Source organism: Micromonospora matsumotoense (assembly GCF_900091525.1).
Lineage (GTDB): Bacteria > Actinomycetota > Actinomycetes > Mycobacteriales > Micromonosporaceae > Micromonospora > Micromonospora matsumotoensis.
In genome coordinates this window covers 114,245-170,507 of sequence record NZ_FMCU01000016.1, presented here as the reverse complement: position 1 = coordinate 170,507, position 56,263 = coordinate 114,245, and the positions used below count along the sequence as shown (strand labels likewise).

The 56,263-nt window shown below is 73.6% G+C and carries 49 protein-coding genes (1 of these 49 only partly in view); 13 read left to right on the top strand and 36 right to left on the bottom strand.

All coding sequences use genetic code 11. The annotated features are described in order from the left end of the window. Window positions 1-475 (bottom strand): hypothetical protein (locus tag GA0070216_RS25810; RefSeq protein ID WP_091251340.1); only part of this gene is annotated, 475 nt, incomplete at its 3' end. Between the two features lie 559 nt (window positions 476-1,034). Beyond that, window positions 1,035-1,346, bottom strand: coding sequence for a MazG-like family protein (locus GA0070216_RS25805; RefSeq protein ID WP_091251338.1), 312 nt, complete (start codon window positions 1,344-1,346; stop codon window positions 1,035-1,037). 383 nt (window positions 1,347-1,729) lie between these two features. Here GA0070216_RS25805 and GA0070216_RS36680 point away from each other — a divergent pair, with 383 nt between their 5' ends. Beyond that, on the top strand, window positions 1,730-2,005 hold the full coding sequence (locus GA0070216_RS36680) for a hypothetical protein (RefSeq protein WP_245722728.1): 276 nt from the start codon (window positions 1,730-1,732) through the stop codon (window positions 2,003-2,005). Here the strand turns inward: GA0070216_RS36680 and GA0070216_RS25795 are convergent. The 4 genes from GA0070216_RS25795 to GA0070216_RS25780 form a co-directional block, all read right to left on the bottom strand. After that, window positions 1,956-2,588 (bottom strand): hypothetical protein, encoded by a 633-nt coding sequence (locus tag GA0070216_RS25795; protein WP_091251337.1) that lies wholly within the window; start codon window positions 2,586-2,588, stop codon window positions 1,956-1,958. The genes GA0070216_RS36680 and GA0070216_RS25795 overlap by 50 nt on opposite strands. Window positions 2,589-2,600: 12 nt before the next feature. Beyond that, window positions 2,601-4,307, bottom strand: coding sequence for a DUF4012 domain-containing protein (locus tag GA0070216_RS25790; RefSeq protein WP_245722727.1), 1,707 nt, complete (start codon window positions 4,305-4,307; stop codon window positions 2,601-2,603). Between the two features lie 195 nt (window positions 4,308-4,502). Further along, a complete protein-coding gene (locus GA0070216_RS25785; RefSeq protein ID WP_091251333.1) occupies window positions 4,503-5,714 on the bottom strand; it encodes a glycosyltransferase family 4 protein in 1,212 nt (403 codons plus the stop codon). A gap of 223 nt (window positions 5,715-5,937) precedes the next feature. Then, entirely contained in the window at window positions 5,938-7,395 is a 1,458-nt protein-coding gene (locus GA0070216_RS25780; RefSeq protein WP_091251331.1) for a tyrosine-protein kinase domain-containing protein, read from the bottom strand. Window positions 7,396-7,583: 188 nt separating this feature from the next. On the opposite strand from GA0070216_RS25780, the gene GA0070216_RS25775 reads away from it, so the two are divergent. Continuing rightward, a complete protein-coding gene (locus GA0070216_RS25775; RefSeq protein WP_091251328.1) occupies window positions 7,584-9,461 on the top strand; it encodes a nucleoside-diphosphate sugar epimerase/dehydratase in 1,878 nt (625 codons plus the stop codon). Between the two features lie 78 nt (window positions 9,462-9,539). Here GA0070216_RS25775 and GA0070216_RS25770 read toward each other — a convergent pair whose 3' ends face one another. From GA0070216_RS25770 to GA0070216_RS25725, 10 genes are all read right to left on the bottom strand, one after another. Further along, on the bottom strand, window positions 9,540-9,743 hold the full coding sequence (locus GA0070216_RS25770) for a hypothetical protein (protein ID WP_091251325.1): 204 nt from the start codon (window positions 9,741-9,743) through the stop codon (window positions 9,540-9,542). Beyond that, window positions 9,740-10,174: a hypothetical protein gene (locus GA0070216_RS35770; RefSeq protein WP_245722726.1), complete on the bottom strand. Its 435-nt coding sequence runs from the start codon at window positions 10,172-10,174 to the stop codon at window positions 9,740-9,742. The genes GA0070216_RS25770 and GA0070216_RS35770 overlap by 4 nt, the downstream gene beginning before the upstream one ends. Then, complete coding sequence (locus GA0070216_RS25760) at window positions 10,171-10,554, bottom strand: DUF1622 domain-containing protein (RefSeq protein WP_091251404.1); 384 nt, start codon at window positions 10,552-10,554, stop codon at window positions 10,171-10,173. Before GA0070216_RS25760 ends, GA0070216_RS35770 begins: the two co-directional genes overlap by 4 nt. 72 nt (window positions 10,555-10,626) lie before the next feature. After that, on the bottom strand, window positions 10,627-11,214 hold the full coding sequence (locus tag GA0070216_RS25755) for a TMEM165/GDT1 family protein (RefSeq protein ID WP_091251323.1): 588 nt from the start codon (window positions 11,212-11,214) through the stop codon (window positions 10,627-10,629). Between the two features lie 286 nt (window positions 11,215-11,500). Next, window positions 11,501-12,472 carry an L-histidine N(alpha)-methyltransferase gene (gene egtD / locus GA0070216_RS25750; RefSeq protein WP_091251320.1) on the bottom strand — a complete coding sequence of 324 codons (972 nt, stop codon included), beginning with the start codon at window positions 12,470-12,472 and terminating at the stop codon, window positions 11,501-11,503. A 42-nt stretch (window positions 12,473-12,514) separates the two neighbouring features. Next, complete coding sequence (egtC, locus tag GA0070216_RS25745) at window positions 12,515-13,255, bottom strand: ergothioneine biosynthesis protein EgtC (protein ID WP_091251317.1); 741 nt, start codon at window positions 13,253-13,255, stop codon at window positions 12,515-12,517. Between the two features lie 16 nt (window positions 13,256-13,271). Next, window positions 13,272-14,609 (bottom strand): ergothioneine biosynthesis protein EgtB, encoded by a 1,338-nt coding sequence (gene egtB / locus GA0070216_RS25740; protein ID WP_091251314.1) that lies wholly within the window; start codon window positions 14,607-14,609, stop codon window positions 13,272-13,274. Continuing rightward, a complete protein-coding gene (gene egtA / locus GA0070216_RS25735) occupies window positions 14,606-15,841 on the bottom strand; it encodes an ergothioneine biosynthesis glutamate--cysteine ligase EgtA (RefSeq protein WP_091251312.1) in 1,236 nt (411 codons plus the stop codon). Before egtA ends, egtB begins: the two co-directional genes overlap by 4 nt. A gap of 146 nt (window positions 15,842-15,987) precedes the next feature. Then, on the bottom strand, window positions 15,988-16,728 hold the full coding sequence (locus GA0070216_RS25730) for a hypothetical protein (RefSeq protein WP_176739130.1): 741 nt from the start codon (window positions 16,726-16,728) through the stop codon (window positions 15,988-15,990). A gap of 16 nt (window positions 16,729-16,744) precedes the next feature. Continuing rightward, a complete protein-coding gene (locus GA0070216_RS25725) occupies window positions 16,745-17,368 on the bottom strand; it encodes an RNA polymerase sigma factor (RefSeq protein ID WP_091251310.1) in 624 nt (207 codons plus the stop codon). A 553-nt stretch (window positions 17,369-17,921) separates the two neighbouring features. Between GA0070216_RS25725 and GA0070216_RS25720 the strand changes: the two genes are divergently transcribed. Together GA0070216_RS25720 and GA0070216_RS25715 are read left to right on the top strand one after the other, a co-directional pair. Next, window positions 17,922-19,343 (top strand): serine/threonine-protein kinase, encoded by a 1,422-nt coding sequence (locus tag GA0070216_RS25720; RefSeq protein ID WP_091251307.1) that lies wholly within the window; start codon window positions 17,922-17,924, stop codon window positions 19,341-19,343. Window positions 19,344-19,459: 116 nt separating this feature from the next. Then, entirely contained in the window at window positions 19,460-20,722 is a 1,263-nt protein-coding gene (locus tag GA0070216_RS25715) for a nucleotide sugar dehydrogenase (RefSeq protein WP_091251305.1), read from the top strand. Between the two features lie 140 nt (window positions 20,723-20,862). On the opposite strand, the gene GA0070216_RS25710 is transcribed toward GA0070216_RS25715, so the two are convergent. The 4 genes from GA0070216_RS25710 to GA0070216_RS25695 all read right to left on the bottom strand — a co-directional run bounded on the left by GA0070216_RS25710 (window position 20,863) and on the right by GA0070216_RS25695 (window position 26,403). Beyond that, on the bottom strand, window positions 20,863-23,346 hold the full coding sequence (locus GA0070216_RS25710) for an ABC transporter permease (protein ID WP_091251402.1): 2,484 nt from the start codon (window positions 23,344-23,346) through the stop codon (window positions 20,863-20,865). Window positions 23,347-23,769: 423 nt separating this feature from the next. Then, on the bottom strand, window positions 23,770-24,435 hold the full coding sequence (locus GA0070216_RS25705) for a response regulator (protein ID WP_091251302.1): 666 nt from the start codon (window positions 24,433-24,435) through the stop codon (window positions 23,770-23,772). After that, on the bottom strand, window positions 24,432-25,664 hold the full coding sequence (locus tag GA0070216_RS25700) for a sensor histidine kinase (RefSeq protein ID WP_091251300.1): 1,233 nt from the start codon (window positions 25,662-25,664) through the stop codon (window positions 24,432-24,434). Before GA0070216_RS25700 ends, GA0070216_RS25705 begins: the two co-directional genes overlap by 4 nt. Before the next feature lie 58 nt (window positions 25,665-25,722). Next, window positions 25,723-26,403, bottom strand: coding sequence for a DUF305 domain-containing protein (locus GA0070216_RS25695; protein WP_091251297.1), 681 nt, complete (start codon window positions 26,401-26,403; stop codon window positions 25,723-25,725). Between the two features lie 139 nt (window positions 26,404-26,542). On the opposite strand from GA0070216_RS25695, the gene GA0070216_RS25690 reads away from it, so the two are divergent. After that, the gene (locus GA0070216_RS25690; RefSeq protein ID WP_091251294.1) at window positions 26,543-27,997 is read left to right on the top strand and encodes an LVIVD repeat-containing protein; all 1,455 of its coding nucleotides are present in this window, start codon (window positions 26,543-26,545) and stop codon (window positions 27,995-27,997) included. A 78-nt stretch (window positions 27,998-28,075) separates the two neighbouring features. Here the strand turns inward: GA0070216_RS25690 and GA0070216_RS25685 are convergent, their stop codons facing one another. Further along, window positions 28,076-29,092, bottom strand: coding sequence for a linear amide C-N hydrolase (locus GA0070216_RS25685; RefSeq protein ID WP_245722724.1), 1,017 nt, complete (start codon window positions 29,090-29,092; stop codon window positions 28,076-28,078). Between the two features lie 267 nt (window positions 29,093-29,359). On the opposite strand from GA0070216_RS25685, the gene GA0070216_RS25680 reads away from it, so the two are divergent. After that, window positions 29,360-30,586: an SLC13 family permease gene (locus GA0070216_RS25680; protein ID WP_245722723.1), complete on the top strand. Its 1,227-nt coding sequence runs from the start codon at window positions 29,360-29,362 to the stop codon at window positions 30,584-30,586. A gap of 53 nt (window positions 30,587-30,639) precedes the next feature. Here GA0070216_RS25680 and GA0070216_RS25675 read toward each other — a convergent pair whose 3' ends face one another. The 3 genes from GA0070216_RS25675 to GA0070216_RS25660 form a co-directional block, all read right to left on the bottom strand. Further along, window positions 30,640-31,596 carry a hypothetical protein gene (locus tag GA0070216_RS25675; RefSeq protein ID WP_091251289.1) on the bottom strand — a complete coding sequence of 319 codons (957 nt, stop codon included), beginning with the start codon at window positions 31,594-31,596 and terminating at the stop codon, window positions 30,640-30,642. A gap of 508 nt (window positions 31,597-32,104) precedes the next feature. Next, on the bottom strand, window positions 32,105-34,345 hold the full coding sequence (locus tag GA0070216_RS25665) for a glycoside hydrolase family 9 protein (protein ID WP_091251284.1): 2,241 nt from the start codon (window positions 34,343-34,345) through the stop codon (window positions 32,105-32,107). Between the two features lie 114 nt (window positions 34,346-34,459). Next, window positions 34,460-34,987 (bottom strand): 2'-5' RNA ligase family protein, encoded by a 528-nt coding sequence (locus GA0070216_RS25660; RefSeq protein ID WP_091251282.1) that lies wholly within the window; start codon window positions 34,985-34,987, stop codon window positions 34,460-34,462. A gap of 262 nt (window positions 34,988-35,249) precedes the next feature. Between GA0070216_RS25660 and GA0070216_RS25655 the strand changes: the two genes are divergently transcribed. Further along, window positions 35,250-36,971: a DEAD/DEAH box helicase gene (locus tag GA0070216_RS25655; RefSeq protein ID WP_091251279.1), complete on the top strand. Its 1,722-nt coding sequence runs from the start codon at window positions 35,250-35,252 to the stop codon at window positions 36,969-36,971. Window positions 36,972-37,028: 57 nt separating this feature from the next. Here the strand turns inward: GA0070216_RS25655 and GA0070216_RS25650 are convergent, their stop codons facing one another. Both GA0070216_RS25650 and lon read right to left on the bottom strand, forming a co-directional pair. Beyond that, window positions 37,029-37,400 (bottom strand): DoxX family protein, encoded by a 372-nt coding sequence (locus GA0070216_RS25650; protein ID WP_091251277.1) that lies wholly within the window; start codon window positions 37,398-37,400, stop codon window positions 37,029-37,031. Between the two features lie 182 nt (window positions 37,401-37,582). Next, on the bottom strand, window positions 37,583-39,919 hold the full coding sequence (lon, locus tag GA0070216_RS25645; protein WP_091251275.1) for an endopeptidase La: 2,337 nt from the start codon (window positions 39,917-39,919) through the stop codon (window positions 37,583-37,585). 244 nt (window positions 39,920-40,163) lie between these two features. Here lon and GA0070216_RS25640 point away from each other — a divergent pair, with 244 nt between their 5' ends. Further along, window positions 40,164-40,511: a histone-like nucleoid-structuring protein Lsr2 gene (locus GA0070216_RS25640; protein ID WP_091251399.1), complete on the top strand. Its 348-nt coding sequence runs from the start codon at window positions 40,164-40,166 to the stop codon at window positions 40,509-40,511. A 312-nt stretch (window positions 40,512-40,823) separates the two neighbouring features. On the opposite strand, the gene GA0070216_RS25635 is transcribed toward GA0070216_RS25640, so the two are convergent. Together GA0070216_RS25635 and GA0070216_RS25630 are read right to left on the bottom strand one after the other, a co-directional pair. Continuing rightward, window positions 40,824-42,116 (bottom strand): hypothetical protein, encoded by a 1,293-nt coding sequence (locus GA0070216_RS25635; protein WP_176739129.1) that lies wholly within the window; start codon window positions 42,114-42,116, stop codon window positions 40,824-40,826. A 303-nt stretch (window positions 42,117-42,419) separates the two neighbouring features. Next, a complete protein-coding gene (locus GA0070216_RS25630) occupies window positions 42,420-43,295 on the bottom strand; it encodes a hypothetical protein (protein ID WP_091251273.1) in 876 nt (291 codons plus the stop codon). Window positions 43,296-43,431: 136 nt separating this feature from the next. Between GA0070216_RS25630 and GA0070216_RS25625 the strand changes: the two genes are divergently transcribed. Then, on the top strand, window positions 43,432-44,535 hold the full coding sequence (locus GA0070216_RS25625) for a DICT sensory domain-containing protein (RefSeq protein ID WP_245722722.1): 1,104 nt from the start codon (window positions 43,432-43,434) through the stop codon (window positions 44,533-44,535). A gap of 17 nt (window positions 44,536-44,552) precedes the next feature. Continuing rightward, window positions 44,553-45,269, top strand: a complete 717-nt coding sequence (locus GA0070216_RS25620; protein ID WP_091251271.1) for a helical backbone metal receptor — start codon at window positions 44,553-44,555, stop codon at window positions 45,267-45,269. A gap of 151 nt (window positions 45,270-45,420) precedes the next feature. Here the strand turns inward: GA0070216_RS25620 and GA0070216_RS25615 are convergent, their stop codons facing one another. Next, complete coding sequence (locus GA0070216_RS25615; RefSeq protein ID WP_091251269.1) at window positions 45,421-46,119, bottom strand: CBS domain-containing protein; 699 nt, start codon at window positions 46,117-46,119, stop codon at window positions 45,421-45,423. A gap of 222 nt (window positions 46,120-46,341) precedes the next feature. Here GA0070216_RS25615 and GA0070216_RS25610 point away from each other — a divergent pair, with 222 nt between their 5' ends. Both GA0070216_RS25610 and GA0070216_RS25605 read left to right on the top strand, forming a co-directional pair. Beyond that, window positions 46,342-46,908 carry a DoxX family membrane protein gene (locus tag GA0070216_RS25610; protein ID WP_176739128.1) on the top strand — a complete coding sequence of 189 codons (567 nt, stop codon included), beginning with the start codon at window positions 46,342-46,344 and terminating at the stop codon, window positions 46,906-46,908. Window positions 46,909-47,078: 170 nt separating this feature from the next. Continuing rightward, the gene (locus GA0070216_RS25605; RefSeq protein ID WP_091251265.1) at window positions 47,079-47,462 is read left to right on the top strand and encodes an FKBP-type peptidyl-prolyl cis-trans isomerase; all 384 of its coding nucleotides are present in this window, start codon (window positions 47,079-47,081) and stop codon (window positions 47,460-47,462) included. A 118-nt stretch (window positions 47,463-47,580) separates the two neighbouring features. On the opposite strand, the gene GA0070216_RS25600 is transcribed toward GA0070216_RS25605, so the two are convergent. From GA0070216_RS25600 to pdhA, 6 genes are all read right to left on the bottom strand, one after another. Further along, window positions 47,581-47,949 carry an STAS domain-containing protein gene (locus tag GA0070216_RS25600; RefSeq protein WP_091251263.1) on the bottom strand — a complete coding sequence of 123 codons (369 nt, stop codon included), beginning with the start codon at window positions 47,947-47,949 and terminating at the stop codon, window positions 47,581-47,583. Window positions 47,950-48,130: 181 nt separating this feature from the next. Then, window positions 48,131-49,399 (bottom strand): L,D-transpeptidase, encoded by a 1,269-nt coding sequence (locus GA0070216_RS25595; RefSeq protein ID WP_091251261.1) that lies wholly within the window; start codon window positions 49,397-49,399, stop codon window positions 48,131-48,133. 177 nt (window positions 49,400-49,576) lie between these two features. Next, a complete protein-coding gene (locus tag GA0070216_RS25590) occupies window positions 49,577-51,256 on the bottom strand; it encodes a right-handed parallel beta-helix repeat-containing protein (RefSeq protein ID WP_091251259.1) in 1,680 nt (559 codons plus the stop codon). Window positions 51,257-51,438: 182 nt separating this feature from the next. Beyond that, window positions 51,439-52,965 carry a dihydrolipoamide acetyltransferase family protein gene (locus GA0070216_RS25585; protein WP_091251257.1) on the bottom strand — a complete coding sequence of 509 codons (1,527 nt, stop codon included), beginning with the start codon at window positions 52,963-52,965 and terminating at the stop codon, window positions 51,439-51,441. Continuing rightward, a complete protein-coding gene (locus GA0070216_RS25580; protein ID WP_091251255.1) occupies window positions 52,962-53,978 on the bottom strand; it encodes an alpha-ketoacid dehydrogenase subunit beta in 1,017 nt (338 codons plus the stop codon). Before GA0070216_RS25580 ends, GA0070216_RS25585 begins: the two co-directional genes overlap by 4 nt. Continuing rightward, complete coding sequence (pdhA, locus tag GA0070216_RS25575; protein WP_176739133.1) at window positions 53,978-55,177, bottom strand: pyruvate dehydrogenase (acetyl-transferring) E1 component subunit alpha; 1,200 nt, start codon at window positions 55,175-55,177, stop codon at window positions 53,978-53,980. Before pdhA ends, GA0070216_RS25580 begins: the two co-directional genes overlap by 1 nt. Window positions 55,178-55,249: 72 nt before the next feature. Between pdhA and GA0070216_RS25570 the strand changes: the two genes are divergently transcribed. Then, a complete protein-coding gene (locus GA0070216_RS25570; protein WP_091251251.1) occupies window positions 55,250-55,756 on the top strand; it encodes an Lrp/AsnC family transcriptional regulator in 507 nt (168 codons plus the stop codon). Window positions 55,757-55,893: 137 nt separating this feature from the next. On the opposite strand, the gene GA0070216_RS25565 is transcribed toward GA0070216_RS25570, so the two are convergent. Continuing rightward, window positions 55,894-56,263, bottom strand: partial view of a DNA polymerase domain-containing protein gene (locus GA0070216_RS25565; RefSeq protein WP_091251392.1) — the end only. 602 nt of this gene lie beyond the right edge of the window; the window shows 370 of its 972 coding nt (coding positions 603-972); its start codon lies beyond the right edge, outside the window; the stop codon is at window positions 55,894-55,896.

The window sequence follows — 56,263 nt, the reverse complement described above, 5'->3', positions numbered from 1 at the left end:
AGCCGTCGACCTGCTTGAGGCCCTTGAGGAACGCCATCGTGGCGTACTCGGGGTCGGTGATCTGCTCCACGGTGCCCCAACCGGACGACGGGCGCTGCTGGAACAGGCCCTGCGAGTCGTGGTCGTTACGGTCACCCAGGTGACCGAGGTTCTCCAGCTTCGACTCCTGCAACGCGGTGGCGATGGAGACCACGGCGGCCCGCTCGTCCAGGCCCGACTTCTTGGTCGCGACGATGATCGCCTTGACGTTGCCGGTCTGCTCGTCGTTCAGGTCGATGCGGGACTGGTCGCCCTGCACGCCGTGCGGGATCAGCTTGCCCTTGTCCACCGCCGGCTTGTCGGCCTGGACGGTCACGGCGACCGGGCGGGTGTCGGTGGTGGCGTGGGCGTGGGTGGCGGGGCCGGCGAGGATGCCGCCGGTGAAGGCGAGGCCGGCGATGCCGAGAGCGGTCTTACGCAGGATGGTGGTGTTCATGGGGGTGGCTCCTTCGGGGGGTTGACGCCCTTGTCCCGACCGGGGGGTCGGGGTGCCTGTCGGGGGGACAGGCTCGGAGGGCGTGGGCACCACGTCGGGGCGCTCAATACGGGGAAAGAGATCGGGTGTTCTCCGGCGATGTTGGCCGGTCCTGCCACTGTCGCGGGGCCGCGTTGGGCGAGGTTGCCGCAGGCCGGGGGGCCGCTCGGGCCGGGGTCAGGTGTAACGACCGGCGTCCCGGGGCCATTCCACGGAGGTGCGGACCGTATCCCGGGGCGCGGCCGGAGGGCTCGCGGCACCGGACCAGGTGTAACGACCTTCGGCCCACCATCATTCCGCCGGTGGCGAAGACACAATGCCGGGGGCGGAGGCGAGCGCGGCGGACCGGGTGGCCGGTCGGTACGCTGCTGCGGTCGTACGCAGGGTGTAACGCCTCCGGGCCGGCCCGGATTCCGGCCCGGGGGTGCCGCCGGTCACGGCGACCGGGGGCGGACCGGACGACGCCGGACAATCGACGCGCACCCCACGACACCGAACCGCCCATCGGGTGCCGAAGGCGTCACTGGGCGATCCGGGACTCGACCTTCGCCGCGCACGCGGTCACCACCGAGCGGGCGTCCAGACCCAGACTCTCGATGGCGACCAGCGCGGTGAACACCACGTCGGCCAGCTCGGCGGCCACCTCTTCGTGACTGTGCGTCACGCCCTTGCGGGGGTTCTGGCCGAGCACACCGATCCACGCCCCGGCCGCCTCGCCGGCCTCCTCGGTGAGTTTGAGGATTCGGCAGGTCAGCTCGGTCTGGTCGGTGCCGTTGGCGGCGTCCAGCCAGGCGCGGGCGGACCGGGCGGCGTTCCAGATCAACTCGTCCACCCCTCCAGTGAACCGGACGGGGGTGACGATCCGTATCCGGGGGCGGTCGGTGGCGCACACCGACGACGGTGTGGCGACGAGGCCGCACCGGGACCGGAAGGCACGTGACCGCCCATGGCGGAGGCCGTCGAGTCGGTGTTCACCCGACCGACGTCCCGGCCGGGACGTCGGCGTCGGCGGCCGGGAGATCGGCTACCTGTTCGGCCAGTACAAACGAATCACCAACCGGTACGAGTCGGGCGTGCTGACCGGCAAGGGCCTGTCGTACCGGGAGGTGCCCTGCGACCTGGCCCTGCCGTGCGCGACGCAGAACGAGATCGGCGGCGTGGAGGCCGCGGCGCCGGGTCGCCGGCGGCGGTGTCGCGGTGGTCGAGGGGGCGAACATGCCGACCACCCCGGAGGCGGTACACGTCCTCGGCCGGGCCGGGCCGGGCCGGGCCGGGGTGGGGTGGGGTGGGGTGGGGTGGGGTGGGGTGAAGTTCGCGCCGGGCAAGGCGGCCGATGCCGGCGGGATGGCGGTGAGCGCGTTGGACCGCAACGCGCACCGACGGCAGGTGCCCGCCGGACCGATGGTCCGACGGGCACCTGTGCGTACCGGTGTGATCCGGGTCAGCGGGTCATGCCGAACCGCTGGCGACGACGCCAGCCGAAGGCGGTGAGCATCAGCACCACACCGACGCCGACCAGCACGCCGCCAACCTTCAGCGGCGTGCCCAGGTTGTCACCGGTCACCGGCAGGTGCGGCTTCCTCTTCGGCAGCACGGTGATCGTCGTGCTGGCCGTACGGCCCGAGGTGCGCCCGGTCGCGGTGAAGGTGATCCGCCCGATGTCGCTCGGCCGGTAGCTCACGGTGAAGTTACCGTTCGCGTCGGTCTGCGCCGTGAAGTGCCGCGGCGCGGGCTGCGGCTGCGAATAGTCGACCTTCACCATGGCGACGGTGGTGCCGTCGCTGCGCCGGGCCGGCGCCTGCCCCGGAACGGCCGCGGCGAGGGGCGCCACGGTGACGTCGATGTCGACGATCTCGTTCGGTCCGAAGCCGGTGCCGGTGAGGACCACCGTCTCGCCGATGGTGATCGTCGTCGGGTTGGCCGTCAGCGACGGCGTGGCGGGCGGATAGTCCGGTGGCGGCTGCGGGGTGCTGGTGGTGGCGGGTGGCTGCGGCTGAGCAGCCCCCGCGGCGGTCGGCACGGCCACGATGGCCAGACCGACCGTCAGCGCCATGAGAATGCGGGATAGCCGCATGATGGTCTCCTCCTACTGTTTGCAGCTAGGTGCGGGAACTACTTGGGTGGTCCATGGGGTGGCGGTCGGTGTGTGCCAGATTTCGGGGATGCCGGTGGTGTTCCTGCCGGTCAGCAGGTCCACGTCGAGGGTTCGGGTGGCCCCCGGGGCGACGTCGACGGTGGCGATGACGACCTGCCGACGACGCTCGATCCCGCTGCCCAGCGGGGTCGGTTTGCCGTCCAGACGGGCGCCGAGCACCGTCCCGCCGGCCGGGCTGTAGATGGAGATCAGGGTCCGGGCGGTGTACGGGTCGCCGGCCTTGCCGAGGCCGAGCACCGACTTGGTGAGACCCGAGTCGGGGGCCGAGGAGTGCAGGGTGAACCGCAGCCGGAGCTGCCGCCGCCCCTCGTCGGCGCAGTCGCCGACGGTGAGGGTCGCCGCCGGCCGCAGGTAGTAGCCGAGCTTGGCGCCGCTGCCGTCGTTGAGGAAGACCCCGACGGTCGGTGCGGACTCCTGTTCAGGGAGCGCACCGGCGAGCCGGGTGTCGGCGAACGTCCGCTGTTCCGTGGATCGGGCACTCCAGAACAGTATCCGCCTTTCCGTGATGGAGCGGTCTAAAGCCGACAAAAGCACTCTTGGGTTGACCTTCTTCGTGAGGAAGGCGTCGAAGACGGCGGACGCGGACGCGGCGAAGAAGGCGTCCTGCCCGTTGTCGTCCCGCCCCTGGTAGGCGTCGCTGAGCAGGGTGCGCACCACCTGGCTGCTGACCAGGGTGGCGTCGCCCGGCACCGACACCGGCCCGGTGGCCTGGAGCAGGTAGGACAGCATCACCGGGTCGACCGTCAGGACCCCGTCGACGGTCACGCCGCTGTGCCGTCGGTACATCTCCCGGTAGAGCTTCGCCGCGGTCGGGAAGTGCGGCGTGAGGTTGACGTCGGCCGGATAGATGCCCGGCAGGTCGGTGTAGATCCGGCGTACCTCGTCGTCGACCCGCAGCGCCGGGGTGAAGCGACCGAGCTGGGCGCTGGTCCCCTGCTCGCGCATCCGGATCCGCCCGTCGTCGGCGTGGATCACCGCGTACGCGCCGAACATGCCACCGGTGGCGCGCAGTTCGGCGAGGTTCTGCGACAGCAGCAGGTAACTGCGCGGCCCGTCCGCCCCGAGCAGGGCGGGCAGCACCCGGGCGCCCCGGTCGGCCGCCCCGGTCAGCCCGGCCAGTCGGTCGATCTCCGTACGCAACTGCGCCAACGCCGTGCCGAGCTGGCTGACCAGGTCCTCGGCGGGCACCGCATCGAGACCGGCCCGGGACCTGCGGACGGCGGCGTCCGCCGCGGTCAGGTCCGCCGAGGCGGCCCGCAGCCGGGCCAGGTCCAGCCGCCCCTCGGTCGGCACCAGCGTGGTCAGGTCGGTGCGCAGCAACGCCGGGAACGCCTGCCGGGCCAGGTCGTCGATGGCCACCGCGATGGTGCGGACGGCCGCCACGTCGTCGCCGGCGTACGGGACGTGCCGGGCGAGCCCCCAGCCGGGATCGCCGGTGGCGGTCCTGGCCGCGCCGGCCTGCTCCTGCAACGCCGCCAGCGTGCGCTGGGCACGGTCGAGGTCACCGCCCAGCACCTGGGTGCTCAGCTCCCGGGCGAGCCCGGCCGCGTTGACCAGGTGGGCACGCGCCTGCCAGCCGCGGAACCCCACCCAGCCGGCCGCGCCGAACAGCACCGACCCGACGACCAACCCGATCAACAGGGCCCGCCGGATTCGCCGCCGGGTCCGCCTCCGCAGTCTTCGTCGGCCGCTGCGCGACCCGCCGCTCTCCCCCACGCCGTACTCCGCTCTCGCCTCGGGCGATATGACCATTAGTGAGTTTTCTAGCATGATTGACAGCACTCTGAGGTCATTACGGGCCTTTAAGGGGTCAACGCCCGGGGCATCCGCTCGTCAGTGGCCGGCCGCGATCTCCCCCAGCAGCGCCTCGATCCGGTCCACCCCGGCCCGCAACGACATCTCCCGCAGGTACGTCTCCCGCCCCCGCCGACCCATCTCGACCCGTGCCGGCGGCGGGATCGTGGTGGCCAGCCAGAACCGGTCGGCCAGCGCGGCCCAGTCCTCGGGCGGGCAGGACAGCCCGGCCCGGGCCCGCTCCACCAGGGCCGCGGTGTCACCACCGGCGGAGGCCACCATCGGGGCGGCGCAGGCCAGCGCGGACTGCACCTTGCTCGGCACCGTCCCGTGCAGCTCGGGAAGGTCGCGCAGGGTCACCAGCTGGTAGTCGGCGGCGGCGTACAGCTCGGGCATGTCCAGCGGGGACCGCCGCGCGAGGAAGCGGACGTTGTCGGCACCCAACTCGGTGGCGAGCCCCCGGACCCGCCGTTCCTGCGCCCCGGAGCCGACCAGCACCAGATCCATCCGGTCGTCGAGCGCCGCCGCCGCCCGTACCGCGGTCTCCAGGCCCTGGCGTACGCCGATCGTGCCGGCGTGCATCACCACGCAGCGGGCGTCCCGGCGCACCAGCGCCCAGGCGTCCCGCCCGGGGCGCACCGGTTGGAAGATCCGCTCGTCGGTCCAGTTGAGCACCGTGCGCACCCGCGCCTCGGCCACCCCCTCGGCGACCACCAGGTCCCGCATGGACGGGGCGGTCACCGCCACCGCGTCGGCCTCGCGCAGCACCCGTCGCATGGTGCTGGCGATCCGGCCGGGCCGGTCCTGCGCGGCCTCCCCCGGGGCGACCTCCCCGGTCCAGAGATCCTGCACGTGCAGGACGGTGGGCACCCGGCCGAGCAGCCGCAGCAACCCGGCGGCGGCGAAGGTGGTCGCGGGGAACTGGAAGACGTACAGCACGTCGACGTCGGCCAGGTAGCGCCGGCCCGCCAGCGCGGCACTGCCGGCGAAGGAGAGATAGCCGGCCATCCGGGCGGCGGGCGAGGCGTCCCCGCCGGCATAGCGGGGCACCCGGCGCACCGTCAACCGCTCGCTGTGGGTCAGGTGCCGCCAACGCTGCCGCCAACCCGGATAGACCTGGCCACCGGGATAGTCCGGAAAGCCGGTCAGCACCCGCACCTCGTGTCCGCGCCGGGCCAACTCCTCGGCGAGGCTGCCGGGGATGAACGCCGGTTCCGGCGGGAAGTGGTACGACAGGATCCCGACCTTCATCGCCGCGCTCCCCCGCCCGAGGTCGTCCCCACCCGTGCCGGGCGGTGACCGCGGCGCATCCTGCGCGTACCGCCGATGCCGGGTCGTCCGCCGGCCGGCCGGCGCACGCGCTCGTCGGCCCGCGCCGGGGGGCGGCGGCGAACCGCCGCCCCCGACGCGGAGGATCCGCGTGCTGCCGTCGCCGGCCCGCCCGAGGGCGGCACGGCCGGACCCGGAGCTGCGCTCATCGCGGCAGCCGGGTGAGTTCCTGCGTCCGGTCGCCGACGGGGGGCAGTCCCTGGTCGCCGCGCTGGGCGGCGGTGGCACGGTCGGCCGGGACCGACGGCCCCGCAGTGGTGGCGATCCGGTACGCCTCGTACTGGTAGGCGTCCGCGCGGGCCACCTTGGCCATGTTGAGCACGCAACCGAGCAGCCGCACCGACACGGAGTGCAGCGAGCGGGCCGCCGCGGCGGCCTGGGCGCGTGAGGTGCGCCCCTGCTGGGTGACCAGCAACGCGCCGTCGGCCTGCACGGCGACCACCACGCCGTCGGTGACGGCCAGCAGTGGCGCGGTGTCGATCACCACGATGTCGGCGGACTCGCGGAGGGAGAGCAGCAGGTCCGCCATCGCCTTCGAACCCAGCAGTTCGCTGGGATTCGGCGGGGTCGACCCGCTGGGCAGCACCAGCAGCGACTTGTCGCCCCAGCGCTGCACCACGTCGCCGACCTGGACGTCGCCGACGAGCACGTCGGTCAGGCCCACGCCGCCGTCGACCCCGAGGTAGTCGGCGACCTTGGGGCGACGTAGGTCGGCGTCGACCAGCAACACCCGCCAACCCGCCTCGGCCAGCGCGATCGCCAGGTTGCAGGACAGGGTCGTCTTCCCCTCCCCCTGCAACGCACTGGTCACCGCGATCACCCGGGCGGGCTCGTGCACGTCCACGAAACGCAGGTTGGTCCGCAACTTCCGGACCGCCTCCGCGCGGGCCGAGGTCGCCGCCTCCCCCACGATCAACGGCGCCGCCTTGGCACCCGGATCGAAGGGGATGTCGCCGAGCAGCGGGCTACCGGTGGCCCGTTGCAGGCCGGCGGCGTCGCGCAGCCGCACGTCGACCATGCCGCGCAGCACGGCGAGCGCCACGCCGAGCAGAAGTCCGACCAGGACCCCGAGGGCGAGGTTGCGATTGGGCTGCGGGGAGACCGGGCTGGAGCTGACCCGGGGGCCACCGACCACCTCGATCCGGGTGGGCCCGGCCTTGCCGTCCGAGGTGGTCTCGATCTTCTTGACCAGCTCGACGAACTTCGCCGACAGGGCCTCGGTGACCTTCATGGCCCGGGCCTGGTCGGTGTCGGTGACGGTGGCGCGGAGCAGCACGGTGCCCGGTTCGGTCGAGGTGGCGACCTGCCGCTGGACGTCGTCGGCGGTCAGGCCGAGGGAGGTCTCCGCGACCATGGCCTGCGCCAGACGGTCACTGCGTAGCAGGTCGGCGTAGGACTTCACGCGCTGCTGGAGGAAGAGTTCGCCCTGGTAGGCGTTGCTGACGCCCTGGTTGGGGGCGGTGACGAAGAAGGTCACCGAGGCCACGTAGCGGGGTGCCGTACGGACCGTGACCAACGCCGCCGAGCCGACCGTGAGCATCAGCGTGACCAGGACGATCCACCAGTGTCGGCGGACCAGGCGCAGGCAGGTGCGGACGTCCATCACACCCTCCGTTCCGGCGGAACGACCAGCTGGTGAAAAAGCACGAAGTCTCCCTAGGTTCCTATAAGCGCATGAGAGTGTCTAAACCCATCAAGTAGCCCGTTAGGCAGTAAAAACAACGTATACGATGCAAACCTCTCCGCAGTGCCGAATCCTCGCAATAACGAAACAAAACGCAGAGGACGCCAATGAGCCACGTAGACCCCCTGCCCGACGACGACCCCCTCCAGCGGCGCGATTGGGTCACCCGACGCGCGAAGGCCCTGTCCTTGCTAACGCTCGACACCGCTTCCTGGTGCGCGGGCTTCCTGATCGCCTCCTGGGCCCGCTACGAGTTCGGCATCACGCCCCGGCAGTGCGGGCTCGCCCTCGGGGCCGCCGGCGTGTGCGCGGTCATCCACGCGGCGTTCGAACAGGTACGGTTCACCGCCCGTGGCCGGCATCCGGTCGGCAGCGTCGGCGAGGCCCGCGACCTGGGTGGGACGGTGGTGCTGGCCGCCGCCGTGGCGCTGGCCGCGCTGCTACCGATGACCGAACGACCGATCCCGGCCAGCGTGCCGGTCCTCGGTGCCGCCGTCGCGCTGCTGCTGATGGGGGCCGGCCGGGTCACCTACCGGTGGCGACGCGACCGGGACGCCCGACCGGCCCGCTCGGCCGACCGGACCCTCATCTACGGGGTCGACGCGGCCAGCGAACGCCTGGCCCGGGTGCTGCTCGGCGACCCGACCAGCGGATACCTGCCGGTGGGGCTGCTCGACGACGACCCCGACAAACAGGGGCTACGGGTGGCCGGGCTCCGCGTACTCGGCGGCCGGAAACAGTTGGTCCAGGCGGTCCGGGACACCCGGGCCGGCACGGTGATCTTCTCGATCAACGGCTCGGACGCGGCGTTGATGCGCGACGTCCGCAGTCGCACCCTGCAGGCCGGTGCCGCGTTCAAGGTCCTCCCGCCCGTACGGGAACTGCTGGACCGCCCGGTCACCGCCGATGCCGTACGCGACCTGCAACTCACCGACCTGCTCGGCCGGGCCCAACGGGTGGCCGAACTGACCGTGGAGCGCAACGGGCTGGCCGGACGCCGGGTCCTGGTCACCGGGGCCGGTGGCTCGATCGGCTCGGAGCTGTGCCGGCAGATCGCCCGCTGTGATCCCGGTGAGCTGATGATGCTGGACCGGGACGAGTCCGCGTTGCACGCACTGCAGATGTCCCTGCACGGCCGGGCGCTGCTGGACGGGCCGGAGCTGATCCTCGCCGACATCCGCGACGGTGCCGGCATCGCCCGGGTGATCGCCGACCGGCGGCCCGACATCGTCTTCCACGCCGCCGCCCTCAAGCACCTCACGCTGCTGCAACGGCATCCGGGCGAGGCGGTCAAGACCAACATCCAGGGCACCCTGAACGTGCTGGAGGCGTGCCGCGACGTCGCCGAGTTCGTGAACATCTCCACCGACAAGGCGGCCAACCCGGTCAGCGTGCTCGGCTACTCCAAGCGGATCACCGAGCGGCTGATGGCGCACTACGCCGACCGGTACGGCGCGGCGTTCCTCAGCGTCCGCTTCGGTAACGTGCTCAGCAGCCGCGGTTCGGTGCTCACCGCCTTCCAGGCCCAGGTCCGGGCCGGACTCCCGATCACCGTGACCCACCCGGACGTGACCCGGTACTTCATGACCGTGCAGGAGGCGGTGCACCTGGTGCTCCAGGCCGCCGTGCTGGGCCGGGGCGGCGAGGCGTTGGTGCTGGACATGGGCGAGCCGGTCCGCATCGCCGAGGTGGCCCAGCGGTTGGCCGCCGAGGCGTCCCCGCCGCCCGAGATCGTCTACACCGGCCTGCGCCCCGGGGAGAAGTTGCACGAGGACCTGTTCGGCGTCGACGAGATCGACAGCCGTCCGCTGCACCCGCTCATCTCCCACGTACGGGTGCCCGCGCTGGCCCCGGCGGAGCTGACCGGACTCGACCCGTACGGCGACCCGGAAGAGTTGATCAAGCAGTTGGCGGCGTGCTGCGACGACGACATCGCCCGGCTCGGCGACGCCGCCCGGCTCTCGACGCTGCCCTCACCCCGCTGAGCCCACCGTCCGCCTGAGCCCACCGTCCGCCCGGTGCCGTCCCACAGGTGGGGCCGCCGGGCGGACGGTGGTGACCGGTCAACGACATCGGTGCGCCGCGCGGTCCCGCTCGTCCGGTTCGGTCTCCTCCAGCGCCTCGACGACCGGCTCGGTCAGGTCGTCGCCCGGCACCGCGACCGCCTCGGCCAGGTCCTGTTCGTCGGGGCGACCGCCCGCCGGGGGCTGCGGGGCGGTGGCCCCGCCCGCGAAGCCGTACTCGTTCGGCTCGTCGTGCCGGCTCATAGGGGAATCCTTCCCGTCACATCCGGTTCGTGCCCTGCTGACCCCCGGTGGGGGCGTGATCGGCTTACCCACCCCCGGGGGCCGGTAGTCAGCGACGGGTCGGTGGTCGGTGCCGGGTCGGTGGTCGGTGCCGGGTCGGTGCTCGGTGCCGGGTCGGTGCTCGGTGCCGGGTCGGTGCTCGGTGCCGGCGGGGATGACGGCGTGCCCAGGCCGGCCCAGAGCAGCCGGCGCAGCGCGATGACCGCCGCCGCCGTCGCCAGCGCCGGCCAGCTCCGCCCGCCCAGCAGCCGGAGCAGACCGGCGGCGACCAGCAGTTCGAGCAGCACCTGCAGGGCGGACCGCCAGGACCGGACGGTCAGCAGCACCACCCCACCGACACCGAGGGCGAGCGCGCTCACCACGGTGGCGAGGAGGACCGCGACGCCGCTCATCCGGGCGACCCGCCGCGCCCGCTCCCGGTCGGCAGGCCGGGGTGTGCGCGACCACCGGCGTCCGCGTCGGCGCGCACCTGCCGCTGCTCCTGGACGATCTCCCGGCGGAGGACGACGTTCAGCGCGGTCCGGATGGTGGCGATCGCGGCCAGCTGACCGAGCTGGGCGAAGGTCGGTGACACCGCGGTACGCAGGATGTCCGCCGCCAACTGGAACTCCAGGCCGAGGGTGAGGAACCGGCCGAGGGAGAGTCGGATCGGGGTGAACACGGCGGCGCTGCGGTGCCGCAGCCCCTCGACCACGAACCGCAGCGCCGCCCAGAGCGCGCCGACGACGATCACCGTCGCGCCGAGGGTCTCCACCACCCCCACCACGACCATGTCGCCGTCGCGCAGCAACTCGTCCACCCTCACCGGGAGGCGTTACCCGCCCCCGGATCAGCTAGTCGGTCGTCAGGACAGCTCCCGTACCGCCTCCAGGATCAGCCACAGGCCGCAGATGGCGAAGAGCACCGCCGCGCCGTACCGGATGGTCCGCTCCGGCAGGTGGCGGCCGAGCAGCCGGCCGACCAGGATCGCCAGGGCGTCGGCGGCCACCATGCCGAGGGTCGAGCCGAGCCAGGTGCCGAACCAGCCGTACTTGGTGGCCAGGGTGATGGTGGCGAGCATCGTCTTGTCGCCCAGCTCGGCCAGGAAGAACGCGACACCGACGGCGAAGATGGCGGACTTGCCGGTCTTCTCCGCCTTGCGCTTCTCCTCGTCGGTGAGCTTGTCCCCGCGCAGCGTCCAGGCGCCGAAGCCGAGGAACGCCAGGCCGGCGACCAGGGAGATCCATTCGGTGGGCAACGCGGCGTTCAGGCCGACCCCGATGGCCACCGACGCCAGGTGCACGATCGCGGTGGCGACGGTGATGCCGATCAGCACCGGGACCGTCTTGAACCGGGTGGCGAACGTGAGCGCCATGAGCTGGGATTTGTCCCCCAGCTCGGCGACGAAGATGACGCCGAAGCTGACCACCAGCGCGACGAGGAAACCGTCCATGAGAACCTTCCCGATCAGGCCGGGAGGAGGTGTGGGGCGCCCTCGACCCGGCTGTGACAGCCTGAGTCGAAGGTCTCGCCCGCCTCACCGTGAGGTGGGGCCGCGTGGCCGGGTGCGGAACACACCAGTATGTCGACCACGACATTGGGGGCTACTCCCCTTCGCGCCCGCCAGACTAGCCGATCCTCCCGCCCGCCGGGGTGGCCGGGTGCCCCTCGTCGACCATCCGTCGGCGGCGCGGGCCGGGCTGCTCCGGGCTGGCGTCACCCGGAACAGCCGGCGCGGGTCAGGCCGCCTGGGCCAGCGTCACCCCGAACAGGCCGTCCGGGTCGGTCCAGAACTGCGTCGGCCGGAAGCCGGCCGCCGTCAGCTCCGCCGCGATTCCCGCTGGCCGGAACTTCGCCGACACCTCCGTGCGCAACTCCTCGTCGGCGGCGAAGTCGACCGTCAGATCGAGCGCACCGACCCGTACCCGCATGGGCCGGCGGGCCCGCAGCCGCATCTCGATCCACTCCTGTTCGGGGTCCCAGCGGGCCACATGGGCGAACGCGTCCGGATCGAAGTCGGCGTCCAACTCCCGGTTGATCACCCGGAGCACGTTGCGGTTGAACTCGGCGGTCACCCCGGCCGCGTCGTCGTAGGCCGGCACGGTCACCGCCGGGTCCTTGACCAGGTCGGTGCCGATCAGCAGGTGATCGCCCGGTTCCAGGGCCGCCCGCATGGCGGCCAGGAAGCCGGCCCGCTCGGCCGGCAGCAGATTGCCAATGGTGCCGCCCAGGAAGACCACCAGCCGCCCGCCACCGGTCGGCAGCCGGTCCAGGTGACGGGTGAAGTCACCGACGATGCCGCGGACCCGCAGCGCCGGGTAGTCGGTGGCGATCTGCGCGGTGGACTGCCGCAGCGCGCTCACCGACACGTCCAGCGGCACGAAGGTGCCCAGCCCGCCGTGCCGGGTGAACGCGTCCAGCAGCAGCCGGGTCTTCTCCGACGAACCCGAGCCCAGCTCGATCAGCGTCTTCGCCCCGGTCGACGCGGCCACGTCGGCCGCCCGCTCGGCGAGCACCGCCCGTTCCGCCCGGGTCGGGTAGTACTCCGGCAGTCGGGTGATCTCCTCGAACAACTCACTGCCCCGGGCGTCGTAGAACCACTTCGGTGGCAGCCACTTCGGGTCGGCGGCCAGGCCGGTCCGCACATCGGACCGCAGGGCCCGGTCGAGGTCCCGCTCCTGCAGATAGATCTCCAGCGGTTCCGCGCTCATCAGATGTCCTCTCCTGCACCGCAATCGTCCAGTTCCACCCGGTCACCCCAGCTCGCCGAGGTGCACCCCGTCCGTCCCCGCCCGCACCCACCGCCGGTCGGGCACCTGCTGCCACTCGGGTGCGTCGTCCACCGGCTCGGAGGCCAACAGCACCGCGTCGCCGGTGACGCGCACCGACAACGCGTGGTCCCACACGCTCGCCACCACCGACACCCCGTCGGTGAGCAGCAGGTTCAACCGTGATCCCGGGGCCACAGCGGCGACCTCCCGCACCGTCGTGGTGACCGCCTCCACCGCCGACGCGCCGGCCCGCAACCGGTGCCGTACCAGCGCCCACAGCAATGCCGAGTCGGTCGGCGCGTCGAGGGTGACCAGGTCCCGCACCGGCAGCCCGCCGGCCAGCGCGGCGATCGAGTCCGGCCAGCCGCGCACCACCCCGTTGTGGCTGAACAGCCACCGCCCCTCGGCGAAGGGCGCGGCGGCGCTCTCCTGCACCGGCATGCCGACCGTCGCGGAGCGCACCGCCGCCAGCACCGCGCCGGAGAGGGTCACCCCGGCCAACTCGGGCAGGGTCGGATCGGACCAGATCGGGCCGGACCGCCGGTACCGCACCGGGTTCCCGGTGCCGGGATACCAGCCGACGCCGAAGCCGTCGGCGTTGACCGTCCCGCCGCCGCGCATGTCCCGGGGCGCCCAGGACTGCCGCACCAGCGAGTGCGGCGGGTCGTACAGCAGCGTCCGCAGGGTCACCGGGGGGCCGAGGTACGCCAGGTGCCGGCACATCAGGCGGGGCCGCCGATCACCCGTGGACCTCCTCGGGCCGGGCGTCACGGGCACAGCGGAAGCCGCTGAAGATCTGCCGCCGGATCGGGTGGTCCCAGTTGCGGAAGGTGCCCCGGCAGGCCGACCGGTCGGTGCCGAACGAGCCACCGCGCAGCACCCGGTAGTCGCCGCCGAAGAACACCTCCGAATACTCCCGGTAGGGGAACACCGCGAACCCGGGATGGCCGTGGAAGGGGCTGGCCGTCCACTCCCAGACGTCGCCGATCAACTGGTGCACACCGAGCGGCGAGGCACCTGCCGGGTAGGCCCCGACCGGCGCCGGCCACAGGTGCCGCTGCCCCAGGTTGGCGTGCTCGGCGGTCGGCTCGTCGTCGCCCCACGGCCAGCGCCGGGACCGACCGGTCGCCGGGTCCCAGCGGGCCGCCTTCTCCCACTCCGCCTCGGTGGGCAACCGCTTGCCGGCCCAGCGCGCGTACGCCTGCGCCTCGTGCCAGCAGACGTGCACCACCGGCTCGTCGTCGCGTACCGGCGACCACCGCCCGAACCGCTGACAGGCCCAGCCGTCACCGTCTCGTCGCCAGTGCATCGGCGCGGTCAGCCCGGCCTCGGTGCGGTGTCGCCAGCCGGCCGCGCTCCACCAGCGCGGGTCGTCGTACCCGCCGTCGGCGAGGAACTCCCGGTACGCGCCGTTGGTCACCGGCGCGGCGTCGATGACGTACGCGGGCAGCTCGACGGGGTGGGCCGGCCGTTCGTTGTCCAACGCCCAGGGATCGGTCGAGGTGCCCATGGTGAACGGTCCCGCCGGCACCAGCACCTCGGCGGCGACCCTGATCCGGGGCTCGGGGGGCGGGGGCGCCTCGAGCACCGGTGGGCCGGACCGCAGTTGGTGGGTGGCGAGCATGGTCTCGTCGTGCTGCTGCTCGTGCTGCACGATCATGCCGAAGACGAACCCGTCGGCGACCAGCGCCCGGTCGGTGAACCGGATCCCGTCGAGCAGGTCGTGCACCTTGTCGCGGACGGTCGCCACGTAGGCCCGTGCCTCGGCCGGGGGCAGCAGCGGCAACGCCGGCCGGTCCTTACGGGGCTGCTTGAAGGCGTCGTACAGGTCGTCGATGTCCTGCCGGACGGGCGTCCGTCCGCCGACGTCGCGGACCAGCCAGAGTTCCTCCTGGTTGCCCACGTGGGCGAGGTCCCACACCAGAGGCGACATCAGCGTCGAGTGCTGACGGATCAGGTCGTCGTCGTCGACGGCGGTGGTGAGCGCGTCGGTGCGGGCCCGGGTCCGGGCCAGCTCGACGGCGATCCGGCTGCGCAGTGCCTCGGTCCCCGTGTCCGGTTCTTCGGTGGTGGTCACCGGTTCCCCCTCTCCGCGGCGACGATCCGTCGGCGGATCCCGCGGTCGATCTCGTCATGGGTCTCGGACGGCAGGTCCAGGGCCGGCAACGTCTGCCGGGCCAGGTCGAGCAGGGTTGCGGCGGCCGCGGCCAGGGGCGGGTCGGCCAGTCCGTGCCGGGCGGCGGCGTGCCAGCGGTCGGCCACCGGCGTGGCGATCGTCCGGGCCGCCCGGACCGTCCGGTCGTCGTGCAGCAGCGCGGTCAGCACGGCCAGGGGGATGGTCCAGTCCCGGCCGGGCTGGGTGTCGAGGTAACGGACCTCCAGGTAGCCGCGCGGGCGTACCGGCGGGAAGAGGGTGCTGACGTGGTAGTCCAGGTCGTCGGTGGTGGGCGGGTGCGGCAGCGCCCCGGCGATCCAGTCGGCGAAGGTGACCCCCGGCGGTGGCGTCCAGTCCGGGCCGTCGTGCCGCAGGCAGAGCAGCGGCGCGGCCAGCACGTACTCGATCCAGGCGGCGACCGGATCCTGGTCCGGCTGCTGCGCCGACCAGACCGGCCCGGTGCGGGCCGGATCGATGTCCAGCCAGGCGGCCATCCGGGCGGACGCCCATCCGGTGCGCCGGCCGGCGTGCCGGTCGGCGGTGGCGAAGGCCGCTACCAGTGGCGGCCCCACCGCGTGCACTGCCGCCCAGCGGTCGGCCAGCCCGGCCGGTGCACCGACGTCGAGGCAGATCTGGAGGCCGGCGGTGCTGTACATCATGGTCTGCCCGGCCGGGCCGCGGCGGTCGAAGACGCACCGCATCGCGCGGTAGCGCGGGGTGTCGACCACCGGGCGCGGGGCCCGCCACGGGTCGATGCCCGTCCGCCCGAGCACCAGCCCGGCGCGGGCGAGCAGCGCGTCGAGTTCGTCGATGTCGGCCTGGGTGGCCGAGACCAGCGCGGCGACCGAGGATCGCGGCGCGGTGGACACCTCCACCTGGCCACCCGGCTCGACGGTCACGGTGCTGCCGTGCCGGAGGGGGTGGGCGGGGCTGGTGTCGTCCAGGGTGGGCGGGCTGTGGGGCCCGAGTGCCGCTCGGAGCCGCGCCCGGTCCAACGGTCGGGCGGGGTCGGCGGCGTCGTGGACGGTCCATTCCAGTTCGACGCCGGTGAGGGTGGGTGGCCCGGTCTTGAAGCAGATCCGGGCGAGGTGGCCGGCGGCGCCAGCGACCTCGCCGAGCACGCTGGTCCGGTCCAGTTCCGGCGATGTCACCACGAGACGGCCCCCTCCCCGACGCCGGGATCCGGCCGTGCCGGCCGGTCCGGGGATGGCCGTGGCGGCCGGCCCCGTGCCTTCATCCTCTGTCCCCCGGACCGATCCCGCAGACCTGACGGCAAGAAATTTCTGTGAAGCCTTTTCGACTAGTTTTTACGGCCGGGACCGCCGCCGGGACCGGGCGGAACACCGGCACCGGCGTGGGACCCGGTCGGGGGGTACCCCGGGACGAGGTCCCGGCAGTAGGCCCCCACCCGGTCCGCCCCGCCCGCGGCGGCCACCAGTCCGGCAAAGCCGGATCTGGTCAACACCTTCACCCGCTGCTCGGGCGACATGGCCAGGTAGGCCCGGCACTGGCCGACCACCTTGCCGGTGCCGGGCGGCCCACCCGGGCCGGGAATCGGGCCCGGGGCGGAAGGGGTGCCGCCGGGGGCAGAGGGGGAACGCCGCGGCGGGGTCCGCCGGTCCGGGCCGGACCGGTGCGGGGTGGGCCGTGCGGACCCGGTGGCGGTGGCGGTGGCGGAGGACGGGGCGGGGTCCGGCGCCCGCTCGGCGGCATGGTCGCGGGTGACGGCGGCGAAGGCCACCCCGGCGGTGGCGGTGGCGGCCAGCGCGGCGATCCAGGCCACCACGCCGGTGGTCAGCCGTCGACGCCGTCGACCGGTCGCGGCGGGACCGGGAACACCGGCGGCCCGCACGGCCCGGAAGGCCGCGACCGCCGCCTGCTCACCGGCGAGTTCACCGGGCCGGGCCGGGCCGGCGGCAGCGGCCAGCAACCGGGCGAGCGGATCGTCGGTGGCAGACGGGGTGCCGGTCGGATCGAGCAGCCGCTCCGCCTCGGCCCGGCCCACCGTCCGGCCGGATCGGCCCGACCGGCGGAAGTTCATCCAGTTTCCCCTCATGTCAGCCGTCCGCCGGCTCGACCCGGGACGCGTGTGGCGTCGGCCGGGGTCGGGGCGGGGTGACCCGCTCGTCGTCGGACGACTGGGGCGCGTCGCCACGCTCCAGCAACGCGGCCAGCCGGCGGAGTCCCCGGTGGGCGGCCGTACGGACCGCTCCTGGCCGCCGGCCGAGCACCCGCCCGGCGGTCTCGGCGTCCAGCCCGATCACCGCCCGCAGCAGCACCGCCTCCGCCTCCCGGGGAGGCAGGGTGGCGATCAGCGCCAACGCGGACTCCGTCCCGATCGTCTCACCGGCCCGCTCGGCGGTGTCGGCGTCCCCGGCGAGGTCACTGAGCGCCTGCACCGGCACCGGGAGGGACGGGCGGCGACGTTGGCGGCGCAGGTGGTCCATGGCCCGGTTGCGGGCGATGGTCACCGCCCAGGCACGGAACTCTCCGCCGGTGAACCGGGACAGGTCCCGGGAGATCTGCAACCAGGTCTCGGACGCCACGTCCTCGGCGTCGGGGCCGACGAGGGCGGTCAGGTAGCGCAGCAGACCAGGCTGGAGGCTGCGGTAGAGGATTCGGAACGACTCCTCGTCACCGGCCTGCGCCGCGACGACCGCCTCGGTGAGGTCTCCGGTCATGGCCGCGCCGCTCCCGCCGTCGGAACCGAGCCGGTGGCGGGCGGACGCATGCCGCAGCCCCGGCCCGCCCAGCGGACCACCTCGCGCACCTTCAGCCCCCCGCTGACCCGATCGCACCCGGCACCGGAGGCCGGGTGACCCGTCCGGCACCGCCGCGGGAGTACGGCGTCGGTATGGGCGCGGTACCGACACCGGGGCGGGGCCAGAGTGGGCAACATTAGGAGCCGGAGGCGGCGGAGGCAAGCGGTCATCGAGGCGGAAAGGGTGAGATAGATCAACTTCGCTGGCGGCGCGTCGCCGTAACACGGATCACGGCGCGGACGCTTCACGCGGACGCCCGGCGCAGCGGCGCAGCGGCGCAGCGGCGCAGCGGCGCAGCGGCGCAGCGGCGCAGCGGGGCAGCGGGGCAGCGGGGCCGAAGTCGACGACCGGACGCCGGTGACAGCGAGTGGACCATCGGTCACTGCTGGTCAGGGTGCTCCCTGCCGGGTCATCCCCCGAATGCCGGGAAGGGATATCGCCATCTGCCGGACGGGAGGACCCTGGGTACGGTATGGGGGTGTTGTCATCCGAGGTCGTGCTCAGCGGTCGCTACCGCCTGGACGAACGTGTCGCCACCGGCGGCATGGGCGATGTCTGGCGGGCCACCGACCTGGTTCTCGGTCGCCAGGTCGCGGTGAAGGTGCTGTTGCCGGCGCTCGTCTCGGACCCCGACTTCATCGCCCGGTTCCGCTCCGAGGCGCGGATCATGGCCGCGCTGCGCAACCCCGGAATCGTCCAGGTCTTCGACTGCGGAGAGGACCGGCTCGACGACGGCAGCCGGGCCGACTACCTCGTCATGGAGTTCGTCGAGGGTGAGCCGCTGTCGCGGCGGATCGAGTCGGCCGGCCACCTGGACGTGACCGAGACGATGTCGGTCGTGGCACAGGTCGCCCAGGCCCTGCACGCCGCGCACGCCGGCGGGATCGTGCACCGGGACGTCAAGCCGAGCAACCTGCTGGTGCAGGAGGACGGCACGGTGGTGCTGGTCGACTTCGGCGTCGCCCGCTCCGCGAATGTGACCAGCATCACCAGCGCCAACGCGGTGCCGGGCACCGCCCTCTACATGGCGCCGGAGCAGGCGTCCGGCCGGCCGGTCTCGGCCGCCACCGACATCTACGCCCTCGGCGCGGTGGCGCACTGCTGCCTGACCGGGCAACCACCCTTCACCGGGGACAACCCGCTCCAGGTGGCCGTCCGGCATCTGGACGACGAGCCCCCGGAGCTGCCGGCGGACATTCCGATGCCGGTCCGTGCCCTGGTGGCGCGGGCGTTGGCCAAGGATCCGGCGGACCGCTTCGCCACGGGTGCCGAGATGGCCGCCGCCGCCCGCGCCGCGAGCGGTGACGGCACCGCCACCGCCATGACCGCCCTGGTGACCCCGCCGCTGCGCGACCCGTCCGGGGCGAACGCCCCCCGCCTCGTCTCGGCCAGGACGCCGAGGACGGTGGTCGGCGCGGGGTCGGGGCGGGCCCGCCGGGGCTCGCTGGTCGGCGCGCTGGCCGCCGTGCTGGTCGCGTTGACCGCGCTGGGCGCCGCGCTGGGCGCCGCGAAGTCGCTCGACAACGGCGTGCCGAACATCCGCAGCACCGGGCCGGCGGTGGCACCCACCGAGCAGAGCGCGGCCCCGACGGTCGTCGAGGAGACCGGCTCCGACGAGCCGGAGCGACCGAACCGGCCGGGGAACCAGAACGCGAAGCCGTCGCCGTCGATCACGGTCAGCCCGACGCCGCTGCCGAACGGGTCGTCCCAGCCGGTGCCGACCAATTCCGCGCCGGCCACCCCGGTGGAGACGACGACTCCGGCCGGACCCACCCCGCCGGAACCCACGACCCCCGCCGGAACCACCCCGCCGGTGACGACACCGCCCACGCCCGACGCGGGCGGCGGTGGAGGTGGTGGGGACGGCGACGGGCTGCCACCGGCCGGCAGCTGAGCGATCCTCTCGTTTCGTTAGGAAAACCCCGGGAAGCCCCAGGAACACCAAAACGGGCGTAGATCGCCATATCGCCATCTAGGCTCCCTGCAAGGACACGCTTGCAGGGAGCCCGGGTGAACGCAGAAAAGCTCGTCGTCATCGGTCAGGGATATGTCGGACTGCCGCTGGCCATGCGCGCCGTCGAAGCCGGACTGGACGTGGTCGGACTCGACGTCGACGCCGACCGGGTCAAGCGGCTCGCCTCCGGCGAGTCCTTCGTCGAGGACATTCCGGCCGACCGGCTCGGCCGCGCCCTGGCCAGCGGCCGGTACCGGCCGAGTACCGAGTATCCGGACGCCGAGGGTTTCGACATCTGCGTGATCACCGTGCCCACCCCGCTGCGCGACGGGGCGCCCGATCTGAGCTACGTCGAGCAGGCCGGCACCGCCGTCGGCCCGTACGTCCGGCAGGGGTGCACGGTGGTGCTGGAGTCGACCACCTACCCGGGGACCACCGAGGACCTGCTCCGCCCGCTGCTGGAGGCGGCGAGCGGACTGCGCAGTCCGGGCGACTTCCACCTCGGCTACAGCCCGGAACGGATCGACCCGGGCAACCCCACCTGGCGGTTGGAGAACACCCCGAAGGTGGTGTCCGGGGTGGACGCGGCGTCGCTGGCCCGGGTGGACGGCTTCTACCGGCGGCTGGTCGAGCGGACCGTCCCGGTGGACTCCACCCGGGTCGCCGAGCTGACCAAGCTGATCGAGAACACCTTCCGGCAGGTCAACATCGCGCTGATCAACGAGCTGGCGATGGCCTCCCACCAGTTGGGCATCGACGCCTGGCAGGCCATCGAGGCCGCCTCGTCCAAGCCGTTCGGTTTCATGCCGTTCCGCCCCGGGCCGGGGGTCGGCGGGCACTGCCTGCCGATCGACCCGTGCTACCTGTCCTGGCAGGTCAAACGCACCCTGGGCCGACCGTTCCGGTTCATCGAGCTGGCCGACGACATCAACCACCAGATGCCCGAGCACGTGGCCCAGCGGGTGATGGCCGGGTTGAACCGGATCGGCCGGCCGGTCAACGGGGCACGGCTGCTGCTGCTCGGGCTGGCGTACAAGAAGAACACCGGCGACATGCGCGACTCGCCCGCGGTGGACGTGGCCCGGCGGTTGCAGGCGCTCGGCGCGGACGTGCACGCGGTGGAGCCGTACGCGGAGCCGCAGCACATCCCGGGCGGGGTGGTGGTGGTCGACCTGACCGAGCGGGAGATCGCCGCGGCCGACGCGGTGGTCCTGGTGACCGACCACGACAGCTTCGACTACGACCTGGTCACCCGGCACGCCCGGTACGTCTTCGACACCCGGGACCGGTGCCGGGGCGAGATGGTGGAACGGCTCTGACCGCAGGTCCCGCCGCACCCGAGCGACGCCGACCCGCCCGTCGGGGGGCACCCCGCCGATCACGCGACGCCGCTCGGGCCGTAGCGGCCACCGGCCGGCACCAGGGCGGCCGGACGGCGGCACCGAGCCGGCGGGCGGGGTCAGTCCGCGCCGAGCGCCGTCACCACCGGACCGGCCAGCGCCCGGCGGGCCGGCAACACCGAGGCGGCCAGCGCGGCGAGCACCGCCACGGCCAGGATCAGCCCCAGCCGTCCCCAGGGCAGCACCAACGTGAAGTCCCCGCCCACCCGGGCGACGAAGGCCACCGCCCCGGCGCTGACCCCGACGCCCAGTGCGATGCCGAGCAGCGCGCCGACCACTGCGGTCAGCACCGCCTCGACGGCCAGCAGCGCCCGCATCCGACCCCGGGACAGGCCCAGGGCGCGCAGCACCGCGTTCTCCCGGGTGCGTTCCACCACCGAGAGGCTGAGCGTGTTCGCGACACCGACCAGGGCGATCACCACCGCCAGGCCGAGCAGCGCGGTGACGAAGGCCAGCAGCATGTCCACCGTGCCGGTGAGCATCCTCTTGTAGGCCGCCTGGTCCAGCAGGTTCACGGTCGGATACCGGGCCACCACCGCCTCGACGGCGGCGCGGGCCTGCACGGCGGACACCCCGTCGGCCGGCTCCACCTCGGCCAGGTAGCCGCGTTCGGCGGGAAAGAGCGCGGTGAAGTCGGTGTCGGTCAGCTCGACGACGTGCCCTTCGGCAACGCCGACCGGGCTCGGCCCGACCACCTCGGCGGTGACCACGGCGGCCACCCGGAACGGACGCCCCGCCACGGTGACCGTCGACCCCACCCGCCAGCCCCGCGCGGCGGCCAACTCCCGGTGCACCAGCACCGCGCCCGGCCCCAGGTCGGCGACGTCCCCGGCGTCGACCCCGGTGAGGGTACGACGCACCAGCGCCGGATGCGCGGAGCGTAGCGCCACCCCGTCGACGACCCGGCCGCGCTGCTCGTGCACCACGCCCAGTTCCGGGCGCGCGGCCAACTCGGTGGCGACCCGGTCGGGCAGGTCATCACCGATGCCGGTGACCAGGTAGTCGACGCCGATCCGAGCGTCCACCGCCCGCTCGATGCCCACCTTGATACTGCCGGCACCGACCACGAACGCCGAGACCAACCCGATGCCGATCACCAGGGCGGTGGCGGTCGCGGACACCCGCCGGGGGTTGCGGGCCGCGTTGGCGACGGCGAGCGTGGCGGTGGCCCCGAGCAACGGTCGCAACGGTCGACCGAGCACCCGGACCAGCCGTGGCACCAGCACCGGACCGAACAGCACGATGCCGAAGAAGGCGAGCACCCCGCCCAGGGCGACCAGGGCGATCTGGCCGACGGCGGCGGCCCCGGCCAGCGCACCGACACCGACGGCACCGACCAGCGCGCCGAGCGCCAGCCGGACCCGCCCGGCACCCCGGGCCGGCTGTCCGGCGGCATCGGTGAGCGCGGCGATCGGCGGCACCCGGGTGCCCTGCCACGCCGGCACCAGTGCGGACCCGACGGTGACCACGGTGCCGAGCAGCAGGCTGAGCAGCACGGTCCGGGCGGTCAGCCTGAGGTCGCCGGAGATCGGCAGGTCGAGGCGCGGGGCCAGGGCCGTCGCCCCGGCGGCCAGACCGACGCCGAGCGCCACCCCGAGGGCCGAGCCGACCAGGCCGAGCGTCGCCGACTCCCCCAGGGCGGCCCGGAAGACCTGGCTCCGGCGGGCCCCCACCAGGCGCAACAGGGCCGTCCGCCGGGCCCGCTGGGCGAGCACGATGGCGAAGGTGTTGGCGATGACGAACCCGGCCACCACCACCGCCACCCCGGCGAAGGTGAGCAGCACCATGCCGAACTGGTCCAGGTCGCGGACCGCGTCGTCGACGGCCTCGTCCAGGATCTGCTGCCGCGACTTCACCGTGGCGTCCTCCCCGCCGACCGCCCCGGCCACCCGCGCGGCCAACGCCGACGCGGACGTGCCCGGCTCGGCGGCCACCATGATCCGGCCATAGCCCCGTTCCCCGCTGACCGCCAGGGCGTCCGCGCCGACCAGGCCGATGAACGGGCCACCGACGTCCCGCGTGGTGTCGGCCACGTCCACCGTGCCGACCAGGGTGTACGGCCGGGCCGGGCCGGTGGATCCGCCGACGGAGACCGGGGTGCCGAGGGCGAAGCCCTCCCGCGTGGCCGTCGGCGCGTCGAGGGCCACCTCACCGGGGCGGTCGGGCAGTCGGCCGGCCACCACATCGTACGAGCGCAGCGCCGGTTCGGTGGGGATGGCGGCGAGGACCGCGAAGCCGAGCACCCGGCGGCCGTCGGCACCGACCACCCCGGCGGAGGCGGTCAGCTCACCGGCGGCGGCGGCCACCCCGTCGACCGCACGGACCCGGTCGACCAGGGCCGGGGACAGGGCGCTCCCCCCGGCGTAGACACCGAGGTCGGTGTGCCGGTCGAAGGCACCGGCCCGTTCGTACGCCCCGGCCCGCATCCCGTCGGTGAGCATCAGCGTGCCGGCGACGAAGGCGACGCCGAGCACGATCGCCAGCGAGGACAGCAGCAGGCGCACCGCGTCGGCGCGCAACGTGCGCAGGGTCAGCCGCCACATCCCGGTCACCGCCGGTCGAGGGCGACGGTCGCGAACCCGGCGGGCCGGCCGGACACTGGCACCACGGGCCCGACGGGCACTGGCACTGCGGACCGGACGGACGCTGGCACCGCAGGCCCGACGGGCACTGGCACCACGGGCCGGACAGGAGCGAACGCAGCGGGCCGGACGGGCGTGCGGCGGCCGGTAGCGGGCCGGCCGGGCCGGTGCACATCGGCGGTGGGTGGGACTGGCGCGGGGCGGCCGGCGGCCGGACGGACGGTGCTGGGGACGGACATGGAGACTCCCGGTCGGCGTGGTGCAGGGTCCCCACCGACGCTAGGCAGCGCAAGACCGGCCGGCGTCCACCCGGCCGCTCGGGTCGACTCCCCCGCAGGTCGTCCCCCACCGGGGCAACCCGTACGACCCAGGTCGTACCCCGGCTCAGCCGCCCGGGGTGACCAGGCCGCTCTCGTACGCCAGGACCACCACCTGGACCCGGTCGCGGAGCTGGAGCTTGGCCAGGATCCGGCCGACGTGGGTCTTCACGGTCGCCTCGGCGACGTGCACCCGGGCGGCGATCTCGGCGTTGGCCAGCCCCTGGGCGACCAGCAGCAGGATCTCCCGTTCCCGGTCGGTGAGCTGGGCCAGTCGCGGGTCCTCGGCGGGGGCGGGGCCGAGCCGGTCGGCGAACCGGTCCAGCAGCCGGCGGGTGATCGACGGGGCGACCACCGAGTCGCCCTCGGCGACCACCCGGATGGCCGCCAGCAGCTCCTCCGGGGGCACGTTCTTGAGCAGGAAACCGCTGGCCCCGGCCCGCAGGGCGGCGAACGCGTCCGCCTCCGTGTCGAAGGTGGTGAGCACCAGCACCCGGGGCCGACCGTCGGTGGAGGCGGCGCAGATCCGGCGGGTCGCCTCCACCCCGTCCATGGTCGGCATCCGCAGGTCCATCACCACCACGTCGGCCTCGACCCGGGCCAGCACCCGCAGCGCGTCCGCCCCGTCGATCGCCTCACCGACGACCGCCAGGTCGGGTTGGGAGTCGAGCACCATCCGGAAGCCGGCCCGCACCAGCGCCTGGTCGTCCACGATCACCACTCGCACCGTCATACCGCGATCACCTCCGGGTCCGGGGTCGACGGTAGCGGCAGCCGCACCTCGACCTGCCACCCACCACCGGTACGGGGGCCGGCGGTGAGTCGGCCGTCGTACACGCCGACCCGCTCGCGCATCCCGACCAGGCCGTGGCCGCCGGAGGGCGCCGGCCGGGCCGGCGGGCGTCCGCGCCCGTCGTCGCTCACCCGGACCACCAGGTCGTCGTCGACGCCGAGCGCCACCGTGACGTCCGCGCCGACCCCGGCGTGCTTGAGGGCGTTGGTGAGGGCCTCCTGCACCACCCGGTAGACGGTCAGGTCGAGCCCGGGTGGCAGGGTGGCCGGCACGTCCTCGGCCCGGTACCGGACCCGCAGGCCGGCGTCGCGGAACCGGCCCACCAGCGCGGGCAGCTCGGCGACGGTGGCCCGGCGGCGTTCCGGGTCGGTGTTGGGGGTGGTCGCACCGGCACCGGTGGTCGGCTCCGGCGGGCTGGGCTCGCGCAACACGTCGACCAGCCGACGCATCTCCTCCAGGGCCTGCCGGCCGGTGTCGGCCACGACCTTCACCGCGTGCCGGGCGGTCTCCGGGTCCCGGTCGAACAGCAGCCGGGCCCCGTCGGCCTGCACGATCATCACCGCCATGCTGTGCGCCACCACGTCGTGCAGCTCGCGGGCGATCCGGGCCCGTTCGCCGACCACCGCCGCGCGGGCCTCGGCCTCCCGCTCACGTTCCAGGGTGGCGGCCCGTTCCTCCAGGCTGAGCACGTAGAGCCGGCGGGTACGAACGTTCAGCGCGGCCAGCCACACCCCGCCGGTGATCAGCCCGAAGTAGATCGCGGTGGCCCACCAGGCGACGTTGGACTGGGCCTGCGAGGCGGCCAGCAGCACGCCGACGGCGGCGACGGCACCGGCCACCATGCCGTCGCGCAGCCGGTCGGCGTACTTGACCACGCTGTAGAGGGCGATCAGCACGGCGACGTCGTAGGCCAGCGGACCCCAGCCCGCGACCACCTGGGTCAACGCCAGCACGGCGACCACCGTCGCGACCAGCGACGGGTGGCCGCGCCGGAACAGCAGGGCCACCGCCATGCCCAGGCCGACCAGGGCGGCCCACCAGCCACCGGGCTGGGCTGACATCCCGGGCTGGGACGCCGCTGTGACCAGGGTGAAGAGCACCACCAGCGCGCTGACGCAGACGTCGAAGGCGACGCCGCGCAGCGGGCGACCGAAGAGGGTACGGCTCACGGTGACCGAGCGTAGTGCCCCGTTCGGCGTCGATGCGGGCCTGCCGGCCGAACAGGGCTCAGACCAGCTCGCGCAGCCGGGCGATCTCCACGGTCTGCTCGGTCGCCACCGCGTTGGCGAACTCGTTGAGCTGCTGGTCGACACCGGCGGAGAGTAGCTGGGTGGCCATCGTCACCGCGCCCTCGTGGTGGGCGGTCATCAGCTGGACGAAGAGCCGGTCGAAGGCGACGCCCCGGGCGGCGGTGAGCTGCCGGACCGCCTCGGGGGACTGCATGCCCGGCATCCGGCCGTGATCGTGGCCGGGTTCCTCGGCGGCCAGGCCACGGGCGTCGAGCCAGCCGCGCAGCAGCCCGACCTCGGGTCCCTGCGCACCCCGGATCCGGGCGGCGATCGCCTTGACCTGGGCGCTGACGGCCCGGTCGGGGGCGAGCGCGGCCAACTGGAGGGCCTGTTGGTGGTGCGGGATCATCATCCGCACGAACCAGACGTCGAGGGTGTTGTAGCGAGGGGCGCCGGTGTCGCGGACGTCCTGCGCGGGCCGGGTCGCGGCGGGCTCCCCCGGCCGGCCGGGCACGATCACCGCAGGGGCGTCCGCCGGGAGGGTCGGAGTCGGCGCGGCCGTGCGGCCTGCGGCTGCCGGGGTCGACCCGCCGTCGGGGCGCAGGGCCAGCACGACCGCCAGCAGGACGACGGCGGCGACTGTGACGGCGAGCAGGGTCCGTCCACGGCGGCCGGTCATGCGACTCCCCCTCCGATCGAGGTCGTCGCGATCGTATCCATTCACCAAGGCGGATTGATGTGACCCAGATCACATCAACTGTCATCACTGGCCGGTAAGGTGTCTGATACGCATCGTCCCCTTTCGAAGGGTTCCGCCGATGATCAGGTTCTCCCTGCCCCGACGACGGCAGCTGAAGATCGTCAGCGTGGTCGCCGCCGGTCTGCTGGTGGCGAGCGTCGCCACCAGCCCGGCGAGCAACGCCGCACCGGCCACCGCGACGGAGGGCGTGACCCCGGCGGCCCCGGGCCTCGCCGTCGACGAGATCTCCAGCAGCCCCAACCTGCGCCAGGTGGCCAACCTGCCCAAGCAGGCCCCGTTCGACACCACCAGCGCGCTCGGCACCGACATGGCCTTCCAGGACCGGTACGCCTTCGTCGGCAACTACAACGGCTTCGTCATCTACGACATCGGCCGCCCCAGCGCCCCCAAGATCGTGTCGCAGGTGCTCTGCGCCGGCTCGCAGAACGACATCTCGGTCTACGGCAACCTGCTCTTCCTCTCCACCGACTCGTCCCGCACCGACGACTCCTGCAACAGCGTCGCGCAGCCGGCGACGGTGAAGGAGTCCTGGGAGGGCATCAAGGTCTTCGACATCAGTGACAAGGCCGCTCCGCGTTACATCAAGTCGGTGGAGACCGCCTGCGGTTCACACACCCACACCCTCGTCCCGGGCAAGGACCGCAAGACCGTCTACCTGTACGTGTCGTCGTACAGCCCCCGGGCGGACTTCCCCGACTGCCAGCCGCCGCACGACTCGATCTCGATCGTCAAGGTCCCGGTGAAGAAGCCGACCGAGGCGGCCGTGGTGGCCACCCCGAACCTCTTCCCGGACGGTGGCTACGAGGGCATCCCCGGTCAGACCTCGGCCACCTCCGGTTGCCACGACATCACCGCCTACCCGGCCAAGGACCTGGCCGCCGGTGCCTGCATGGGCGACGGCGTCCTGCTGGACATCCGCAACCGCGAGGCGCCCCGGGTGATCAACCGGGTCCGGGACACGGTCAACTTCGCGTTCTGGCACTCGGCGACGTTCAACAACGCCGGGACCAAGGTGGTCTTCACCGACGAACTCGGCGGCGGCGGCGCGGCCACCTGCAACGAGATCGTCGGCCCGCAGCGGGGCGCGGACGCCATCTACGACATCACCGGCCGTGGTGACGCCCGGGCAATGGTCTTCCGCAGCTACTTCAAGATTCCCCGCACCAACGCCGACACCGAGAACTGCGTGGCCCACAACGGCTCGCTGATCCCGGTCCTCGGCAAGGACGTCATGGTGCAGGCGTGGTACCAGGGCGGGGTCTCGGTCTGGGACTTCACCGACTCGACCCGCCCGAAGGAGATCGGCTTCTGGGAGCGGGGGCCGCTGTCGGACACCCAGCTCACCACCGGTGGCGCCTGGTCGACCTACTACTACAACGGGCACATCTACTCCAGCGACATCCAGAAGGGCCTGGACGTGCTCAAGCTCAACGACTGGCGGACCTGGACGGCCGATCTGGTCCGGGTCCCCGAGCTGAACGTGCAGACCCAGGCCGGCTACCTCAGCTGGTAACCCGACCCACCGACGACGAACGGCCCGGCCCCCTGGGGCCGGGCCGTTCGTGGCCCGGAGACGCCGTGGGTGAAGGGGTCAGCGGATCGGCAACTGGTAACGGCGCTCCTGGCCACCGCCGGCCACGGTGACCAGCCGGACCTCACCGTCTCGCAGGCCGTACGTCACCGACCAGCGGGTGTGCCCCTGCCGGACCTGGTCCAGCAGGCGCAATGCCGCCGCCGGTTCGACCCGGCCGTCGGCCCGGTCCAGCGCCGCCGCGAGGACGCCGTAGCGGTGGTCACGGCGACGCTGCTGCTCCGGTACGTCGACCACCGGCACATTGGTCAGCGCCTGCCACCGCCCCTGCGTCCGCTGCACCCGCATCGTCCCGTCGACGAACTCGACCACCGCCGACCGGCCGCCCGCGTCGGCGAGCAGGTAGTGCAGCGGCGGCCCGCCGTCGAAGTCGAGGTTGTGCCGGCCGAATAGCGCCACCGCCTCGTCCACCGTGGCCGCCCGGTCCAGCACCAGCCGCAGAATGCGCACCGACCCGACGGTGGGCCGCCCCGGCACCGGCTCGGCCGTCGCGTTGTCGTCGGCGGCCAGCCCGACGGCCAGCCCCCGCTCGTTCATCCCGTCGAAAGGCAGCAGCGGCGCGTCGAGCAACCGACGGTCCCCGGTCGGGTCCGGGCCCACCCCGAGATAGGAGAGGTCGACCAGGGAGACCGAGGCGTAGCCCTCGGGCGGGTCGGTGCGCAGCACCATCGCCGGGTTGGCGTCCCAGTCGAAGTTGCGGGCGAACAGCGGCCGGGCCGGGTCGCCGGAGGCGGCGAAGAGGGAGCAACCGAACGGGCCGGTCTCCGGCCGGGCGTCGGTGCCCACCGTCGGGTCGTACCCGCCGACGTAGGTCATCTCGTAGAGCGGCAGGTCGTCGACCTTGCGCAGGCTGTCCAGCGTCCGCCGGGCCTGCTCCGGGTCCTGTCGGGAGGCGACCGGCGGGCTCGCGGCGCCCCGGTCGGTCGAGGTCGGGCCGGTGGGGGCCGAGCCGGTCGGGTTCCCCTCGGCACAGCCGGTGGTGACGAGCAACAGGGCCAGTCCGGCCCCCAGCAGCATCCTGCGCATATCTCCTGAACGCTAGGGCAGGCATGGCGGGATGTCCACCGTGACCGTTGGCCGTCGGCGGCACCGGCGGTGCGGTCGGCGTGCGGGCGCTCCCGGCGGACCGGCGCGGAACCGCCCGGGGGTGCGGGTCACCGGAGGGTGCGCGGCTCGCCGGAGGGTGCGGCTCGCCGGAGAGTGCGCGGGTCGCCGGGAGCGGCGGGTGGGCAGTTCCGGCGGACCGGCGTCGGACCTGGGCCGGCTGTGCGAGGATCGTGCGCCGTGACACCTGCCGGCGGGACACCGCCCGTCCCGACCGACCGCCCCCGCCGTCCGAGGCTGCACCCGCTGGACCGGGTGGCGATCGGACTGGCCCTGCTGGGCCTCGGCGCGGTGGTCACCGGGCTGCTCCCCCGGGCCGACGCCGCAGCGACGCTGCACCGCGTCCTGCCGCTGCTGCTCTTCCTCGGCGCGGTGGTGGTGCTCGCCGAGTTGACCGCCGTCGCCGGCGTGTTCGACGTGCTGGCCACCCGGCTGGCGATCGTCGCCCGGGGCAGCTTCGCCGCCCTGTTCCTGCTCTGCGTCGGGTTCGCCTCGCTCACCACCATCGCCCTCAACCTGGACACCACCGCGGTCCTGCTCACCCCGGTGATGATCGCGCTGGCCCGCAAGCTGGGTGTCGCCCCGGGGCCGCTGGCGATGACCACGGTCTGGCTGGCCAACACCGCCAGCCTGCTGCTGCCGGTGTCGAACCTGACCAACCTGCTCGCCGCCGACCGGATCGCCCTGGCCCCGGCGGCGTACGCGGCCAGGATGGCGCTGCCGCAGGTCGCGGCGATCGGGGTGACCATGGCGGGGCTGTGGCTCTGGTACTGGCGGCGGGGTCGACGCGACGCCGAGCGGTTCACCCCTCCCCCACCGTACCGGCCGGCGGACCGGCTGCTGTTCGGCACGGCGGTCGCCGGCTGCCTGCTGCTCGTCGGCGGCATCCTGGCCGGGGTGGAGATCGGCGTCGCCGCCGCCGTCGCCGCCGGCCTGGTGGTGCTCGGCTTCCTGGTCCGGTCCCGACGTACCCTGCGCCCGGCACTGCTGCCCTGGCGGCTGCTGGTCTTCGTGACCGGCCTGTTCCTGGTGGTGCAGACCCTCGGCCGGCACGGGCTGGACGACCTGGTGTCGGTGCTGCTCGGGGACGCCGGTGGCACGGTGGGGGCGCTGCGGGCCGGTGGCACCGGCGCGTTCCTGGCCAACCTGGTCAACAACCTGCCCGCCTACCTGGCCGGGGAGGCGGTGCTCCCGCCCGGCGACGAGACCCGGCTGCTGGCGCTGCTGATCGGCACCAACGTCGGCCCGCTGGCGGTGCCGTGGGCGTCGCTGGCGACCCTGCTGTGGTTCGAGCGGTGCCGGGCCGCCGGGGTGACCGTGCCGTGGGGCCGGTTCGTGGCGACCAGCGCGGTGGTCGCGGTGCTCGCCACGGTCGCCGCGGTGCTCGCCCTGCTGGTGGTCGGCTGACCGGCGACCCGACGATCCGGCCGTCCGGCGTGGTGGGGCGGTACGTCCGGCCGTCAGACCCCCATCTCGGCCTCGTACGCCGAGCGCAGCCGGGCCTGGGCGGCGGGGGCCAGGCAGACGTGCCAGGCCGGCCCCTCGTCGATGACGTTCAGTTCACCGGCGGCCTGCCGGGCCAGCAGGATCTCGGCCAGCACGTCCCGCGCGCCGAACCGGGCGTACCAGGCCAGTTCCAGGTCCACCGCCCAGCCGAGGCAGTGGCCGCTGGGGAGCATGGCCGGGTACCCGAGCCGACGCAACCGGTACTGGTGTTCGGCGCTGTGGGCCAGGCTGGTCACCCACAGCGGCGGGGTGCCCGGCGGGGCGGACCGGGCGAACTCCCGGGCCAGGTCGTTGAGGAGCGCGACGATCTCCCGGCGGGTCCGCCGGAACGGCACCCCGGTGGTGCGGGGGGTGGCCTCCGGCAGCAACCGGCGGCGCACGGCGTGGACGCCGCGGCCGAGGGCGCCCGCCGGCTGCTCCCGGTAGCGGAAGCCGAGCAGCCCGCGACGGCGCAGCCACTCCAGGTCGATCAGGTCGGGGTGCGTGTCGACCTGTTCGTCGGTGCGCAGGAGCGGGGCGTCCCGCCACCACACGAGGTCGATGCGGGAGAGCAGGTAGATCCGGACCAGCGCGGTCAGGTCGGCGGCCGAGGTGCGGTCGTCGGGCTGGTGCCGGGCCAACTCCAGCAGCAGGGTCTCCCGGGCGCCGAGCACGCCCTGGTCGGTGGCGTCGAGCACGTCGGCGATGGCCGGTTCGTGCAGCCGCTGGTCGAGCAGCACCTGACGGGCGGCGGTGGCGGCGGTGCCGGCCAGCGCGCCCACCTCGACCAGCAACTCCGCGACCGCTTCCCGGTAGGCGTCGAGGTCGGGGGCGGCCGGCCGGAGGGCACGCGTCGGGACGGGCGTCCGCCGAGCCGGGGCGGGCGGGGTGACGCCGGGCTGGGGGCCGGGGCTTCGGCTGGGCACGCGCATGGTCAGTCCTCTCCCGGTACGCCACGGTGCGGATGAACCTGAAGGCACCGTAAACGCTGTGAACCGGTAAAGAACGAGCATTTGCCCCAGGACCCCCTAAGGGCGACGGGTGGATCGGGAAGCGGGCCGCCGCGCCATCTTCACCACGTCGTATGCACCGTTGCAGCACGGACTCCCACACTCACCGCCCCACCGACACCACCGAGGCAGGTCCGATGAACTCCCTCCGCCGCGGCGGCGTGCTCGCCGCCGTACTGCTGCTGGCTCCGACGGCCGGAACTGGGCCCGGGGTGGGGTGGGGACCTTCCCCGCCGACACCACCCCCCGGATCGGGCTGGTGGCACACGGCGGCGTCGATCCGGCGGTCACCGCCGTCTTCGACCCCCTGCGGTGCCACCGCTGACGCGTCGGGCCGCCCGTCGGTGACGACGGGCGGCCCGACGCCACCGGCGACCACCCCGGGGCCGCCCGCCGGTGTGGAGCGGGCGGCCCCGGGTGGTCGGGGAGATCAGCGCAGCGTGCAGGCCGTCCCGTTCACGGCGAACCCGGTCGGGGTCGGGTTCGCGCCGCTGTAGGTGGCGTTGAATCCGAGGTTGACCGAGCCGTTCGGGGCGACCGCGCCGTTGTAGCTCTCGTTGGTCACCGTCACCTCGCTGCCGCTCTGGCTGAACCGGCCCGACCAGCCCTGGCTGATCTGCTGGTTGCCGGTGAACCGGAAGGTCAACCGCCACGACGACCAGGCGGCGGCGCTGGTGTTGGCCACCGTGACGCTGCCGGTGAACCCGGTGCTCCAGCTGTTCGCCGAGTACGTCACCGCGCACCCGCCGGCTGGCGGCGGCGTGGTGGTGGGCGGGGGCGGCGTGGTGGTCGGCGGGGGCGGCGTGGTGGTCGGCGGCGGCGTCACCGTGGGGGTCGGCGTCGGGTCCGGCCCGGTGCCGGTGCCGGCCTGCTCGGCCGCCCAGTGCACCAACCAGGCCATCGCCGAGTTCCAGTTGATCGCCACCTCGTTGACCGAGTACGCCCCGATGTCGTCGATGAAGCACTTCTGCGGCTTGCAGCCGGCGAGCTGGGCCTGCACGACCGGGTCCTGCAACTCGCTGTTCGGGCCGCCGGAGAGCGAACCGGGCGGCGCGGTGGGCAGCGAACCGTCGTTCTGGTTGGCCCAGAACCGGTGGTGCAGGTTGCGCACCGGCTTGTCCCCGTAGCCGGCCACGTAGGACTGGTTGAGCGGGTTGCGGCCGAGCAGGTAGTCGTAGGCGGCGTAGGCCCCGTTGCGGTACCGCGCCGTGCCGGTCAGGTCGAACGCCATGGCGAGCACGTTGGCGTTGTTGGCGACCGCGCCGTTGGAACCCCAGTAGTACGTGCCGTTGCCGCTGCCCGGGGCCGGGTAGCCCTGGTTGGCGGTCTGGGCGAGCATCCGGTCGGCGAAGCCGACGATCGCCGACCGGATCGCGCTCACGTCGCCGCTGGCCAGGCCGGTCGGCACCAGCACGAGGGTGGTGTCACCCAGCCCGGCCGTCCAGCTCCAGTCGTACGCGCCCCGGGTGAAGCCGGCGCCCCGGGCGTGCGGGGAGCCGCTCAGGTCGTTGCGGTAGCCCGTCGAGCCGGTGGTGGCGTACAGCTCGGCCGCCGCCCAGTAGAACTCGTCGCTGACGGTGTTGTCCTCGTACGCGCCGCCGCCGGTGTTGTCGGTGGCGGGGGCGAGCCGGTTCGGGTTGGCCTTCGCCGCGGCGTACGCCTTCTCGGCGGCAGCCAGGGCCCGGGAGGCGAAGGAGGCGTCGAACGGCTTCCACAGCCGGGACGCCTGGGCGGCCACCGCCGCCATGTTGAGGGTGGCGGCGGTGCTCACCGGGGAGAGCAGCCGGGGCTCGCTGTCCAGCTCGGGACGGGTGGGCAGCGCGGTCCAGTTCTGGTCGTGGATCTTGTGGTGCACCATGCCGGCGTTGGTCCGGCCGGCCGGCACCTGCATCTTGAGCAGGAACTCCAGCTCCCAGCGGGCCTCGTCGAGCACGTCCGGCACCCCGTTGGCGCGCTCGGGGATGGCCAGCGTGCCGTCGGCGACGGCGGAACGGTCGGCCCCGGTCACGTACAGCGTGCGCTCGTAGATGTTCTGCAGCTGCCAGGTGGCTAGGCCGCCGTTGACCACGTACTTGCCCTGGTCACCGGCGTCGTACCAGCCGCCGCGCACGTCCAGCGTGTAACCGCAGGAGGTGCGGCATGGCACGTTGTTGTCACCCCGGTTCGGGGCGACGTTGACGTGCCCGGCCGGGCGGGCGTAGCGGGAACCGACGTACTGGGCGTCGATCGGGGTGCCGCTGCGCTGGTGGTAGAAGAACGCCAGCGAGTCACCGCGCAGCCGGCGCACCGGGTCGGCGGAGATGTCGAACGGGTAGCTGTTGCTCCCGCCGACCGACAGCACGTAGCCCGTGCCCGGGGTGTCATAGGCGGAGAAGTCCGCGATGTGCACGGAGTCGCCGGAGAGCGTGTCGGCTCCCCGTACCGTGGTCTGCCCGGACGCCACCGTGGCACCGGCGGCGTTGCGCAACGTCCAGCCGATCGGGGCGTTCGCGGAGTTCACGACGGTGGCCTGCTTGGGCAGCCCCGGCACGTAGGCGACCTGGTTGACCTTGACCGGTGAGCCGGGATCGGGGGCGGCGGAGGCGAGCTGCGGCACTGCCGCGAGCCCACCGAGGGCGAGCAGGGCGGCGGCCGTGAACGCGAGGGGACGCCGTCGGAATTGGTGGGGCATGGGGCCTCTTCCGGTGGTGATGACAGTGACCACCCGACCGGCCCAGCGCAGCGGGCATCCGCCGGGCGGTCGGGGGACCGTCGACGGGAGCGCTCCGCCCACCATAGACCAGCATCAGTCTGCCGGGAAGTCACCACCCACCGGGTGGACCGTCCGGGTGTCGCCGTCGTAACTGCGCGCCGCCACGAACCGACCCTCCGGCCGGTCGCCGCCGACCACCGCGCGGGCCCGCCGCCGGTCGTGGTCCCGGAAGCGCAGCGCGAGGCTCAGGTGCGGGACCCAGCGGCCCGGGGCGTGCCAGGGCCGCTGGCCGCCCGCGTCGTCGAGCGCCGCCCAGACGGCCCCGTGCAGGGCGGTCAGCTCCGGCGTGGGCCGGACCAACCAGACCAGCGGCGCGCTGCCGTCGAGCACCGTCACCCGCTCCAGCCGGACCGGCAGGGGCAGCGCGGCGTCGAAGCGCCCGGCGATCCGGTCGACCGCGCCGGGCGGGAATGCCTCGACGGCGGCCAGGGTCAGGTGCGGCCGGTTCGTCGGATGACCGTGCCGGGCCAGGCTGGGCAGCCCCGCCCCGGCCAACCTGTCCCAGGCGGCGCGGACCGTCTCCTCCAGCACCGGGCAGCAGAGCAGCTCGACCGTGCGCACACCCGTCAGGCTATCCGGCAGACGCCGGGAGCCAGCCGGCCTCCCGGGCGGTCCGGGCCGCCCCGGCACGGTCGGTCGCGCCGCGCCGCGCCTGCGGACCGCCGTCGGGTGGTGGCGAGGGCGTACGGCGTACGCGACCTCGTCATCGGGGTGCCCTGCCCTGCACCCCGTGGCCTGAACGGGTCCGCCGCCGTTGTGCCGACCGGCACGGTTGTGCCGGTCGGCGCAGCGGCCCGACGGGGGTGATGGAAAACTTTGCCCCATGAGTTCCGCACCTACACCGACCGACCTCTCCGCTCCCGACGATTCCGACGGCGGGCCCGCCTTCGTCGATCTCGGGCTGCGCGCCGAGCTGTTAGGCGCCCTCTCCGCGCTCGGCTACGAGGAGCCCACCCCGATCCAACGGGAGGCGATCCCGCTGCTGCTGGCCGGCCGGGACCTGCTCGGGCAGGCGGCGACCGGTACGGGCAAGACCGCCGCGTTCGCCCTGCCCCTGTTGCAGCGGATGCCGGACGACCGCCGTGGCGGTGACCCGGTGTCGCTGGTGCTGGTACCCACCCGGGAACTGGCCGTGCAGGTCTCTGAGGCGTTCCACCGGTACGGCAAGGATCTCGGTGCCCGGGTGCTGCCGATCTACGGCGGCCAGCCGATCGGCCGCCAACTGCGCGCCCTGGACCTGGGCGTGGACGTGGTGGTGGCGACCCCGGGCCGGGCGCTGGACCACATCGCCCGGGGCACCCTGCGGCTGGGTTCGCTGGCCACGGTGGTGCTGGACGAGGCCGACGAGATGCTCGACATGGGCTTCGCCGAGGACATCGAGGCGATCCTGGAGCACGCGCCCGCCGAGCGTCAGACGGTGCTCTTCTCGGCGACCATGCCGGCCCGGATCGACGGCCTGGCCCGCAAGCACCTGACCGACCCGGAGCGGATCCAGATCGGGCGGGAGCAGCCGGTGGCCGGGGAGGCGCCCCGGGTCCGGCAGAGCGCGTACATCGTCACCCGGGCGCACAAGCCGGCGGTGCTGGGTCGGGTGCTGGACGTGGAGTCCCCGACGGCGGCGATCGTGTTCTGCCGCAGCCGGGAGGAGGTGGACCGGCTCACCGAGACGATGAACGGGCGTGGCTACCGGGCCGAGGCGCTGCACGGCGGGATGAGCCAGGAGCAGCGGGACCGGGTGATGGGGCGGCTGCGCGCCGGCACCGCCGACCTGCTGGTGGCCACCGACGTGGCGGCCCGCGGGCTGGACGTCGAGCAGCTCACCCACGTGGTCAACTACGACGTGCCGTCGGCTCCGGAGTCGTACGTGCACCGGATCGGCCGGGTGGGTCGGGCCGGTCGGGAGGGGGTGGCGATCACCCTCGCCGAGCCCCGGGAGCACCGGATGCTCAAGACCATCGAGCGGGTCACCGGTCAGCGGATCGACATCGACAAGATTCCCACGGTGGCCGACCTGCGGACCCGACGGATGGCGCTGACCCAGGCGGCGCTGCGGGAGAGCCTGCTGGAGGACGACCTGGACCCGTTCCGGGTGATCGTCGAGTCCCTGTCGGACGAGTTCGACCTGATGGAGGTGGCGCTGGCAGCCGTCAAGCTGGCCCACGAGGCGGCCCTGCCCGGCTCCGACGACGAGGAGGAGATCCCGCAGGTGGCGGTCCGCGCGCCCCGGGAGTCCCGACCCGGGTTCGAGGGCCGGGGCGGGGACCGGCGCGGCGGTGGCAGCCGGCCGCGCACGGGCGGCACCGCGCAGGTCTTCATCGGCCTGGGTCGCCGCGCCGGGGTCCGCCCGCAGGACCTGGTCGGTGCGATCACCGGCGAGACCCGGGTGAGCGGCCGGGACATCGGCTCGATCGAGATCGCCGACCGGTTCTCCCTGGTGGAGGTGCCGCTGGGCGTCGCCGACGAGGTGATCGCGGGGCTGCGTAACAGCACCATCAAGGGTCGTAAGGCGACCGTGCGGCGCGACCGCGGCGGCGAGGGGAACTGACCCGACACGCGACACCGGCCCGCACCCCCGGACGGGGGCGCGGGCCGGTCGCGTTGCTCAGAGCGGGTACGGCCCGAAGCGGCCCCAGGCGACGATCGCCGCCAGGATCAGCAGCACCACGGTCATCGCGGTGCCGGGGCGTTCCTTGGCCCGGGCGTGCACGACGACCGCGCCGAGCATCACGATCACCAGCCCGACGGCGGCCAGCGGGGTGAGCACCGTGGCGATGCCGGTGAGGCCGGGCAGGACCAGCCCGAGCGCGGCCAGCACCTCGACCGCGCCGAGCGCCTTGACCTGGGTGAGCGGGACGTTCTCCACCCAGCCCATCCGGTCGCGCAGCTTCTCCTTGGGCTGGGTGAGCTTGGTCAGTCCCGCGCCGGCGAAGAGCGCGGCGAGCAGGATCTGCAGGATCCACAGGAACACGTTCATGGGCGGTCGCCTCCGGGGGGTGCCACCGTTCGGTGGCGGATGCGGGAAGGGGAAGGGTCAGGCTACGGCCCCGGCCGGCCCCCGACGCCCGGTGGGACGTCGGGGGCCGCGGTGGCCGGGGTGCACGTGTGGTCACCGACCTAGCGGGCGGCCGCGTTGTGGGAGCCGCCGGACGGGGCCGGTCAGGCGGCGCCGACCGGCCGACCGCCGAGTACCTCCGCGTCGATCTCGGCCGGCCGCAACGCCAGGGCGAGCACGTCGGCGACGTCGGCCAGGGTGTGCACGGTCAGCGCCTCGCGGACCTCGGTGGGCAGGTCGTCGAGGTCCGGCTCGTTGCGGGCCGGGATGATCACCTCGGTCAGGCCGGCCCGGTGCGCGGCGAGCAGTTTCTGCTTCACCCCGCCGATGGGCAGCACCCGCCCGGAGAGCGTCACCTCACCGGTCATCCCGAACTCGGGGCGTACCGGCCGGCCGGTCACCAGGGAGGCCAGCGCGGTGACCATGGTGATGCCGGCGCTCGGGCCGTCCTTGGGCACCGCACCCGCCGGCACGTGCAGGTGGATCCGGCCTCCGGCGAGGACGTTCGGGTCGAGGCCGTACCGCCGCCCGTTGGCCCGCAGGTAGGACCACGCGATGTGCGCAGACTCCTTCATCACGTCGCCGAGCTGCCCGGTCAGGGTCAACCCGGGCTCACCCGCCATGCTGGTGGCCTCGATGAAGAGCACGTCACCACCCGCGCCGGTGACCGCCAGCCCGGTGGCGACGCCGGGCACCGCCGTCCGCTCCGCCGACTCCGGGGTGAACTTCGGCCGGCCCAGGTAGCGGGCCAGGTTGCCGGTGTCCACCTCGACCGGTGCCGGGTCGGTTGCCAGGGCGACGGCGACCTTGCGCAGGATCTTGGCCAGGGCCCGTTCGAGCTGCCGGACGCCGGCCTCCCGGGTGTGCTCCCCCGCGATCCGGGCGAGCGCCTCGTCGGCCACGGTGACCTCATCGGTGGTCAGCCCGGCCCGCTGGAGCTGCCGGGGCAGCAGGTGGTCGCGGGCGATGGCGACCTTCTCGTCCTCGGTGTACCCGTCCAGAGTGACCAGCTCCATCCGGTCCAGCAGCGGGCCGGGAACGGCCTCCACCACGTTGGCGGTGGCCAGGAAGAGCACGTCGGACAGGTCGAGGTCGACCTCCAGGTAGTGGTCCCGGAAGGTGTGGTTCTGTGCCGGGTCGAGCACCTCCAGCAGGGCGGCGGCCGGGTCCCCGGCGTACCCGACGGCCAGCTTGTCGACCTCGTCGAGGAGCACCACCGGGTTCATCGAGCCGGCCTCGCGCAGCGCGCGGACGATCCGGCCGGGCAACGCCCCGACGTAGGTGCGCCGGTGGCCACGGATCTCGGCCTCGTCGCGGACGCCGCCGAGGGAGACCCGGACGAAGTTGCGGCCCAGGGCACGGGCCACCGACTCGCCGAGGCTGGTCTTGCCGACACCGGGCGGGCCGGCGAGGGCCAGCACCGCGCCGGAACCGCGCCCGCCGACCACCCCGAGGTTGCGCTCGGCGCGGCGGTTGCGCACCGCGAGGTGTTCCAGGATGCGGTCCTTCACGTCGGCCAGGCCGGCGTGGTCGGCGTCGAGCACCGCCCGGGCCGCCGCCAGGTCGGTGTTGTCCTCGGTACGCGTGCTCCACGGCATCTCCAGCACCGTGTCCAGCCAGGTCCTGATCCAGCCCGCCTCCGGGGAGGCGTCGCTGGCCCGTTCCAGCTTGCCGACCTCGCGCAGCGCCGCCTCGCGGACCGTCTCCGGCAGGTCGGCGGTCTCGACCCGGGCCCGGTAGTCGGCGGAGCCGTCCGGCTCGTCCTCGCCCAGTTCCTTGCGGATCGCGGCGAGCTGCTGGCGGAGCAGGAACTCCCGCTGGGATTTCTCCAGCCCCTCCCGGACGTCGCTGGTGATCTGCTCGGTGACCTCCTGCTCGGCCAGGTGCTCCTTCACCCAGCCGACGAGCAGGTCCAGCCGGGCGGTGACGTCCGCCGCGGCGAGCAGTTCGGTCTTCTGTGCCAGGCTGAGCCAGGGCGCGTAACCCGCCGCGTCGGCCAGTTCGGACAGGTCGGTCATCCGCTCCATCGCGTCGATGACCTGCCAGGCGCCCCGCTGCTGCAGGACCGAGGTCATCAGGGCGCGGTATTCCCGGGCCAGGTCGCGGGCGCGACCGGCGGGGGCGGGTTCGTCGAGTCGGGTGGCCTCCACCCAGAGGGCGGCGCCGGGCCCGGGGACCCCGGAGCCGATCCGGGCGCGGGCCAGGCCGCGCACCACGGCGGCGGGTTCACCGTCGGGGAGCCGGCCCACCTTCTCGATGGTGGCGATCGTGCCCACGGGGCCGTACTCGCCGTCGATGCGGGGCACGGCGAGCAGGCTCTTGTCGCCGCTGGCCCGGGCGGCGTCGATCGCCGCCTGGGTGGTCGGGTCGAGGGTCACCGGGATGACCATGCCGGGAAGCAGGACGACGTCGGTCAGCGGAAGTACCGGAAGGGTTGCCATCGGACACCTGCCATCGCGTTGAGGTTGAGCGTGTCTCACTCAAGTCACAAACCGTTCCCCGTGTTCCTCGGTGTGACCCAGGACACATCCCGCCCGTGCCGCCGCCACCCGCCAGCATTGGCCGGACCCGAATTTCCCAGGATTGACCCGACCCGCCAAATGAAAGAGAGGCGTATTGTTGCGGATTTGCCGTCAGATACGTCAAACTCTTAGCACACCCCGCTCAACACAGGGAGTAATGGCGATGGCAAGGAAAGTAATCACCGTTCTGACCGACGACCTCGACGGCGGAAAGGCCGATCGGACCGTCGAGTTCAGCCTGGACGGGGCGGCGTACACCATCGATCTCTCCGACGAGAACGTGGGGGTGCTGCGCAAGGCGCTCGACGCCTACATCGCCGCTGGCCGTCGAATGGGGCGAGGTGCGGTCGAGGCCGGTCGCCCGGCTCGCCGCCCGGCTCGCGCCGGGGTCTCGGGAATGGATCGCGAGCAGAACCGCGCCATCCGGGAATGGGCGACCAAGAACGGCCACGAGATTTCCGAGCGCGGTCGCATCCCGGTCTCGGTCGTGGAGGCGTGGAAGAACCGCTGACCGGCGGTCAGGTCACGAACGGACGCGCCGGGGTCACGCTGAGATAACAGCGGCGACCCCGGCGCTTTTCGCCGTGTCCACAATTTCCACCCGTCGGCCCGTCGCCGAAAACCCTTGCCGGCCCGGGCCGGCCCTGACCACCGGAACGCGCCGCCCCGCAGTCCGCCGCCCGGAACAGGATCGCCACCACTGGCCGCACCACCCCGCGCCGCACCACGGCGTCGGCCTCCGGAGGAGCATGGACCCGTCCGCAAAGCCACGGGCCGCCCCGGGAATTCCCGGGGCGGCCCGTGGCCGTCGTCGCCCGTCCGGTCAGTTGACCCGGATGCGTACCACGTCGAAGGCGGGGGTCTGGTTGGCCCGCTCCATCATCGGCACCCGGTGCGAACCGTCACCGGCCCAGACCGCGCACTGCGCCGTACCCGACTGCGGCAGGCCCGGGATCTGGATGGTCACGTCGTCGGACTGGTTGCCGCCCTTGCCGTCCTCGGTGGCCACGAAGAACGCCGGAACGTCCTGCGGGTTAGACGGGGCCTGGTTGGTGTTCTGGAGCATCCGGCAGGCGGTGTGGAAGTGGCCACGGGTGAGGCCCTGACCGTTGAGCACCGAACTCTCCACGTAGTAGCCGCCCTGGCCGGCCGCCAGGAACCGGTCACGGACCAGGTTGCGGGTGGAGACCTTCAGGCTGAAGGCCTGGTTGCGCTGCACCTGGTTCGGGAACTGCGTGATCAGCAGCGACGGGTTGGTGGCCGCCGCGCTGACCTCGCCGAACGCGGTGCTGACACAACGGTTGCCGTTCTGGAAGCCGTCGTGCGGCTGCAACCTGCTGTTGGCGCAGTCCTTCGCGAGCACGCCCAGGGCGTTGCCGTTGTTGCCGTTCTGGCCGCCGTTGTTGTTGCCACCGTTCTGGCCGCCGTTGTTGCCGCCGTTGTTGTTCTGGCCGCCGGTGTTGCCGTTCTGGCCGCCGTTGTTGTTGCCACCGTTGTTGGCGGCGACCTGGCAGCCGGCGAGTTGCTCCAGGCCCTGCGGGCGCTGGGCGAACCGGCCGATCGCGGTGGCGATCCGGTTCAGGGCGGACCGCCGCTTGTCGGCCAGCGGACCGAGGATGGCGTTGTTGATGAACGCCTGCCCGTTGCGCCCCTCGGCCGCCAACCGCTTGTTGGCATCGTCGAGCTGGGTCTTCAGCAGGGCGAGTTCCTTGTCCACCTCGGCCTTGGCCTGCGCCGGGATCTGCGGCAGCCGGGGGGTCACCTGCGGGCAGGCGACCGTCGAGGCGAGGGTGGTCACCGGCGCGTTGCCGGCCTTGACGGCCTGGCACTCGGCAACGGACATCTGACCGTCACCCCAGTGGTTGCGGACCCAGCGACCGTTCTGCCAGGTCTGGGTGGTGCTGCCCCGCCCGCTCGGCGAGGTGGCACCGGGGCTCGGTGCGACACAGGCCGACGAGACGTTGCGAGCCTGCTGCTGCCGCGGCTTGTCCCCGGCCGATGAGATCTGGGTGACGGCGGCGATGCCGCCGAAGACGACGAGCGCACCGACCGCCGCCAGCAGCCGCTTGCTCCGCGCGTTACCGGACGACCGGCGTGCCCCTGTGGACCTGCGCATCGAATTGCTCTCCTTCTCGATCCGGTGCCTGACTCGTGTCCCCGACGAGGAGACGACCTTCGGGTCGGTCTCCCCCACCGGTGTCACTGCGACGTTCCGGTCGCACGTCGATGGCCGACGATGCCTTTCCGCACCGTCCGCCGCGTCGGGTGGCGCGGCTGGGAAGATCCTGTCCATTCCCGCTTAGGTACGGGCCGGCCCGGACGAAGGTTCAAAGCGGATCAAGGAATCCGGGACCATTTTTCGGCCGGGCCGGAATGTCACCACACGTCGCCGGAAAATGACGGCGGGTCGTTCCCGGGCTCAGTCCCCGCAGAGGTGATCGAAGGCGAACGGCGTGGCCAACTCGTCCCGCCGGTCCCGCAGCGCGCAGATCTGCCGCCGCAGCTCGCCCCGGTCGAGCAGGGCCGATTCGTCGAACTCCACCCCGGCCAGCCGGTCGCCCACCGCCACCGCCGCGAGATCCTCGGCGAAGCGGGCGGGGTCCACCCCGCAGTACCACCGCGCCTCGTGCACGGTGACCCGTTCCACCAGGCACCGGCCGGGCCGCACCTCGACCCAGCTCCACCCCTCGGCCAGCCCGTCGCGCCAGCGCACGTGCAACCCCCGCACGATGGGGTCACTGAGCCGCCGCGACACGTACGCCTCGACGGCCGCCGCCCGGGACAGCGCGCCGAGGTCGTTCACCGGCCCGGTGCGCCCGTCGGGCAACCGGCCGACGATGTCGCGGTAACCGACCGGGGCGTCGTCCGGGTCGTCGGAGGAGGTGGCACCGGCGGCGTAGGCGCGGGCGTCGAGGACGTACGTGACGATCCGGCGGCCGTGTCCGGCGGCCCGCAGCGTCGGCGAGCCGATCCGCAGCACCGGCAGGCCCACTGCGGCGCACACCGCCGCGGCCATCCGCTCGGCGCGCTGCCCGGCCGAGCCGGCCGGCGCGGTGGGGCCGACGGTCAGGGCGAACAACGGGAACCCGGTGTCGGCCGCGCAGACGACGTGGTCGAACTCCTCGCGCAGGGCCGAACTCCACTGGTGCCCGGTGACCCCCGCCGGCCGCCGCGACACCAGGTCACCGAGTCGACGGGCGGGGTACACCGCCTGGCCGGCCCGGACGAACAGCGGCGCGTCACCGGCCGGGACCGGCCGCAGCCGGGCCCCGTCGTCGGTGGCGGTACGCGTCATCGTCGGTCCGTCCGTGGCAGGAGAGGTGACCGGCCGAGTCTAGGACGTCGGCCCCTGTTTCCGCCTCGTCGGTGCGGCCGATGGGCGCGTTACCAGGCGGTTGGTGTGCCCCGAGCGCGATCTCTACGCTCACGGGGTGCTGCACGACGGACCGGCCCCGGAACTGTTGACCAAGCGGAGTCTCGTCACGGTCTCCCACGCCATCGAGCGGTCGGCGCTGGCCACCGCCGAGGACGGCCCGCTGGTGGTGATCGCCCTGTTCCAGCGGATGCCGTACTTCCTGCGGGAGCAGGCCCGCTACACGCGGATCGCCGCGGGCGCGGCGGTCACCGTGGTCGGGCTGGTCGCGCCGGCACCGCCGGAGCTGCCCCCCGGTGGGTACGGCGTGGCGCTGGACGAGACCGAGGAGCTGGCCCGGGAGTGGAGCGTGGTGGCGCTGACCCCCCGGTTCGGGGCCAGCCTGGTGGCCCGGGACCGGCGGGAGGTGGTGGCCGCCGGCACGCTGGAGGAAGGCCGCCTTTTCTCCGGCCGCTGGGGGTTCCGCCGCGACGAGGCGCTGCACGAGGTGATCCGGCTGCGGGCGCAGCTCGGCGACCGGCTCCCCCCGGCCGCCCTGACCGCGATCGATCAGGTGCTGCGCCGGGTCTGGGACCTGCCGGCGACCCCCGGTGAGAGCCGGGCCGAGGCGGCGTTGCGGCTGATGGCCGAGCGGGTCGACCGCAGCGGGCCGGGTCGGGTCGCCGAGGAGGTGCCGGCACCCTCGCCTCTGGTGGACGAGCCGACGCTGCGCCGCTGGACCGGGATGGACGGGGTGACCGCCGCCGGCACCCTGCCGGTGGCCCTGATCGGGGTCCGGGTCAGTGAGCCGGCCGGCACCGCCGAACGCTTCGGACGCCGCAGCACCGCCCGGGAGGCGCAGGCCGTGATCGCCGCGCTGACCGCGCCCCTACGCCCGCTCGACCGGGCGATCCGGCTCGCCCCCGACGAGTACCTGCTGGTCCTGCCCGCGTTGACCCGGGAGGAGGCGCTGGCCGTGGCCGCTCAGGTGCACGCCTCGGTGGCCGGGCTGGCCCGGTCGTACCCGTTCGTGTCCTTCGCGGTGCACACTGCGGTCACCGTGACCGACCGGCGGCCGATGCCGGTGGCCGAGGTCCGGCACGCCGTCGAGTGGGCGGCCCGGGAGGGCGTGCCGATGGCCACGGTGGCCCGGGAGGCGGTCGCGAGCGCCGCCCCACGCTGAGGACAGGAGAGCACGGGATGCGGGTGGTCTCGTTGGTGCCGTCGCTGACCGAGGCGGTGGCGGCGACCGTGCCGGAGCTGCTGGTCGGCGCGACCGACTGGTGCGTCCACCCGGCGGGGCTGGACGTGGCCCGGGTCGGTGGCAGCAAGTACCCCGACCTGGACCGGGTCCGGGCGCTGCGGCCGGACCTGGTGCTGCTCAACGTCGAGGAGAACCGGCGGGTCGACGCGGACGCGCTCACCGCGGCCGGGGTGCCGGTTCTGGTCACCTACCCGCGCACCGTGCCGCAGGCCCTGGACGAGCTGGCCGGGGTGCTCGCCGCGCTGGGGGTGACCGGGGAGCCGGGGTGGCTGACCGACGCCCGCCGGGCCTGGGCCGCACCGGTCGCCGAGGCCGGGACACGCCGGGCCGTGGTGCCGGTGTGGCGTCGGCCGTGGGTGGTGCTCGGCGGGGACACCTTCGCCGGGGACGTGTTGCGCCGGCTCGGCGTGGTCAACCTGTACGACGACGACCCCGAACGCTATCCGCGCCCCGACCTCGACGCGCTGCGGGCCCGCCGCCCCGACCTGGTGGTGCTCCCCGACGAGCCGTACGCGTTCACCGCCACGGACGGGCCGGACGCCTTCCCCGGCGTCGACTGCGCGCTGGTCTCCGGCCGGCATCTCACCTGGTACGGCCCGTCGCTGGCCGAGGCCCCCGCCCTGCTCACCGCCCAGCTCTCGACCCTGGTGTGAGCCCCCGCCGTCGCCCAGGTCGCCGCGGACCCGGCGCGGACGGGCCGGCAGAGTCGTGCCCTGCCGCCGGCCCGTCCGGACGTGGGACAGGCCGGCGTGGACAGGCCGACGACACGCGGGTCGGCGTGGACGGGCCGGCCGGGGGTGCCGGTCAGGCCACCGGGGTGACCCCGCCCGTCGGGCGCTCCACCAGGCCGGCGTCGTCCACGTCGTACCCGATGGTGCTGGTGACCTGGACCACCCCGCTGACCTGGCCGGCGAGCTTCACCGCCAACTCGGCGGCGGTCCGCCGGTCCAATCGGCCGTCCAGCACCACCGCGCCGTCGCGGACCTGCACGGTGACCAGGCCGTCCCGGACGGCCAGCACCCGCCGCAGCACCTCCTGCACCACGTCCTGGCGGATCTCGGCGTCGCTGCGCAGGTGCACCCGGAGCAGGTCGCTGCGGGTCACGATGCCGACCAGCCGGCCGAGGTCGTCGAGGACCGGCAGCCGCTTGACCGCCTCCCGGTCCATCAGCCGGGCCGCCGCCGGCAGCGACGCCCCCGGGTGGGTGGTGACGGCCGGCGCGGTCATCAACTCCCCGGCCAGCAGCGCCTCGGCCTTCTCCCGGGACACCCGACGCCGTCGCCCGGCGAAGACCCGCCGTTCCTCCTGCGCCCCGGAGTGCTCCACCTTGTGCAGCAGGTCCGCCTCGGACACCACCCCCCGCACGCGACGGAACCCGTCCACCACCGGCACCGCGCTGATGCCGCGCCGGATCAGCACGTCGACGATCGCCCGGTAGGGGGTCTCCTCCCCCACCGTGGCGACCTCCCGGGTCATCACGTCGTCCACCTGCCACGTCCTCATCACGGCCTCCTCGGGCTCTCCCGGCCGACGTTAGGGCCGGCCCGACCGGCCGGGGCAGAGGCGGACGGACCGGGGCCGCCGGGGCCGAAGGTCCCGTCCGGACGCCCGAACCAGGGGACTTAGGTCCTGCTGCGGCACGGACCGTCGGCCCTGCCGGGACGGCCGCCACCGGAGTGGAATGGAACTGCCACCGGGAAGTGCGGTGCCAGGCAGAGAAGGGACGTGGAGACCATGACCGCGACGACCGAGCGGAACACCACCGCCAGGACCATCGCACCGGCGGCCGGAACCGAGACCACCCGCCAGCGCGCCGCCCGGTACGTCTGGGCCGGAACCCGGATCGCCCTCGGCTGGATCTTCCTCTGGGCCTTCCTGGACAAGCTCTTCGGCCTCGGCCACGAGACCGCGACGAAGAACGCCTGGATCAACGGTGGCAGCCCGACCAAGGGTTTCCTCGCCTTCGGCGCGAAGGGTCCGTTCCAGGGGCTCTACCAGGACATCGCCGGGGCGGCCTGGGCCGACTGGCTGTTCATGATCGGCCTGGCCGGCATCGGGGTGGCCCTGCTGCTCGGCATCGGGATGCGGCTCGCCGCAGCCGCCGGTGGCCTGCTCATGGTGCTGATGTGGACCGCCGTCCTGCCCCCCGAGAACAACCCCTTCATGGACGACCACCTGATCTACGCCGCGGTGCTGGCCGGTCTCGCCCTGGTCGGCGCGGGGAACACCCTCGGCCTCGGCCGGGTCTGGGCCACGCTCCCGCTGGTGCGCCGGTTCGGCTGGCTCAGGTAACCGGCCTCGGCAGCCGACCGCGCGGCAGGGGCGCCACCTCGACGGTGGCGCCCCTGCCGCGCGTCCACCCCGCCCGGGGGTCCCGGCTCCGGGACCCCCGGGAATCGGTCGGTCGCGATCGGGCAGGATCGACACCGACCGGACGATCGCGACGACGGAGGAGATCAGCAATGAACACGCCCCAGGCAGGCAAGCCGGAGATCGGCCCGATCGAGGGAGCCGCCCCGGCCGACCTCGTCATCGAGGACCTCACCGTCGGCGAGGGTCCCGAGGCCCGTCCGGGCCAGGTCGCCAACGTGCACTACGTCGGGGTGTCCCACTCCACCGGGCGCGAGTTCGACGCCTCCTGGAACCGGGGCGAGGCCTTCGAGTTCCCGCTCGGCGGCGGCCAGGTCATCGCCGGCTGGGACCAGGGCGTGGTGGGCATGAAGGTCGGCGGCCGTCGCCGGCTCACCATCCCGCCGCACCTGGGCTACGGCAGCCGGGGCGCGGGCGGCGTCATCAAGCCGAACGAGACCCTGGTCTTCGTCGTCGACCTGCTCGGCGTCCGCTGACCACCGGCGGGGTCGCCGGCACCGGCCGGCGGCCCCGCCGCCGCGCCGCCCGACCCGACGCGGCCGGGAGGAACACCGGCGGACGGGACGCGGACAGGTCGACGGCCCCGGTGGCCCGTCAGGCGCAGGCCGCCAGCGGGCGGGACCTGACCCCGACCGGGGCGTCGCCGTGTCGGACCGCGATGATCCGGTGCAGGCCGGTGGCCCGCAGCACCCGGGCGACCACCGGATCGGGGTCGACCACGACCAGTTCGCCGCCCCGGGCCCGGACCCGCAGGTGGGCGGCGACCAGCGCCCGCACCCCGGCGGCGGAGAGCACCCGGACGCCGGAGAGGTCGAGCCGCAGCAGCGGACGGGCCGGCGCGGCCCAGAGTGCCACCCGGAACTCGCCGACGGTGGCAATGTCGATCTCGCCCACCACGCGCACCTCGACCACGTCGTCGGCCACCCGGAGCCGCACGTGGAACCGGTCCTCTCCCTGCGTCATGCCCCGAATCTAGCCCCCACCCCCGACGTTTCCGCCCTGCCAGAGGTGGGTTTCCGGGTAGTCCCAGGGTCGCCCCGGAGCCGACCCCGACTCCTTCTCAGGGTGGAGTCGGGTGATGCGGGTGCGACCGGTCCGTCGTGACGGACCGGTCGCACCCGCATCGTTGCTTCCCGGTCGGTCGTCAGCCGCCGCTGGCCGACGGCGCGGGCGACGAGCCACCGGCGACCGCCCCCGGATGCGGCGGGCTCGTGCTGGGCGCCGGCTTCAGCCCCGGCGGTACGGGCAGCGCGCTGCCCCTGGCGAACTCGGCCCAGCTGGTGTTCCAGGCCGTCCAGCCGTTGCCCGGCCGCAGCGGCACCTCGGTGCCCTTCACGGTGACCAGGTCGCCAACCTGGGTGACACCCATCAGCCAGTCCGCGGCGGTGGACGACACGTTGGCGCAGCCGTGCGAGACGTTGGTGTAGCCCTGGTCCCCCTCCGACCACGGTGCGGCGTGGATGAACTCGCCGCCCCAGGTGAGGCGCTGGGCGTCCTCGACGTCGACCACGTAGCCGCCGTCGGGCTCGCCCCGGGTGTCGAAGCGGGTCTGCTGGTGCTTCTCCATGATCACCATCTTGCCGCTGGAACTCGGGGTGCTCGGCTTGCCGAGACTGACCGGGATCCGGCGGACCAGCTTGCCGTCCTGGAAGACCGACATCTGCTTGGTGGCGTTGTCGATGTCCAGGGCGACCTGCCGACCGATCTTCGAGGTGGACCGCCGGTCGGCGTCACCCACGTACTCCTTGCCGATCGGCAGCCCTTCGAGCGCGGACCGGACGCTGACCGTCGTCCCGCTGCGCCAAAAGTCGGGCGCGCGGTAGTAGACCTGACTGCCGTCCTCCAGCCACGACCAGGTGCCCGGCTGGGGCGGATCGGTCTTCACGAACAATCGTCGCTGCACGGCCGCCCTGGCCGCTTTGGGAATTGCCGGTTCAAACGCCACCGTCACCGGCATCGCGGTGCCGTACGTCTGGTTGCCGGCGAAATAGAGCACGCTGGTCAACGCCTGCCGGGTGGTATTCGTCGCCGTGGTGAACGTGGTGCGCCCGACGGTCGTCCGGCCCGCGTCGCCGGTCGCGGTCACCTCTGCGGTATAGGTCCGGCCACCGCCCAACGGGGCCGCCGGCACCCAGCTCGACCCGTCCTCCCTCGGCTCACCGACGACGGTCTTCCCCCTGTCGTCGGTGAGCTTCACGCTGGTCACCCGCCCGTTGTTGACGGTGGTGCCGACCTCCGCGCTGACCGGTACGTCCTTCGCCCGATCGGCGGGGGTCACCGACACCGTGGGGGCCGCCGTCCCGCCGGGTGCCGCCCCGGCCGCCGGCTTCCGCTCGGCGGTACATCCGCCGAGGACCAACGGTGTGGCTGCGATGGTCACCGCCAAAAGCGTCAATCGCCGCCTCACGTCCATATTCCGTCCCCCCCATTTCCGGTCCCCTTGGCCACATTCTGTACGGCGTTTCTCGGGCCGGGTCACGCTTTCGGGGAACCGGGTGGGCAACGGCCGGGCTTATCGGCCCCGCCGGTGCCGGACGGGGTCGGGCGGCACCGATGTCCGGGATCGTCCGCGCCGGGCCGGCACGGATCGTCAGTCCCAGTCCTGGTCGCCGTGGTTGCGGTTCCAGCGCCCACCGACCGGTGGGGTGTCCAGCCGGATGGCCGCCACGGCGTTGCCGGCCAGGTCGTTGTCCTCCACCCGGCAGGCGACACAACTGCCCCGGGCGGTGATCCAGAACCCGTGGGTCTGGGTGCGCTCGGGGTGGTTGTCCCAGATCCGGTTGCCCCGCACCGTCGCCGAATCGAACGCGGCGTGGATCGCGATGCCGGCCCGGGTCGGTGGCCCGGCCGGCAACTCGTACGGGGTGCCGGGCAGCGGGGTGTCCCCGCTCCAGCCGGAGTAGGCGTCCGGACGTACCGGGGCGAGGTGCAGCTCGGTGGCGGTGTTGGCGGCCACCACCGCCACCCGCCGGCCGACCCGCAGCACCTTGCCCCGGTGGCTGTCCTGCGCCCAGGTCGCCGAGCGGTCGACCACGGACCGTTCGGCGTAGCGGACCGACTCTCCGCCACCGCTGGACGCCTCGGCGCACTGCCGACCGTTGTTGCGGATCCGGTTGTCGAGCAGCATCGCGTCGGTCATCGGCCGGTCCACCCGGATGGCGTCCAGGCCGTTGCCCCAGAACTCGTTGCTCTCCACCACCACGTCCTGCGCCGGGTGCGGGTAGCCACGCCCCAGATCGTGCTGGTGGTAGCCGTAACCGCCGTTGCTGCTGATCCGGTTGCCCCGCACCGTGTACGGCCCCGGGGTGTTGCCCACGCTGATCCCGTCGCCCACGTTGCCGTCGATGACGCAGTCGGTGAGCAGGCCGCCGCGGCCGGCGACCCCGGCGGTGCCGTTGCCGGACACGTCGTAGCCGGCCTCCAGGTTGCCGGTCATCGTGCAACCGGTGACGATCAGCCCGTCGGCACCCCAGTCCGAGATGCCGAAGCGGTTGCCCTGGCTGTGGCAGCCGATGATCCGGTAGCCGCGCGGCGGCGTCCAGTAGTCCTTCTGGAGTTCGAGGAAGATGCCGTTGGTGCCGTTGGCGAGGGCGGTGCAGTTGGCGATGGTCAGGCGTTCCATGTCTCCCCAACCGCCGATGCCGATGCCGATGCCCGCGCCGCCCATCTGCTCACCGTTGTCCAGCCGGCCGCAGCCGACCACCACCACCCCGTCGACCAGGGTGTCCTGGAGGAAGTCGCAACCCAGCCCGCTCGCTCCGGTGTGGTGGATGTAGAGGTTGCGGAACACCCCGCGTACCACGTACTGCAACCCGAGGCCCTTGGCCAGGTAGTTGTACTCGGCCATGGCCACCCCGGAGCCGTCGATCTCGAAGTCGGCGAAGGTGCAGTCGGCGATGTGCCGGTCCCGGTCCGCGCCGTGCTGGAGCACCGTCCAGAACGCCAGCGGGGTCGGCTCGCTGCGGTTGCCCTCGTTGCTGAGCAGGAACCGGGTGGCGGCCGGGCCGGCGCCGATCAGCGACACCCCGCTGCGCCACACCGTGCCGGCGTCCCGGATGGAGTAGATCCCCGGCGGGCACCAGATCACCCGGGCCCGCCCGTCGGCCGCGTAGCCGGCACCGAGCCGGTCCACCAGGGCGGCCAGCGCCGGCTGGTCGTTGGTCACCCCGTCACCGGTCAACCCGTAGTCGTGGGCGTTGCACCACAGCGGGGCACCGGCGACGGGGGGACGGCGGTCCCGCACGGCGACGGGCAGACCCTGGTACGGCACGGTGGCTCCTCTCGGCGGCGCGCCCACGACCGGTGCGGCGGGTTCGCGACCGACGGCGGTTTCCCGGCCCACCGGACGGAAAACCCTCCCCCGGCCCGTCGGCCCGGACGAACCGGACGAACACCGGGCAGCGCGACGGAGCCGGTCACCCCGCCCAGGGTGACCGGCTCCGGGCGTACCGCTCAGACGTTCGCCACCAGCAGCGCCGGTTGTTCGACGCAGTCGGCGACGTGCCGCAGGAAGCCGCCGGCCACCCCGCCGTCGCAGACCCGGTGGTCGAAGGTGAGGCTGAGCTGGGTCACCTTGCGGACCGCCAACTGCCCGTCGACCACCCACGGCTTGTCCACGATCCGCCCGACGCCGAGCAGCGCGGCCTCCGGGTGGTTGATGATCGGGGTGGAACCGTCCACTCCGAACACGCCGTAGTTGTTGAGGGTGAAGGTGCCGCCGGTGAGCCGGGCCGGCGGCAGGATGCCGGCGCGGGCGGCGGCGGTGGTCTCGGCCAGGGCGGCGGCCAACTCCCGGGTGGTCAGCCGCTGGGCGTCCCGCAGCACCGGGACGAGCAGGCCCCGGTCGGTCTGCGCGGCGATGCCCAGGTGCACCCCGGCCGACTGGACGATGCGCTGCCCCTCGGTGTCGACGTGCGCGTTGAGCTGCGGGAAGCGCCGCAGTCCACTGAGGCAGATCCGGGCCAGCAGGGCCAGCACGCTGACCGGGGCGTCCGGGGTGGCCGCGTTGATCGCCGCCCGCGTCGCCAGCAGCGCGGTGGCGTCCGCGTCGACCCAGATGGTCACCTCGGGGATCTCCCGGCGACTGCGGGAGAGCTTGTCGGCGATCACCCGGCGGATGCCGGTGAGTGGGATGACGATGTCCTGCGCGTCGGTCGGGGCGAGCCCGACGTGCGCGACCGGGGCCAGCCGGCCCACGTCGGCGGTGGGCCGGTCGGCGTCGGCGGTGGGCCGGTCCGGCGGGGTGACCAGCGCGGCCTCCACGTCGCAGCGACGGATCACGCCGCCGGGGCCGGTGCCGCGCAGCGCGCCCAGGTCCACCCCGTGCTCGCGGGCGAGCCGACGCACGATCGGGGAGATGACCAGGGGTGCCGTCCCGCCGGTCGGGGAAGTGCCGCCCCCCACCGGCGGGACGGCACCGTCGGTGGTCACCCCGGCGCAGGCCGGAGCGCCCACACCCGCGCCGGCCGGGACCCTCGGCTCGGACGACGGGCCGGCGACACCTCCACCCACGGGGGCGGAGCCGGGAGCACGTTGCGCGAGGGGTGCGGCAGCGCCTTCGGCGACCGGCTCCGGGGCCAGGGTCAGCCGGGGGCGACGGCGACGGCGGGCGGGGCCGTGGCCGGTGCCGTACCCGATCAGCACGTTGCCGGAGCCGGCCCGCTCCTCCTCGCGGTAGGTGGCGTGCCCGGCGGGCTCGTCGCCGCCGTCGGGCGGCGCGATCGTGATCAGCGGTTGGCCGACCGGGCGCGTCTCACCGGCCGCGCCGTGCAGGGCGACCACCCGCCCGGCGTACGGGCAGGGCACGTCGACCACGGCCTTGGCGGTCTCCACCTCCACCACGCTCTGGTCCACGGTGACCACGTCGCCGACGGCGACCTTCCACTCGACGATCTCGGCCTCGCTCAGCCCCTCGCCCAGGTCGGGCAGCAGGAAGACCTGGGTGCCGGTGGCAGCCTGCGGGGCGGTACGGGCGCTCACGCCGCACTCCCCTGGGCCAGCCACCGCGGATCGGGCCGGTCGTCCCACTGGAGGCGGGCCACGGTGTCGAGCACCCGGTCCACCCCGGGCAGGTGGATGTGCTCCAGCATCGGCGCCGGGTAGGGGATGTCCAGTCCGGCGACCCGCAGGACCGGGGCGTGCAGGGCGTGGAAGCAGCGCTCCTGCACCCGGGCGGCGATCTCCGCGCCGACCCCGGCGAAGCCCTGCGCCTCGGTGACCACCAGGCACCGGCCGGTCCGGCGGACCGAGGCAGTGACGGTGGCGTCGTCGAACGGCACGATCGTCCGGACGTCGACGACCTCCAGGTCCCAGCCCTCCTCCCGGGCGGCCTCGGCGGCCTCCAGCGCGACCGGCACCGCCGGGCCGTACGCGACCAGGGTGGCGTCGGTGCCGGGTCGCCGGACGACGGCCCGGCCGAACGGGGCGGTACGGGCCGGCAACTGCGCGTCGGCGCTGGCGAAGTAGAGCTTCTTCGGCTCCAGGAACACCACCGGGTCCGGGTCGGCGATCGCCTCCCGCAGCAGCGAGTACGCGTCCTCGACGGTCGCCGGGGTGACCACCTTCAACCCGGGGGTGTGCGCGTAGTACGCCTCGGACGAGTCGCAGTGGTGCTCGACCCCGCCGATGCCACCGGCGTACGGCACCCGGATGACCATCGGCACGCTCAGCGCGCCCCGGGTGCGGTTGCGCAGCTTCGCCACGTGCGAGGCGATCTGCTCGAACGCCGGGTAGGCGAACGCGTCGAACTGCATCTCGACCACCGGCCGCAGCCCGGACATGGCCAGGCCGACGGCGAAGCCGACGATGCCGGCCTCGGCGAGCGGGGTGTCGAAGCAGCGCTTGTCACCGAACCGGGCCTGCAACCCGTCGGTGATCCGGAAGACCCCGCCGAGCTGTCCCACGTCCTCCCCGAAGACGAGCACCCGCTCGTCGTCGAGCATCGCGTCGGCCAGCGCCGCGTTGAGTGCCTTCGCCATGGTCATGGTGGCCATCAGGCGTCCCCCTCCGCGTCGGCGGCCAGCTCGGCCCGGACCATCTCCCGCTGCTCGACCAGTTGCGGGGTCGGCTCGGCGAAGACGTGGTCGAACAGGCTCAGCGGATCGACGACGGGCTGGGCGTTCATCCGGGTACGCAGGTCGGCGGCGTACTCCTCGGCCTCGGCGGCGACCTGCGCCACCGCCGCGTCGTCCAGCTCCCCCCGGCCCCGCAGGTACGCCTCCAGCCGGGCGACCGGGTCGCGGTCCCGCCACGCCTCGACCTCGTCGGGGTCCCGGTAGCGGCTGGCGTCGTCGGCGTTGGTGTGCGCCTCCATCCGGTAGGTGTGCGCCTCGACCAGGTACGGCCCGTGCCCGGCGCGGGCGTGCGCCACCGCCCGGGTGAGCACCGCCAGGACGGCGACGGGGTCGTTGCCGTCGACCTGTTCGCTGGGCACCCCGTAGCCGACGCCCTTGTAGGCCAGGCTCGGCGCGGCGGTCTGCCGGGACAACGGCACGCTGATCGCGTACTTGTTGTTCTGGACGAAGTAGACGACCGGGGCCTTGAACACGGCGGCGAAGTTGAGCCCCTCGTGGAAGTCGCCCTCGCTGGTGGCGCCGTCGCCGATGAACGCCAGCGCGACGGTGTCCCGCCCCTGGTAGGACTCCCCGTAGGCCAGCCCGGCGGCGTGCACGCACTGGGTCGCCAGCGGGGTGCACTGCGGCGCGGTGCGCACCACCGTCGGGTCGTACCCGCAGTGCCCGTCGCCGCGCAGCAGGGTCAGCACCTCGACGGGGTCGATGCCCCGGGCGGTCAGCGCCATCGACTCCCGGTAGGTCGGGAAGACCCAGTCGTCGTCGCGCAGCGCGAGCACCGCGCCGACCTGGCACGCCTCCTGGCCGCGCGAGGACGGGTAGACGGCGAGCCGGCCCTGCTTGGTCAGGGCGGTGGCCTGCGCGTCGAAGCGGCGGCCGACGACCATCCGGCGGTACATCTCGCGCAGCGCCTCGACCGGCGGTGCCGGCAGGTCGGCGCGGGGCGGCAGCGGGGTGCCGTCGGGGTCGAGCAACCGGACCGGCTCGGCCTGCGGGAGCAGGCCGGCGGTGGGTTCGGGGGCGACCGGGGTGGCCGGTCGACGGGTACGCGGGGATGCCCTGCGGACCGCCTGGGGTGTGGTCGTCACGGCGGGGACCTCCTGGACGTGTGGTGGCCCTATGCTCCTGCCGATGGATGATTGACTCAACATCCGGGCTGAACGTGGGACGATTGGCCTACCGAGGAGTATCTGATGAGCCAGCAGACCACGCCGCAACCGGGCCCGCCGGGCGGAACGGGACGTTCGGTCACCCCACTGGACGAGGTGGACCGACGGGTCCTCGACGAGCTGACCCGTGACGGCCGGCTGTCCATGCGTACCCTCGCCGAGCGGGTGCACGTCTCGCGCACCAACGCGTACGCCCGGGTGGAACGGCTGCTGCGCGACGGGGTGATCACCGGGTTCCGGGCCCGGGTGGCACCAGAGCCGGCCGGGCTGGGCACCTCGGCGTACATCTCGCTGACCATCCAGCAGAACACCTGGCGGGAGGTGTCGGCGGAGCTGGCCCGGGTGCGCTACATCGAGCACGTGGCGCTGCTCAGCGGGGAGCACGACGTGCTGGCCCTGGTCCGCGCGCCGGACAACGCCACCCTGCGGGACGTGGTGCTCAGCCGGGTGCAGGGCATCGCCGGGGTGCTCTCCACCCGGACCTGGCTGGTCTTCGACGAGTTCGACGGGGCCGGCAGCCCCTGGACCTGAGTGGCGGCCCGGCCGGTGCGACGGCCGCCCGACCCGGTCGGTCAGCCCTGCGACGAGCCGGCCGTGCGGTCGGTCGGCGTTCCGACGGGGCGGCCGCGCGGTCGGTCCGTGTTCGGGTGGGACAGCCGAGCGGTCGGTCAGCGTTCCGGTGGGGCGGCCAGGCCGGCGCGGTCGGCCAGCGCCAACAGCGGCTCCAGCGAATACCGGTCGCCGTCCAGGCCGGCGTGCGGATCGCCGCGCTCGGCGAACCGGGCCGGCATGCTCACCACGTCGGAGTCCTCCGGGCGGGCGTCGTCCAGCTCCGCCCACTCCAGCGGGGCCGACACCAACGCCGCCGGGGTGGGCCGAATCGAGTAGGCCGAGGTCACCGTGTGGTCGCGGGCCATCTGGTTGTAGTCGATGAAGACCGGCCGGTCGCGCTGCTCGCGCCACCAGGTGGTGGTGACCAGGTCGGGCAGCCGACGCCCCAGCTCGTGGCCCAGGGCGAGCACCGCGCGCCGGCACTCG

What these genes read in the sequence shown, in the direction of transcription:
- GA0070216_RS36680 (WP_245722728.1), top strand. Translation starts at nt 1,730, where the DNA reads ATGCCGACCACCCCGGAGGCGGTACACGTCCTCGGCCGGGCCGGGCCG.
- GA0070216_RS25795 (WP_091251337.1), bottom strand. Translation starts at nt 2,588, where the DNA reads ATGCGGCTATCCCGCATTCTCATGGCGCTGACGGTCGGTCTGGCCATC.
- GA0070216_RS25785 (WP_091251333.1), bottom strand. Translation starts at nt 5,714, where the DNA reads ATGAAGGTCGGGATCCTGTCGTACCACTTCCCGCCGGAACCGGCGTTC.
- GA0070216_RS25780 (WP_091251331.1), bottom strand. Translation starts at nt 7,395, where the DNA reads ATGGACGTCCGCACCTGCCTGCGCCTGGTCCGCCGACACTGGTGGATC.
- GA0070216_RS25775 (WP_091251328.1), top strand. Translation starts at nt 7,584, where the DNA reads ATGAGCCACGTAGACCCCCTGCCCGACGACGACCCCCTCCAGCGGCGC.
- GA0070216_RS25770 (WP_091251325.1), bottom strand. Translation starts at nt 9,743, where the DNA reads ATGAGCCGGCACGACGAGCCGAACGAGTACGGCTTCGCGGGCGGGGCC.
- GA0070216_RS35770 (WP_245722726.1), bottom strand. Translation starts at nt 10,174, where the DNA reads ATGAGCGGCGTCGCGGTCCTCCTCGCCACCGTGGTGAGCGCGCTCGCC.
- GA0070216_RS25760 (WP_091251404.1), bottom strand. Translation starts at nt 10,554, where the DNA reads ATGGTCGTGGTGGGGGTGGTGGAGACCCTCGGCGCGACGGTGATCGTC.
- GA0070216_RS25755 (WP_091251323.1), bottom strand. Translation starts at nt 11,214, where the DNA reads ATGGACGGTTTCCTCGTCGCGCTGGTGGTCAGCTTCGGCGTCATCTTC.
- egtD (WP_091251320.1), bottom strand. Translation starts at nt 12,472, where the DNA reads ATGAGCGCGGAACCGCTGGAGATCTATCTGCAGGAGCGGGACCTCGAC.
- egtC (WP_091251317.1), bottom strand. Translation starts at nt 13,255, where the DNA reads ATGTGCCGGCACCTGGCGTACCTCGGCCCCCCGGTGACCCTGCGGACG.
- GA0070216_RS25730 (WP_176739130.1), bottom strand. Translation starts at nt 16,728, where the DNA reads ATGAACTTCCGCCGGTCGGGCCGATCCGGCCGGACGGTGGGCCGGGCC.
- GA0070216_RS25725 (WP_091251310.1), bottom strand. Translation starts at nt 17,368, where the DNA reads ATGACCGGAGACCTCACCGAGGCGGTCGTCGCGGCGCAGGCCGGTGAC.
- GA0070216_RS25720 (WP_091251307.1), top strand. Translation starts at nt 17,922, where the DNA reads ATGGGGGTGTTGTCATCCGAGGTCGTGCTCAGCGGTCGCTACCGCCTG.
- GA0070216_RS25710 (WP_091251402.1), bottom strand. Translation starts at nt 23,346, where the DNA reads ATGTGGCGGCTGACCCTGCGCACGTTGCGCGCCGACGCGGTGCGCCTG.
- GA0070216_RS25705 (WP_091251302.1), bottom strand. Translation starts at nt 24,435, where the DNA reads ATGACGGTGCGAGTGGTGATCGTGGACGACCAGGCGCTGGTGCGGGCC.
- GA0070216_RS25695 (WP_091251297.1), bottom strand. Translation starts at nt 26,403, where the DNA reads ATGACCGGCCGCCGTGGACGGACCCTGCTCGCCGTCACAGTCGCCGCC.
- GA0070216_RS25690 (WP_091251294.1), top strand. Translation starts at nt 26,543, where the DNA reads ATGATCAGGTTCTCCCTGCCCCGACGACGGCAGCTGAAGATCGTCAGC.
- GA0070216_RS25685 (WP_245722724.1), bottom strand. Translation starts at nt 29,092, where the DNA reads ATGCTGCTGGGGGCCGGACTGGCCCTGTTGCTCGTCACCACCGGCTGT.
- GA0070216_RS25675 (WP_091251289.1), bottom strand. Translation starts at nt 31,596, where the DNA reads ATGCGCGTGCCCAGCCGAAGCCCCGGCCCCCAGCCCGGCGTCACCCCG.
- GA0070216_RS25665 (WP_091251284.1), bottom strand. Translation starts at nt 34,345, where the DNA reads ATGCCCCACCAATTCCGACGGCGTCCCCTCGCGTTCACGGCCGCCGCC.
- GA0070216_RS25655 (WP_091251279.1), top strand. Translation starts at nt 35,250, where the DNA reads ATGAGTTCCGCACCTACACCGACCGACCTCTCCGCTCCCGACGATTCC.
- GA0070216_RS25650 (WP_091251277.1), bottom strand. Translation starts at nt 37,400, where the DNA reads ATGAACGTGTTCCTGTGGATCCTGCAGATCCTGCTCGCCGCGCTCTTC.
- lon (WP_091251275.1), bottom strand. Translation starts at nt 39,919, where the DNA reads ATGGCAACCCTTCCGGTACTTCCGCTGACCGACGTCGTCCTGCTTCCC.
- GA0070216_RS25640 (WP_091251399.1), top strand. Translation starts at nt 40,164, where the DNA reads ATGGCAAGGAAAGTAATCACCGTTCTGACCGACGACCTCGACGGCGGA.
- GA0070216_RS25635 (WP_176739129.1), bottom strand. Translation starts at nt 42,116, where the DNA reads ATGCGCAGGTCCACAGGGGCACGCCGGTCGTCCGGTAACGCGCGGAGC.
- GA0070216_RS25630 (WP_091251273.1), bottom strand. Translation starts at nt 43,295, where the DNA reads ATGACGCGTACCGCCACCGACGACGGGGCCCGGCTGCGGCCGGTCCCG.
- GA0070216_RS25620 (WP_091251271.1), top strand. Translation starts at nt 44,553, where the DNA reads ATGCGGGTGGTCTCGTTGGTGCCGTCGCTGACCGAGGCGGTGGCGGCG.
- GA0070216_RS25615 (WP_091251269.1), bottom strand. Translation starts at nt 46,119, where the DNA reads ATGAGGACGTGGCAGGTGGACGACGTGATGACCCGGGAGGTCGCCACG.
- GA0070216_RS25605 (WP_091251265.1), top strand. Translation starts at nt 47,079, where the DNA reads ATGAACACGCCCCAGGCAGGCAAGCCGGAGATCGGCCCGATCGAGGGA.
- GA0070216_RS25600 (WP_091251263.1), bottom strand. Translation starts at nt 47,949, where the DNA reads ATGACGCAGGGAGAGGACCGGTTCCACGTGCGGCTCCGGGTGGCCGAC.
- GA0070216_RS25595 (WP_091251261.1), bottom strand. Translation starts at nt 49,399, where the DNA reads ATGGACGTGAGGCGGCGATTGACGCTTTTGGCGGTGACCATCGCAGCC.
- GA0070216_RS25580 (WP_091251255.1), bottom strand. Translation starts at nt 53,978, where the DNA reads ATGGCCACCATGACCATGGCGAAGGCACTCAACGCGGCGCTGGCCGAC.
- GA0070216_RS25570 (WP_091251251.1), top strand. Translation starts at nt 55,250, where the DNA reads ATGAGCCAGCAGACCACGCCGCAACCGGGCCCGCCGGGCGGAACGGGA.